The following is a 56,660-nucleotide window of genomic DNA, read 5'->3' as shown; positions in this document are numbered from 1 at the left end:
AGCAGCGTCGCGCGCTGCTCGGCCTGCGCCCGGGCGGCCTGGTGCAGCAGCTCGCGTGCCGCCGCGGGCACGTCGCCGCCGAAGAAGTCGTCGGAGGCCTCTCCGGTGAGGATGTTCATGGGGTCGTCTCCGGGTGGGGAGCGCCCGCTCATGCATGCGCGATGCCAGGCCCTGGCGCGTCGGATTGACGACAAAGCCGACATGCCCCGGCAGCTTCGCGACAGCGCCCGCCCGCCGTGCGGCGGAATCACGCAAGTGCTTGATGCGTCGGGAGTTTTTGCGCTGGATCAGACAGGTCGCGCGGCCTGGGCCTGCTGGCACGCTCCATGCACCGCAGAGCCTGTCAACCGAGAAACCCCGCATCTTCCGGAGCCCCGACGATGGACGCCAGCCTGAGCAAGCCGATCTACCTCGACTACGCCGCGACCACGCCGGTCGATCCCCGGGTCGTGCAGGCGATGGTGCCCTACCTGTACGAGCAGTTCGGCAACCCGGCCTCGCGCAGCCACGCCTTCGGCTGGGCGGCGGAAGAGGCGGTCGAGATCGCCCGCGAGCGGGTGGCCGCGCTGATCGGCGCCGACCCGCGCGAGATCGTCTGGACCTCGGGCGCGACCGAGTCGAACAACCTCGCGATCAAGGGCGCGGCGCAGTTCTACCAGGGCCGCGGCAAGCACCTGATCACCGTGAAGACCGAGCACAAGGCGGTGCTCGACACGATGCGCGAGCTCGAGCGCCACGGCTTCGAGGTGACCTACATGGACGTGCGCGACGACGGCCTGGTCGACGTGGAGGCCTTCCGCGCCGCGATCCGGCCCGACACCATCCTGGCGTCGGTGATGTTCGTCAACAACGAGATCGGCGTCGTCCAGGACGTGGCGACGCTGGGGCGCATCTGCCGCGAGAAGGGCGTGATCTTCCATGTCGACGCGGCGCAGGCCACCGGCAAGGTCGCCATCGACCTGGCCGAGCTGCCGATCGACCTGATGAGCCTGTCGGCGCACAAGACCTACGGCCCGAAGGGCATCGGCGCGCTCTACGTGCGCCGCAAGCCGCGCATCCGCATCGAGGCGCAGATGCACGGCGGCGGCCACGAGCGCGGCATGCGCTCGGGCACGCTGGCCACGCACCAGATCGTCGGCATGGGCGAGGCCTACCGGCTCGCCGCCGAGCACATGGGCCGCGAGAACGAGCGCATCCGCGCGCTGCGCGACCGGCTGCTCGCCGGCCTGGGCGCGATTCCCGAGATCCGCGTCAACGGCAGTCTCGAGCAGCGCGTGCCGCACAACCTCAACATCAGCTTCACCTTCGTCGAGGGCGAGTCGCTGCTGATGGGCATGAGCGGCATCGCGGTGTCCTCCGGCTCGGCCTGCACCTCGGCCAGCCTGGAGCCGAGCTACGTGCTGCGCGCGCTGGGCCTGCCCGACGAGGTGGCGCACAGCTCGATCCGCTTCTCGGTCGGGCGCTTCACCACCGAGGCCGAGATCGACGCCGCCATCGCCAAGACCCGCCACACCGTCGAGCGGCTGCGTGCGCTGAGCCCGCTGTGGGACATGCACGTCGCCGGCGTCGACCTCTCCACGGTGCAGTGGGCCGAGCACTGAGCCGCCCGCGCGCCGCGCACAGACCACGCAAACACAGGGCCACGGAGCCACAGGAGTTCGTCATGGCATACAGCGACAAGGTCATCGACCACTACGAGAACCCGCGCAACGTCGGCGGCTTCGAGGCGGCGGACGGCGACGTCGGCACCGGCATGGTCGGCGCGCCGGCCTGCGGCGACGTGATGAAGCTGCAGATCAAGGTCAACCCGGCCACCGGCGTCATCGAGGACGCGCGCTTCAAGACCTACGGCTGCGGCTCGGCGATCGCCTCGAGCTCGCTGGTCACCGAATGGGTCAAGGGCAAGACGCTCGACCAGGCGCTGGCGATCAAGAACACCCAGATCGCCGAGGAGCTGGCGCTGCCGCCGGTCAAGATCCACTGCTCGATCCTCGCCGAGGACGCGATCAAGGCGGCGGTCAGCGACTACCGCCAGCGCGCCACGCCCATGCCCGAGGGCGCCGCCTGCGCGCCGGTCGTGCCGGCCGCGCACTGAGCGGCGCCGCCGCCGTCCTCGTCGTCCCTTTCCCGACTTCACCCCTCTTTCCCCCAAGGAGCGAACCATGTCCGCATGCCAGTCCCAGGGCTCGTCCTGCAGCACCCCGTCGATGAGCGCCCCGCCGGTCATGCCGGTGCTGCCCGAAGGCGCCGATCCGATCGTCGTCAGCGAGGCGGTCGTCAGCAAGGTCGCCGAGATGCTGGCCGAGGAGGGCGATCCCTCGCTGCAGCTGCGCATCTTCGTCACCGGCGGCGGCTGCTCGGGCTTCCAGTACGGCTTCGCCTTCGACGACGAGAAGAAGGCCGACGACGTGCGCGTCGAGAAGGGCCCGGTCACCGTGGTGGTCGACGCGATGAGCCTGCAGTACCTGATGGGCGCCGAGATCGACTTCGAGGACAAGCTCGACGGCGCACGCTTCGTGATCCGCAACCCCAACGCCGCGAGCACCTGCGGCTGCGGCAGCAGCTTCTCGGTCTGACAGGAGAGGGCGCATGACGATCACCGTGACCCCGAAGGCCGCCGGCAAGATCCGCCAGGCGCTGGACAAGCGCGGCGGCGGCGTCGGCCTGCGCGTGGCGGTGCGCACCAGCGGCTGCTCGGGCTATGCCTACGCGCTGGAGTTCGCCGACGCCGCGCTTCCCGAGGACCTGAGCTTCGCCTGCGAGGGCGGCGTGACGCTGCTGGTGGACGCGCAGAGCCTGCCGATGCTCGACGGCACCGAGCTCGACTGGGTCCGCGAGGGCCTGAACGAGGGCTTCAAGTTCCACAACCCGAACGCGACGGCGACCTGCGGCTGCGGCGAGTCCTTCGCCGTCTGAGTCCCGAACTCCCGAACCCCCCGAGTCACCGAGGAGCCCCGACATGGCCCTGCTGCAGATCGCCGAACCCGGCCTGACCGCCGCCCCGCACCAGCACCGCCTCGCGGTGGGCATCGATCTCGGCACGACGAACTCGCTGGTCGCGACGATGCGCAGCGGCGTGCCGGTGGTGCTCGGCGACGAGGACGGGCGGCTGCTGCTGCCCTCGGTCGTGCATTTCGCCGAGGACGGCGGCCGGCGGGTCGGCGACGCGGCGCGCGCGATGGCGCTGAAGGATCCCGCCAACACGATCGCCTCGGCCAAGCGCCTGATCGGGCGCTCGCCGGCCGACATCGCGCCGGGCACGGTGCCGTATGCGGTCGAGGCGCTGGGTGACAGCGCGGTGGGCGTGCGCACCCGCGCCGGCCTGGTGAGCCCGGTGGAGATCGGCGCCGAGGTGCTGCGCAGCCTGCGCGGCCGCGCCGAGGCGAGCCTGGGCGGCGAGCTGGTCGGCGCGGTCATCACCGTGCCGGCCTACTTCGACGACGCGCAGCGCCAGGCCACCAAGGACGCCGCGCAGGCCGCCGGCCTGAACGTGCTGCGCCTGCTCAACGAGCCGACCGCCGCGGCGGTGGCCTACGGGCTGGAGTCGGCCAGCGAGGGCTGCTATGTCGTCTACGACCTGGGCGGGGGCACCTTCGACGTCAGCATCCTGCGCCTGGCGCGCGGCGTGTTCGAGGTGATCGCCACCGCGGGCGACCCGATCCTGGGCGGCGACGACTTCGACCATGTGCTGGCGAACTGGTTCGCGCACGAGACCGGCGGCTGGGCGCCGGCCGAGCAGACCGCGCTGCTGGCGGCGGCGCGCCGCGCCAAGGAGGCGCTGACCGACGCCGAGGCGACGGCGATGCACTGCACCCGCGCCGACGGCTCGCACGAGATGCTGCGCGTGACCCGCGAGCTGTTCGACGGGCTGACGCGCACGCTGGTCGAGCGCACGATGATGCCGGTGCGCCGCGCGCTGCGCGACGCGCGGCTCAAGCCCGACGATGTCGACGGCATCGTGCTGGTGGGCGGCGCCACGCGCATGCCCTCGGTGCGTGCGGCGGTGGCCGCGCATTTCGGCCGCGCGCCCTTCACCGGCATCGACCCGGACCAGGCGGTGGCGCTGGGCGCGGCGATCCAGGCCGACCAGCTCGCCGGCAACCGCGGCGCCGACGGCCTGCTGCTGCTCGACGTCAATCCGCTGTCGCTGGGGCTGGAGACGATGGGCGGGCTGGTCGAGAAGATCATCCCGCGCAACTCCACCGTGCCGACGGCGCGCGCGCAGGAGTTCACCACCTTCAAGGACGGCCAGACCGCGATGAGCCTGCACATCGTGCAGGGCGAGCGCGAGCTGGTCGACGAGTGCCGCTCGCTGGCGCGCTTCACGCTGCGCGGCATTCCGCCGATGGTGGCCGGCGCGGCGCGCATCCGCGTGACCTTCCAGATCGACGCCGACGGGCTGCTGAGCGTCAGCGCGGTCGAGCAGACCTCGGGCGTGCGCGCGCACATCGAGGTCAAGCCGAGCCACGGCCTGGGCACCGAGCAGGTGGCCGGCATGCTGAAGTCGGCGCTGGGCAATGTCGAGGCCGACGCCGCGGCGCGGATGCTGCGCGAGGCCGAGATCGACGCGCGCCGGCTGCTCGACGCCACCGAGGTGGCGCTGCGCGAGGACGGCGACACGCTGCTGCTGCCCAAGGAGCAGTTCCTGATCCTGCGCGCGATGCAGGACGTGGCCGACGCGCTGGAGCAGTGCGCCGAGAGCGAGGGCACGACGCTGGCCGAGCAGAAGGCGCTGCGCGAGCTGCTGCGCGACGCCACCGAGGCGCTCAACCAGGTCACCACCCCCTTCGCCGGCCGCCGCATGGACGCCCGCGTCCGCGAAGTCCTCTCCGGCCGCACCGTCGAGCAGATGGCCGCCTGACCCCGGGCCGCCGCTCTGCCATGCCCGCGCAGACGGGCCCCCGGCCCGCGCCGTCTCCCCACCCCCTGTGCGTCATGCCCGCGCAGGCGGGCCCCCACTGCTCTGCCAGATCGGGCACGTCATGCCCGCGCAGGCGGGCACCCACGCACGCCCCATCTCCCCCTCGTGGCTCCTCGCCTTCGCGAGGATGACGCGCTTCTTTCCTCCGGAGCCCCCCATGTCCACCCAGCCCAAGCCCCCGACCCGCATCACCGTGCTGCCGCACCCCGACCTGTGCCCGGACGGCCTGACCTTCGACGCCCCGCCCGGACGCAAGCTCGTCGACGTGATGCTCGAGCACGGCATCGCCATCGAGCACGCCTGCGAGAAGGTCTGCGCCTGCGCGACCTGCCACGTCCACCTGCGCACCGGCGCCGAATTCATCGCCCCGCCGGACGACGAGGAAGAAGACCAGCTCGACGACGCCTGGGGCCTGGACGCCCAGTCGCGCCTGTCCTGCTGCGTCAAGGTCAAGGGCCCGGCGCTGACGGTGGAGTTACCACGGTATACGAAGAATCATGCGAGGGAGAGGTAGTATTTATTTTATTTTTCTTCGTTGTTTGTATGGATTTTGGTATTGTTGTGTACACCGATTTTATCTATGATTGCCATTAATATTTTTTGTGTATCTATTGGATAGGATTCAAATTTTTGTATATCATTGTTGTTTATTGCAAAAATTCTGTCTGCCATCTCGGATTTTATTTTATTTTGTTCTTCATTGGGTAGTGATGCCAAATATGGCGTTATTGACTTTAAGTCAAGCGACATACGAAGGTATTCGTGTTGTTTTGACCGGTGTTTTGTCGATTCCCTTGCTAGATATGTTGCCGGAATTGATATTGTTAATGATAATATAACCCTGGTCAAACTAACTTTCCAGTCGAATTCGGGTGATCTTGTTTCTAGTATTGAATATCCAATGATAACAACTATTATCAGCATCAAAATAACTGATATTCTTCTGGTGATTTCGGCTAGATCTTTTTCTTCGGCGGCGCTTTTTTCATAAGAGCCTGCTATTGCTGTTCCAGATATTACTCCCACGAGTTCATTTATTTCTTTTTGTTTTTCATGTAGATTTTTTATTATTTCTTCTGTGCGATTATTGGCTTCTCTTTTAATGTTATCTATTTCGGAGGATAATTCTTTTGATTGGGAGTTTGCTGCCTCCGCATTTTCTCTTGCATTTTTGCATAGCAAATCAAGTTCAACTTGCCTTTTTACTACATGGTCTATGTGTTTCCCTAAAGATTGGATTTTATCGTGATAATTTATTCTATTTTGATCTGTTTCCGATAAATTATTTTTTCTCGGATTATTAATTTTTTCAGTTAAATTATTCATCTCAGTAATTTTTAGGTTAATTTTTTTTATAATTGAGTTTTCGATTGGAAAATGTTCGGCATTAAATTGATTTGTCAGAAAATCAAACACTTTTGATAATGAATTATTTTCATTTGCTACGCCAATGAAATCATTTTCCATTGATAATATGCACATGGCTTTTGCATGATGTTGCGCTTTTTCTAGTGGTATTCTCATTTCGTTGCTAATATTTTTATTTTTGTAAATTTCTGATATCAAGTTTTTTATTGCGATTGATTTTGTGTGTATATAATTATCTTGCATAATTTTATCCTTAATAATTTAAGTGTGTGTTGTGAATTATTTTTAATTATTATCTGAAAATAATTTTTTTGGTTGGCAGAAAGTCGCATTTTTTTGAATTAAAAAGTATATTTTGTTGCAAATATTTTTCAATTCCTTGCTGCGCTCGACACCCCTCCGCTGTCATCAACCCGACAAAAGGAACATCGCCGCGTCTGTCTCGTGCTGATCGAAAAAGTCTTTGTGAATCAATGACTTGAGGATCAGCGAGGGGTTGGCACAGGGCTTGCGCTGGATGGGTTGAACCGTCCGCCCAACCCCGATGCCAACCCGCTGACGAGATCCGCCGATGAACACCGTCCTGTCGAAGTCCTGCGTCGTCATCAACGACACCACGCTGCGCGATGGCGAGCAGACCGCGGGCGTGGCCTTCTCGGACGACGAGAAGCTGGCGATCGCCGCGGCGCTGGATGCGGCGGGCGTGCCGGAGATGGAGATCGGCATTCCGGCGATGGGCGAGCACGAGGTCGAGCTGATCGGCGAGATCGCCCGCCGCGTGCGCCGCGCCCGCACCATGGTCTGGGGCCGCATGGCCGACCGCGACATCGGCGCGTCGCTGCGCTGCGGCGCCGACATCGTCCACCTGTCGGTGCCGGTGTCGGACCTGCAGATCGAGCGCAAGCTCGGCCGCGACCGCGCCTGGGTGCTGGCGGCGATCCGGCGCTGCGCCGCGCAGGTGCTCGAGGCCGGCGCGGTGCCCAGCATCGGCTTCGAGGACGCCTCGCGCGCCGACGACCGCTTCCTGCTGCACGCCGCCGTCGCGGCGCAGCAGGCCGGCGCGGTGCGGGTGCGCTACGCCGACACGCTCGGCCTGCTCGATCCCTTCGAGACCCACCGCCGCATCGCCGCGCTGCGCCGCGAGATCGACCTCGACATCGAGATCCATCCGCACAACGACCTCGGCCTGGCCACCGCCAACACGCTGGCCGCGATCCGCGCCGGCGCCACGCACGCCTCCACCACCGTCAACGGCCTGGGCGAGCGCGCCGGCAACGCGGCGATGGAAGAGGTGGTCATGGCGCTGCGCCACCTGCACGGCCTGGAATGCGGCATCGACACCGCCATGCTGCCGGCCATCAGCGCGCTGGTGGCGCGGGCGTCCGGCCGGCCGGTCGCGCCGGGCAAGAGCATCGTCGGCGAGGCGGTGTTCAGCCACGAGAGCGGCATCCACGTCGACGGCCTGCTCAAGGACCGCCGCAACTACGAGACCTTCGCGCCGGAGGAGCTCGGGCGCCAGCATCGGCTGGTGCTGGGCAAGCACTCCGGCTCGGCGGGGCTGATCAGCGCCTGCGGCGCGCTCGGGCTGCGCGTGGACGCGCAGCAGGTCGCGCCGCTGCTCGATCGCATCCGCAGCCATGTCACCGAGACGAAGCGCGAGCCCTCCGACCAGGAGCTGCGCCAGTTCCACCACGAAACCCGCCTGCACCCGGTCCGGGCCTGCGCCTGAGACCTCCCCCGATGACCGCCGTCGACCCTCCCGGAGAGACATCCATGGACAGCCTGATCCAACGCCTGAAGGCCCTGTCGAGTGCCGAGGACTTCCTGAAGTTCTTCGGCCTGAGCTACGACGAGCGCGTCGTGCACGTCAACCGGCTGCACATCCTCAAGCGCTTCTACCAGTACCTGCACACCACCGAGGGCCTGTCCGGCCTCGACGAGGTGGAGATGTTCCGGCGCTACCGCGAGCTGCTGGCGCGCGCCTACCAGGACTTCGTCGAGTCCAGCGCCGCGCAGGAGAAGGTCTTCAAGGTCTTCCAGGACGTCGGCGGCCGCCAGAGCGTGCCGGTGACCTCGCTGCGCGACAGCCTGCGCTCGCGCCGCGCCGCGGCCTGAAGACCGCCCGCCGTCCCCGTTTGTCCGTCCGTCCGACCGTCCGACCGCCCCAGGAGAGCCGTCCCATGCACATCGTCGTCTGCATCAAGCAGGTGCCCGACTCGGCGCAGATCCGCGTCCACCCGGTCACCAACACCATCATGCGCCAGGGCGTCCCGGCGATCGTCAACCCCTACGACCTGTTCGCGCTCGAAGAGGCGCTGCGGCTGAAGGACAAGTTCGGCGGCCGCGTCACGATGCTGTGCATGGGTCCGCCGCAGGCGGAGGACGCGCTGCGCAAGTGCATCAGCTTCGGCGCCACCGACGCCATCCTGGTCACCGACCGCGCGTTCGCCGGCGCCGACACGCTGGCCACCAGCTTCGCGCTGGCCGCGGCGATCCGCAAGATCGGCGAGGAGCAGGCGGTCGACCTCGTCTTCACCGGCAAGCAGACCATCGACGGCGACACCGCGCAGGTCGGCCCCGGCGTGGCCAAGCGCCTCGGCCTGAACCTGCTGACCTACGTCAGCAAGATCAACGAGGTCGACCTGGACGCGCGCACGCTCACCGTCGAGCGCCGCGCCGAGGGCGGCGTGCAGCGCCTGAAGACCACGCTGCCGAGCCTGATCACCATGCTCGAGGGCACCAACGAGATGCGCTTCGCGACCATGGAGGACATGCTGCGCGCCGCGCGCGTGCCGGTGCGCAAGTGGAACAAGGACCAGGCCGGCATCGAGGACGTCAGCAAGATCGGCCTGAAGGGCAGCCCGACCATCGTCAGCAAGGTCTTCGCGCCCAAGGCGCGCAAGGAGCGCGCCGAGATGCAGGAGGTCGGCGACGGCATGGGCCTCAACGACGTCTGCCTGAACCTGCTGCAGAAGATCTTCACCACCCACCCGACGCTCGAGCAGGAGACCGTCGATCGCCTGAGCGCCTGAGCCGGCGCCGATGTCCCCGACAGGAGAAGTCCATGGCTGAGAACGACAAGCCTTCCATGTCCGCCGCGGCCGCCGCGGGCGCCGCCAAGACCGCCGGCCGCTCGGGCCGCAGCACCGAGCTGCCCGAGCACCTGAAGGCCTACAAGGGCGTCTGGGTGTTCATCGAGCACGACCGCGGCCAGGTCCACAGCGTCAGCTGGGAGCTGATGGGCCAGGCGCGCATCCTCGCCGACAAGCTCGGCGTGCAGGTCAGCGGCGTGCTGATGGGCGGCCCGGCCGACGACATGGAGGCCTTCGCGAAGGAGGCCTACATCTACGGCGCCGACCACTGCTACATCATGCGCGACCCGGTGCTGCAGGGCTACCGCAACGAGCCCTACACCAAGGGCCTGACCGATCTGGTCAACACCCACCAGCCCGAGATCCTGCTGCTGGGCGCCACCACGATGGGCCGCGACCTGGCCGGCTCGGTGGCGACGACGCTGGGCACCGGCCTGACGGCCGACTGCACCGAGCTCAACATCGACGGCCGCGCGCTGGCCGCCACGCGGCCGACCTTCGGCGGCTCGCTGCTGTGCACGATCATGACGCTGGCCTACCGGCCGCAGATGGCGACGATGCGCCCGCGCACCGCGCCGATGCCGCGCCGCGACGAGAGCCGCACCGGCACGATCTCGACGATGGCGCTGGGCATGATCGAGACCGACATCGTCACCAAGCTGCTCGAGTTCATCCCGGACGCGAACCGCAACACGGTGAACCTGTCGTACGCCGACATCATCGTGACCGCCGGCAAGGGCCTGAAGAACGCCGACAACATGAAGCTGGTGTGGGACCTGGCGCGGGTGCTCGGCGCCGAGGTCGGCGCCACCCGCGCGGTCACGCAGGCCGGCTGGCTCGAGGCCGAGCGCCAGGTCGGCCAGACCGGCAAGACGGTGCGCCCGAAGCTCTACATCGCCGCGGGCGTCTCCGGCGCCATCCAGCACCGCGTCGGCATGGAGGGCAGCGACATCATCGTCGCGATCAACACCGACCCGAACGCCCCGATCTTCGACTTCGCCCACCACGGCATCGTCGGCAACGCGATGCAGGTGCTGCCGGCGCTGACGGCCACGTTCCGCAGCTATCTCGACCGCCGCGTCCGCAAGGTCGCCTGACCCCCCGAAGGAGCAGTCATGCCAGAAAAGTTTGACGCCATCGTCGTCGGCGCCGGCCCCTCGGGCAACGCCGCGACCTACACGCTGGCCAAGGCCGGCCTGAAGGTGCTGCAGATCGAGCGGGGCGAATACCCCGGCTCGAAGAACGTGCAGGGCGCGATCCTCTACAGCGACGCGCTGGAGAAGATCATTCCGGACTTCCGCGACGACGCGCCGCTGGAGCGCCACATCATCGAGCAGCGCATGTGGCTGCTCGACGACAAGAGCTTCGTCGGCACGCACTTCCGCAGCGAGGACTACAACAAGCCGCCGTACAACCGCTACACCATCATCCGCGCGCAGTTCGACAAGTGGTTCTCGTCGAAGGTGCGCGAGGCCGGCGCGCTGCTGATCTGCGAGACCACCGTCGAGCAGCTGCTGATGGACGGCGACCGCGTCGTCGGCGTGCGCTGCGACCGCATCGGCGGCGACGTCTTCGCCGACGTGGTGATCCTGGCCGACGGCGTCAACTCGACGCTGGCGCGCAAGGCCGGCTTCCACCCCGAGATCCAGGCCAAGAACGTGGCGCTGGCGGTCAAGGAGATCCTCTTCATGCCCGAGGAGGTCATCCAGGCGCGCTTCAACATCGGCGAGGAGGAGGGCGTCGTCATCGAGATGATGGGCTCGGTCACCGAGGGCATGGTCGGCACCGGCTTCCTCTACACCAACAAGGATTCGCTGACGATCGGCGTGGGCTGCATGCTCAGCGACTTCAAGACCAATCCGAACCGCACGACGCCCTACGCGCTGCTGGAGAAGCTGAAGAAGCACCCGAGCATCGCGCCACTGATCGAGGGCGGCGAGATGAAGGAGTACTGCGCGCACCTGATCCCCGAGGGCGGCTTCCACGCGGTGCCGAAGATCTTCGGCCACGGCTGGATGATCGTCGGCGACTCGGGCGGCTTCGTGAACGCCGCGCACCGCGAGGGCTCGAACCTGGCGATGACCACCGGCCGTCTGGCCGCCGAGACGGTGATCCATGCCAAGGCCGCCGGCAAGGACATGGACGCGAAGACCCTGTCGGCCTACAAGGCCGCGCTGGACGACAGCTTCGTGATGAAGGACCTGAAGAAGTACCGCGACCTGCCGGAGGTGCTGCACAACAGCCCGCACTTCTTCAGCACCTATCCCGGTCTGGTCAACCGGGCGGCGCAGACGATGTTCACCGTCGATGGCGTCGACAAGAAGACCAAGGAGCGGGAAGTGCTGGGCAGCTTCAAGGCCGCCCGCAAGCTGACCGGTCTGGTGGGTGATGCCGTCAAGCTCTGGAGGGCCGTGCGATGAGCGCTGCAGCCAACAACATCGTGGTCAACGTGGAAGAGAAGCTCTTCCAGAACCGCTACAAGGTCGACCACGGTCGGCCGCACATCCGCATCAAGGCGCCGGAGGTCTGCGCCAACGACTGCAAGGACCAGTCGTGCACCTTCGTCTGCCCGGCCTCCTGCTACAAGGCCGAGGGCAACCGCTCGGTGACGCTGATCACCGACGGCTGCCTGGAGTGCGGCAGCTGCCGGGTGATCTGCACCGAGCATGCCAACGTCGCGTGGGAATACCCGCGCGGCGGCCACGGCATCCTGTTCAAGTTCGGCTGAAGGGTCGGTCCGCGATGAACGATGTCGAACGCTTCCTCGCCCACGCGATCGCGCTCGAGCGCGAGGCCGCGCGGCGCTACGAGGAACTGGCCGCGGCGATGCAGACCGACGGTCGCGCCGAGCTCAAGGCCTTCTTCGCCCGCATGGCGCACTTCTCGCGCCTGCACCTGGCCGAGGCGCAGGCCCGCGGCCAGTGGCGCGATCTGCCGGTGCTGGCCGAGCACGAGTACGACTGGCCCGACGGCATCGCGCCCGAGACCGCCGACTGGGCCGGTGTCGACGCGCAGATGACGGTGCGCTCGGCGCTGGAGCTGGCGCTGGAGAGCGAGCGCCGCGGCCACGCCTACTACGCCGCGGTCGCCGCGCTGGCGCAGGACCCGGACGTGCGCCACCTCGCGGCCGAGTTCGCCGCCGAGGAGGCCGAGCACCTGGCCGAGCTCGAGCGCCGGCTGCACGCCTGCGCGGCCTGACCCGATTCCTTCCCCGCAAGATCCAGGATCCAGGAGCCTTCCGATGAGCCGACCCGTCCGCCATGTCTTCGTCTGCAGCCAGCAGCGCCCGCCCGGCCACCCGCGCGGCTCCTGCGCGGCCAACGGCGCCGCGCCGCTGCTGCAGGCCTTCTGGGGCGAGCTGCAGCGCCGCCAGGCCTACGAGCAGGTCGCGGTGACCTACTCGGGCTGCCTGGGCCCGTGCGACGGCGGCCCCAACGTGCTGGTCTATCCCGAGGGCGTGCTCTACCAGGGCGTCAAGGTCGAGGACGTCGGCGAGCTCTTCGATCGACACCTGCTCGGCGGCGAAGTGGTCGATCGGCTGGTCGCCCCCCCCGCAGTCTGGTGATCCGGCGCGGCATGGCGAGATCGCTTGACCTGCGTCAAGGCGCCCCCCGTCCGGTCGGCAATTGCGTTGATCTGGCACGCATTCGGCGCAGTTATTGCAGCACCTCGCGCAGCATGCCGCGCCTCGCCTCCTTCCTGCCCCGCGCTGGCGCGACGCATGCACCTCGCCGCGGCACCGGTCGGTTCGCGGTCGTGACCGGACCCCAAGGAGGTGCGTGATGGTGGACCGAACCGCGGTGAACGAGCGCTCGCATGTCGAGCTGATCACCATCCACGAGATCTGCCGCATTCTCGGCGGCTCGCTCGACATCTCGCGGACCTTCCGCGAGGCGCTCAACGTGCTGGTGGCCCACATCGGGCTGAGCCGCGCGATGGTGGTGCTGCCCGGCGGCGAGGAGGGGCAGGGCCCGCTGAGCGTGCACAGCGCCGTCGGCCTGGAGCGGGCGCAGGCCGAGCGCGGCCACTGGCGCGTCGGCGAGGGCGTGATCGGCCGGGTCTACGCCTCGGGCATTCCGGTGGTGATGCCCGACATCTCGCAGGCGACCGAGTTCATCGACCGCACCGGCGCCTTCGGCGCGCACGACGAGCGGATGATGGCCTTCCTGGTGGTGCCGCTGAAGACCGACCACGACGTGGTCGGCGTGCTGGCGGCGCAGCGCGAGGTCATGGGCAGCGCGCGGCTGTCGGACGACCAGCGCCTGCTGACGATGGTGGCGACGCTGCTGGCGCAGTCCTTCGCGCTGCACCGCGCCGTCGCCGACGAGCACCACCGGCTGCGCCAGGAGACCTCGCGGCTGCAGAAGGCGCTGGCGCGCGAGCCGCGCGGGCGCTACGCGATCGACAACGTCATCGGCGACTCCCAGCCGATGCAGCAGGTCTTCCGCGAGGTGCACCAGGCCGGGCCGTCGCGCGCCACCGTGCTGCTGCGCGGCGAGTCCGGCACCGGCAAGGAGGCGATCGCGCGCGCGATCCACTTCCTCAGCCCGCGCAAGGACGCGCCCTTCATCAAGGTCAACTGCGCGGCGCTGACCGAGTCGCTGCTCGAATCGGAGCTGTTCGGCCACGAGCGCGGCGCCTTCACCGGCGCGGTCGGCGACCGCAAGGGCCGCTTCGAGCTGGCGCACGGCGGCACGCTCTTCCTCGACGAGGTCGGCGACGTCTCGCCGGCCTTCCAGGCCAAGCTGCTGCGGGTGCTGCAGGAGCGCGAGTTCGAGCGCGTCGGCGGCACCAAGGCGGTCAAGGTCGACGTGCGACTGATCTGCGCGACCAACCGCGACCTCGAGCGCATGGTGCAGCGCGGCGAGTACCGCGCCGACCTGTACTACCGCATCAACGTCGTCTCGATCTTCCTGCCGCCGCTGCGCGAGCGCCGCTCCGACATCCCGCAGCTGGTGTCGCACTTCATCGACCGCTTCAACAAGGAGAACCGGCGCAGCCTGAAGGTCACGCCGGAGGCGATGAAGGTGCTGACCAGCTGCTACTGGCCCGGCAACGTGCGCGAGCTGGAGAACTGCGTCGAGCGCACCGCGACGATGGTCTCGGGCGAGTACATCCGCGACCTGGCCTTCCCGTGCCGGCAGAACCGCTGCCTGACGCAGACGCTGCACTTTCTCGACAAGGCCGATGCGGTGGCGGCGGCCGCCGCCGTCCCGCAGCGTGCCCCGGCCGCCGCCCCGGCGCCGGTCCCGCCCGCACCGGCCCCGGCGCCCGCGCCTGCGCGCTCCTCGGGCTTCGTCGACCTCGACCACGACCCTGACGACGATCTGGCCGAGGACGACAGCAGCTTCGCCGGTCTGCCCGATCTCGACGAGGAGGGCGTCACGCTGATCGGCCCGACCGCGCAGCTCCCGCCCTCGGTGCGCCGCTTCGGCCCCGAGCCGCCCGACAGCGAGCGCGACCGGCTGATCTGGGCGATGGAGCAATGCGGCTGGGTCCAGGCCAAGGCCGCCCGCCTGCTGCGCATCACCCCGCGCCAGCTCGGCTACGCGCTGCACAAGCACCGCATCGAGGTGCGCAAGTTCTGAGCTGAACGCGGGCCGCGGGCGCAGCCGCCCGTGCCGCTGCACGCCTGCGCCGTGCATGTAACCAGATTACATAAAATGCGGAGTAAGGGTTGCGACGGACAGGGTTCGCACCGAGTTCGGGCCGAATCAACGCAAACGAACGCAAACGATGACGCAAAACCGCAATCGGTTGCGCTGAGGCGTGATCGGCCCTGAAATGGGGCATTCGAGGGCCTTTTGATCAGGGTTTTCACCAGTGTGGCGCGCATGTAAGGAAATTACATTGCTGCCGTGGCGTGACACGCCTCGCCTTCACCACCACGCGAATCAGACGGAGACAGCCCATGTCCAATTCCTTCAAGCAGATCGCGGCCGGCATCGCCCTGGCCTTCGGCTCGGTCGCCGGCGCGCACGCCGCGACGATCACCATTTCCTGCGGCTCGGTCGGCCAGGACTTCGAGTTCTGCAAGAAGACCACCGAGGACTGGGCGAAGAAGACCGGCAACACCGTCAAGCTGTTCACCCCGCCGCAGTCGACCACCGACATCCTGGCGCTGTTCCGCCAGATGTTCGCGGCCAAGAGCTCGGACCTGGACGTGATCAACGTCGACGTGGTGTGGCCGGGCATGATCAAGGACCACCTGATCGACCTGAAGCCCTACAGCAAGGGCGCCGAGAAGGAGCACTTCCCGTCGATCGTGGCCAACAACACCGCCGACGGCCGTCTGATCGCGATGCCGTGGTTCACCGACGCCGGCCTGCTGTACTACCGCAAGGACCTGCTCGAGAAGCACGGCGAGAAGGCTCCGACCACCTGGGAAGAGCTGGCCGCCACCGCCAAGAAGATCCAGGACGCCGAGCGCAAGGCCGGCAACGCCGACATGCAGGGCTTCGTCTTCCAGGCCAAGGCCTACGAAGGCCTGACCTGCGACGCGGTGGAATGGCTGTGGAGCTACGGCGGCGGCAACATCGTCGACGACAAGGGACAGATCACCGTCAACAACCCGAAGGCCGCCAAGGCGCTCAGCACCGCCGCGTCGTGGATCGGCACCATCGCGCCGACCGGCGTGCTGAACTACGGCGAGGAAGACGCCCGCGGCGTGTTCCAGAGCGGCAACGCGGTCTTCATGCGCAACTGGCCCTACGCCTGGTCGCTGGGCAACGGCAAGGACAGCAAGATCGCCGGCAAGATCGGCGTCTCCGCGCTGCCCAAGGGCGGCGCCGACGGAAAGAACGCCGCCACGCTGGGCGGCTGGCAGCTGGCGGTCAGCAAGTACTCGAAGAACCCGAAGGAGGCCGCCGACCTGGTCATGTACATGACCAGCAAGGAGATCCAGAAGGAGCGCGCGATCAAGGGTTCCTACAACCCGACCATCCCGTCGCTGTACCAGGACAAGGAAGTGCTGGCCGCCGCGCCCTTCTTCGGCGACCTGTACAACGTCTTCACCAGCGCGGTGCCGCGTCCGGCCACCGCCACCGGCCTGAAGTACAACGAGGTCAGCGCCGCCTTCTGGAACGCCACCCACGACGTGCTCTCCGGCAAGGAGAAGGCCGAGGCCAGCCTGGGCAAGCTCGAGGGCAAGCTCAAGCAGATCAAGCGCCGCGAGTGGTGATCCGCGCCTGATTCCTCTCCCGTCCGTGCATGACCCGAGCCCGCAGGCCTGCGTGCCTGCAGCCGGGTCGGGCCGCGCCTTTGCCTTCTTCTTGCCATTCCGGTCGGATCATGTCCTCCAAGACCCGCACTGCCTGGCTGTTCCTCGCGCCGATGCTGGTGACGCTGCTGATCGTGGCAGCGTGGCCGCTGGGGCGCACCATCTGGTTCAGCTTCACCGACGCCAACCTCAACGACATGGGCGCCGCGCGCTTCGTCGGGCTGGAGAACTACTTCGGCGAATACGGCCTGTTCGCCAATCCGAACCACACCGAGGGCTTCTGGCTCAGCGACTGGGGCACCTCGATCCGCAACACGCTGCAGTTCTCGCTGGTGTCGGTGCTGCTGGAGACGGCCTTCGGCCTGGGCGTCGCGCTGCTGCTCAACCAGGAGTTCAAGGGGCGCGCGCTGGTGCGTGCCGCGGTGCTGGTGCCCTGGGCGATCCCGACCATCGTGTCGGCCAAGATGTGGGGCTGGATGCTGCATGACCAGTTCGGCGTCATCAACGCGATCCTGCAGGGCTGGGGCCTGATCGACGCGAAGGTGGCCTGGACGGCCGATCCGCAGTATGCGCTGTGGACGGTGGTGCTGGTCGACGTCTGGAAGACCACGCCCTTCATGGCGCTCTTGATCCTGGCGGCGCTGCAGACGCTGCCCCGCGACTGCTACGAGGCCGCGCATGTCGACGGCGTGCATCCGCTGCGGGTGTTCTGGTCGGTGACGCTGCCGCTGATCCGTCCGGCGCTGATGGTGGCGGTGATCTTCCGCTTGCTCGACGCGCTGCGGGTGTTCGACCTGATCTACGTGCTGACCTCGAACAACAACAGCACCATGAGCATGTCCGGCTTCGTGCGCCGCGAGATGGTCGACAACGGCTACATGGGCTACGGCTCGGCCGCCTCGACGGCGCTGTTCCTCATCATCGGTCTGGCCACGGTCGTCTACATGCGACTGGGCCGGATGAAGCTCACGGAGGATGCGTGATGCGACGCGCTCCCGCCGCCACCGCGGCCCTCTACACGCTGGCGCTGCTGGTCACGCTGGTCTCGGTCTTCCCCTTCGTCTACGCGATCACCACCTCGCTGAAGACCGGCTCGGAGCTGTTCTCCACCTCGCTGTGGCCGCAGAACGGCAGCCTGGCCAACTACGTCAGCCTGTTCACGGTGGCCGAGCAGCCCTTCGGGCGCCACATCGTCAACTCGGTGGTGGTGTCGACGCTGGTGGTGGTGCTGTCGCTGTTCCTGGGCGTGACGGCGGCCTATGCGCTCGGGCGCATCCAGTTCAAGGGCCGCGGCCTGCTGCTGACCGCCATCCTGGGCGTGTCGATGTTCCCGCAGGTCGCGGTGCTGGCGGGCATGTTCGAGATGATCCGTGCGCTGGGCCTGTACAACCGCTCGCTCGGCCTGGTGCTGCCCTACCTGATCTTCACGCTGCCCTTCACCGTCTGGGTGCTGACCACCTTCATGCGCCAGCTGCCCAAGGAGCTGGAGGAGGCCGCGATCATGGACGGCTGCAGCCCGTGGCGGATCATCAGGGATGTCTTCCTGCCGCTGCTGTGGCCCGCGCTGGTGTCGACCGGGCTGCTGGCCTTCATCGCGGCCTGGAACGAGTTCCTGTTCGCGCTGACCTTCGTCATCGACAACAACGAGCGCACCGTGCCGGTGTCGATCTCGCTGATCTCCGGCGCCAGCAAGTACGAGATCCCGTGGGGAAAGATCATGGCCGCCTCGGTGCTGGTCACGCTGCCCCTGATCGGTCTGGTGCTGGTGTTCCAGAAGAAGATCGTCTCCGGCCTGACGGCGGGTGCGGTCAAGGGTTGAACAAGCACACGAGGTCTTCCGCATGGCTCAGAACAGCAACTGGTGGCGCGGCGGCGTCATCTACCAGATCTACCCGCGCAGCTTCGCCGACAGCAACGGCGACGGCATCGGCGACCTGCCCGGCATCACCGCGCGGCTCGAGCATGTGGCGCGGCTCGGCGCCGACGGCATCTGGCTGTCGCCCTTCTTCAGGAGCCCGATGAAGGACTTCGGCTACGACGTCAGCGACTACTGCGACGTCGAGCCGATGTTCGGCACGCTCGACGACTTCCGCGCGCTGGTGGCGCGGGCCCATGCGCTGGGTCTCAAGGTCATGATCGACCAGGTGCTGTCGCACACCTCGGACCAGCATCCGTGGTTCGTCGAGAGCCGCGCGAGCCGCGACAACCCGAAGGCCGACTGGTATGTGTGGGCCGACGCCCGGGACGACGGCACGCCGCCGAACAACTGGCTCTCCATCTTCGGCGGCAGCGCCTGGCAGTGGGACACGCGCCGCTGCCAGTACTACCTGCACAACTTCCTGACCAGCCAGCCCGACCTGAACTTCCACAACCCGGCGGTGCAGGACGCGATCCTGGCGACCGTCAGGTTCTGGCTGGACCTGGGCGTCGACGGCTACCGGCTCGACACCGCCAACTTCTACTTCCACGACGCCGAGCTGCGCAGCAACCCCGGCCGCGGCGCGCCCGACCCGAACAAGCCCGATCCGGCGGTCAACCCCTTCAATCCCTACGGCTGGCAGCGCCACCTCTACGACAAGAGCCGGCCCGAGAACCTCGTCTTCCTGCAGCGCCTGCGCGCGCTGCTCGACCAGTATCCCGACACCACGATGGTGGGCGAGATCGGCGACGACGACGGCCTGGCGCGGGTGGCCGAGTACACCGCCGGCGGCGACAAGCTGCACATGGCCTACTGCTTCGACCTGCTGGGCGAGCGCCATGACGCGCCCTTCGTGCACGGCGTGCTCGAGCGCTTCGGCCGCATCGTCGGCAGCGGCTGGCCGTGCTGGGCGCTGTCCAACCATGACGTGACCCGCGTGGCCACCCGCTGGGGCGGGCCCGAGCCCGACCCGGCGCTGCTGCGTCTGGCGCTGGCGCTGCAGGCCAGCCTGCGCGGCAGCGTCTGCCTCTACCAGGGCGAGGAGCTCGGCCTGCCCGAGGCCGACGTGCCCTTCGAGGATCTGCAGGACCCCTACGGCATCACGATGTGGCCGCAGTACAAGGGCCGCGACGGCTGCCGCACGCCGATGCCGTGGTCGGCCGAGGCGCCCGACCTGGGCTTCGGCAGCGGCGCGGCGCGGCCGTGGCTGCCGCTGTCCGAGGCGCAGCGCGCGCTGGCCGTCGACCGCCAGGAGGCCGATCCGGGCTCGATGCTGCAGGCCGCGCGCCGGCTGCTGCACTGGCGCCGCACCCAGCCGGCGCTGGTGCACGGCGAGCTCGCGCTGCTGCCGGTGCACGCGCAGGTGCTGGCCTTCGTGCGCGAGCACCAGGGCGAGCGGGTGCTGTGCGCCTTCAACCTGAGCGCGCAGCCCGCCGAGCTGGCGCTGCCGGCCGGGCTGGCGCTGGCGCAGCAGCTCGACAGCGGCATCGGCGGCGCGCGGCCGGCGGGCGCTGCGCTGCAGTTCGCGCCCTGGGGCGTGCTGCACGCCCGGCTGGCCTGAGGCCGGCCCGAGCACCGAGACCTCCCTTCTTTCCCGAGACTTTCCCGAGATCGAGATCGCCATGTCCCGCATCGACTTCCAGCAGATCAACAAGCGCTACGCGCCCAACCTGCCGCTGACCATCCACGACGCCACGCTGACGATCGGGCAGGGCGAGTTCTGCGTCTTCGTCGGCCCCTCGGGCTGCGGCAAGTCGACGCTGCTGCGCATGGTGGCCGGCCTGGAGGACATCAGCTCGGGCGACCTGTCGATCGGCGGCCGGCGCGTCAACGACCTGCCGCCGGCGCAGCGCGGCGTGGCGATGGTGTTCCAGAGCTATGCGCTCTACCCGCACATGACGGTGCGCGAGAACATGGCCTTCGGCCTGAAGGTGTTCGGCGCCGACAAGGCGGCGATCGAGCAGAAGGTGAAGAAGGCGGCCGACATCCTGCAGCTCACGTCGCTGCTCGACCGCCTGCCCAAGGCACTGTCGGGCGGCCAGCGCCAGCGGGTGGCCATCGGCCGCGCGATCGTGAAGGAGCCGGACGTCTTCCTGTTCGACGAGCCGCTCTCGAACCTGGACGCGGCGCTGCGGGTGCAGACCCGGCTGGAGATCGCCAAGCTGCACCATGACATCGGCCGCGCCAGCATGATCTATGTGACGCATGACCAGGTCGAGGCGATGACGCTGGCCGACAAGATCGTGCTGCTGCGCGCCGGCGAGAAGGTGCAGACCGAAGGCAGCGTGGCGCAGTTCGGCACGCCGATGGATCTCTACCACCGCCCGCGCAACCTGTTCGTGGCCGAGTTCATCGGCAGCCCGAAGATGAACATCCTGCCGGGCCGGCTGATCGCCGCCGAGGCCACGCATGCGGTGGTCGACGTGCTGGGCGTGGCGGTCACGGTGGCGGTGGACGCGCGCCGCGCCCGGGCCGGCGAGGCGGTCTCGCTGGGCATCCGGCCCGAGCATCTGCTGCACGGCGAGGCCGAGGGCGCAGGCCTGCCGGTGCGGGTGCGTCACCTCGAGCGCCTGGGCGAATCGTCGATGCTCTACCTGGATCCGCAGGCGGCTGCCGCCTCCAGCGCGGCGGCGGCGCTGCCGCTGATGACGCTGCGCATCGAGGGCCACGCGAGCCAGGGCGCCGGCCAGTCGCTGTGCTTGCGCCTGCGCCCCGAGCAGTGCCATCTGTTCGACGCGGCCGGCCAGGCCTTCGCGCGCACCGTGGAGCTGCCGGCATGAAGACGAGCCGCGCGCCGGTCTGGACCGCCCCCGATCCGCAGGCCGCCCGCCTGGTCGACGCGCTGCGCCGGCGCCATGGTGCACAGGCCGGCTGGCCGGTCTTCGAGGCGCGGCTGCAGCAGCATGTCGCGACGCTGCGCGACGAGCTGCGTCCGCTGCACGGCGAGCGCGCCGACTTCGAGGACGGCGTGCTGCGCCTGCTCGAGACCGCCTGGTCCTCCTGGTGCGAGCGCCCGGCCGACCTGAAGGCGATGGATGCCGAGCGCGAGCGCGATCCGGCCTGGTTCCAGTCGCAGCGCATGCTCGGCGGCGTCGGCTATGTCGACCGCTTCGCCGGCGACTTCCGCGGCGTCGAGGCGCAGATCCCGTATTTCCAGGAGCTCGGCCTGAGCTACCTGCACCTGATGCCGCCCTATCTGTGCCCGCAGCCGCACAACGATGGCGGCTACGCGGTCAGCAGCTACCGCGAGACCCAGCCCGCGCTGGGCACGATGGCCGAGCTGCGCGCGCTGGCGCAGCGCCTGCGCGAGGCCGGCATCTCGCTGGTGCTGGACTTCGTCTTCAACCACACCTCCGACGAGCATGCCTGGGCGCAGGCGGCGCGCGCGGGCGATCCGGTCTTCTCCGAGTACTACTGGATCTTTCCCGACCGCACGCTGCCCGACCAGTACGAGCGCACGGTGCGCGAGATCTTTCCCGACGAGCATCCCGGCGCCTTCAGCCAGCTCGAGGACGGGCGCTGGGTCTGGACCACCTTCCACAGCTACCAGTGGGACCTGAACTACAGCAACCCGGAGGTCTTCCGCGCGATGGCCGGCGAGATGCTGTTCATCGCCAACCTGGGCGTGGAGTTCCTGCGCATGGACGCGGTGGCCTTCGTCTGGAAGCGCCTGGGCACGCCCTGCGAGAGCCTGCCGGAGGCGCATCACCTGCTGCGCGCCTACAACGCGCTGGCGCGCATCGCCGCGCCGGCGCTGCTGTTCAAGTCCGAGGCGATCGTGCATCCGGACGAGGTGGTCTCCTACATCTCGCCGGCCGAGTGCCAGGTCTCGTACAACCCGCTGCAGATGGCGCTGCTGTGGAACACGCTGGCCACCCGCGAGGTCAACCTGCTGCAGCTGGCGCTGGCCGAGCGCCACCACCTGCCCGAGGGCACCGCCTGGGTGAACTACGTGCGCAGCCATGACGACATCGGCTGGACCTTCGCCGACGAGGACGCGGCGCGCTTCGGCATCGACGGCTTCGACCACCGCCAGTTCCTGAACCGCTTCTATGTCGACCGCTTTCCCGGCAGCTTCGCGCGCGGCGTGCCCTTCCAGGACAACCCGGCCACCGGCGACTGCCGCATTTCCGGCACCTGCGCGGCGCTGTGCGGGCTGGAGCAGGGCGACCCGCACGCGGTCGCGCGCATCCTGCTGCTGCACGGGGTGGTGCTGTCGAGCGGCGGCATTCCGCTGATCTATCTCGGCGACGAGATCGGCCAGGGAAACGACGTCGGCTATGCCGACGATCCGGCCCGCGCCGGCGACAGCCGCTGGGTGCATCGGCCGATGCGCGATCCGCGCCGCCATGCCGAGCGGCTCGATCCGAGCACCGCGGCCGGGCGCATCCATGCCGGCCTGCGCCATCTGATCTCGCTGCGCCGCCATCTGCCGGCCTTGGCCGGCGGCCGGCTGCTGCCGTTCTGGAGCCGCCATTCCGCGGTGCTGGGCTACCGGCGCCCGGCGCCGCAGGGCGACGACGCCCGCGGCGGCGTGCTGGTGCTGGCCAACTTCAGCGAGCGCCCGGCCAGCGTGCTGCCCGAGGTGCTCTCTGCCCAGCCTGCGACAATGGTCGACCTGATCGGCCAGACCGCCTTCGATCTGCGCGCCGGCCTGACGCTGGCGCCGTACCAGATGGTCTGGCTGGTCGCGAGCGGCGCCTGAGTTCCTCGGGTCTTCCGGAAGACGGGCCCGTTCCTTGCAAGCCTGTCCGGCATCCGGACGACATGCCTTCCATGACCGACTTCCGCATTCCCTCCTTCGATCCGGCCGATGCCGCCGACCCGGCCGCGCGCGCGCGCCTCGACGAGCTGACCCGCCAGGCGCGCGAGATCATCCTGGCGCGCCAGGATCCCGACACCGGCCTGCTGCCGGCCAGCACCGCGATCACGGTGCATGGCGACTACACCCATGCCTGGGTGCGCGACAACGTCTACAGCATCATGGCGATCTGGGCGCTGGCCCACGCCTGGCGCGCGCGCGACGCGGCGCAGGCGGCCGAGCTCGACGCACGGGTGATCCACCTGATGCGCGGCCTGCTCGCGGCGATGATGCGCCAGTCGGCCAAGGTCGAGCGCTTCAAGCACACCCAGCATCCGCTCGACGCGCTGCATGCCAAGTACTCGACCTGCAGCGGCGAGCCGGTGGTGGGCGACGCCGAATGGGGTCACCTGCAGATCGACGCCACCGCGATCTTCCTGCTGATGCTGGTGCAGATGAGCGCCGGCGGCCTGCAGATCGTGCGCTCGCGCGACGAGCTGATGTTCGTGCAGAACCTGGTCTGGTATCTGGCGCACGCCTGGCGCACGCCCGACTACGGCATCTGGGAGCGCGGCAACAAGCGCAACGACGGCCGCGCTGAGATCAACGCCAGCTCCGTGGGCATGGCCAAGGCGGCGCTCGAGGTCGCCAGCGGCGCGCGGCTGCTGGAAGACGGCCCCGCCATCCATGTGCCGGCCGAGGCGATCGCGCATGCGCACCACACGCTGGAGAACCTGCTGCCGCGCGAGTCCGAGTCCAAGGAGACCGACGCGGCGCTGCTGTCGATCATCGGCTTCCCGGCCTTCGCGGTCGGGGACGCCGCGCTGGTCGAGCGCACCCGCGCGACCATCGTCGGCCGGCTGCAGGGCCGCCACGGCTGCAAGCGCTTCCTGCGCGACGGCCACCAGACCGCGGTCGAGGACCACAGCCGGCTGCACTACGAGCCGGGCGAGCTGCAGCGCTTCGAGCACATCGAGTCGGAGTGGCCGCTGTTCTTCTGCTATCTGCTGCTCGATGCGCAGCTGCGTGGCGACGAGGCCGCCGCGCGCGACTACCGCCTGCGCCTGGAGGCGCTGATGGTCGAGCAGGGCGGCCAGCGCCTGCTGCCCGAGCTCTACATCGTGCCGGCCGAGGCGGTCGAGGCCGAGCGTGCCGTGCCGCAGAGCCAGGCCCGGGTGCCCAACGACAACGTGCCGCTGGTGTGGGCGCAGAGCCTCTATCTGGTCGGCGTGCTGCTGCAGGAGCGGCTGGTGGCGCCGCAGGTGCTGCTGCCGCGCGGCCGCCGCCCCGGCGTGCTGGCCGGGCGGGTGGTGCCGCCGGAGCCGGTGCGCATCCAGGTCGCGCTGCTGGCGGCCGACCGGCTGGTGCAGGCGCGCCTGGCCGCGCACGGCATCCGCAGCCAGACGCCGGCGGAGATCGCGCCGGTGCAGCTGCGCTATGCCGAGGATCTCGAGATCGCGCTGGCCAGCGTCGGCCGGGTCGACGCGCTCGGCCTGAGCGGGCGCCCGCGCGGGCGGCTCGGCAGCCTGTCGACCAGCCAGGTCTTCCGCGCCGGGGACGAGGCCGGTGCGGCCGGCGCGTCGTCATCGGCGGCCTCCGCGCTGATGCTCTTCCTGCCGTCCTTCTACGGCCGCCAGGGCTTCTATCTGACGCTGGACAACCGGCTGCTGGTCGACGAGCTGCGCGCCGAGCTGGCGACGCTGCGCCGCCACTGGCAGGTGCGCGACCAGCAGGGCCAGCCGCTGCTGACGCTGCTGATCGGCGAGCCGATGCTGGAGGCGGACGGCGCGGATGCGCTGATCGGCTTCCTGCAGTCGCTGGGCGTCGGGCTCGATGAGCCGGAGGTGCAGATCGGACCGCTGGCCGAGCTGCTGCCACGGGTGCGCTGCACCCCGCTCGACGGGCTGGAGTCGCTGGCCGCGTCGGCCCGCCCGGTGGCGGGCATCGGCAGCGGTGCCGCGCTCACGGTCGACCTGAACTGGGAGGAAGGCGCGACCCGGCCGCTGACGCCGGCGCGCGCCGCCGCGCTCGAGCACGAGGAGGACGCGCATGCACTGCAGCGCCAGCTCGCGCGCAGCCGCAATCCCTACGAGCAGATCGAGATCCTCGGCCTGCTGGTGCGCCGCGGCGGCGCCCGCTGGGGCACCGAGCGCGGCCTGTCGGTCTGGCAGATGACGCAGGCGCTCTACGAGCGCGCCTGCCGCGAGCGCCACTGGGGGCTGATCCGCCGCGCCGCGGCGGTGCTCGACGTGCACGACACCGCGCTGGAGGAGGCGGTCGCGCAGATCGTCGCGCGCCAGAAGCGCATCGTCGTCGGTCGCAGCTATGGCGACGGCGCGGTCATCGACCGGCCGCTGCCCAGCGCCGAGATCTTCGAGCGCATCCGCCGCTTCGGCGGCGACGATGCGCGCGCACGGGTGCTGCTGCAGGAGGTGGTGCTGCTGCTGGGCACGCTGATCAAGGCCGACGCGCCGCTGCTGCGCGGCACGCTGACCCTGCGCGCCTGGTACCTGATCCTGCTGATCACCGGCTGGCTGGCGCGCGAGCACGGCCTGACCCAGGCCGAGGGCTTCGACTTCCTGCTGTCGCTGAGCCCGCAGGCCATCCTGCGCCGGCTGCGCGAGGTGATCGCGCACGAGCAGGAGATGGGCCGCAACCTGCTGCGGCTGCAGTCGCTGCACGGCCGGGTCAGCCGCGACGGCGGCCCGCTGGCGCGGGTGCGCTTCCCGGCCGCGGCCGATCCGGTGCTGGACGATGCCTCCGGCGGCTGGCTGGCCTGGCGCGAGGTGCGCGGCGTGCTGACCCGCCTGCCCGAGGACTTCCATGCTCGGGTCTGGGAGGTGCTGCGCCATTTCCCCGGCCTGGTCATCGGCGATCAGCTCGACAGCCGCAACCGGCTCGACAGCCACCTGGCCCGGGCCGACATGACCGCCTCCGAGCGCGGCTTCGCGCTGCAGGTCGACGATCTGCTCAACAAGATCCATGCGCCGGAATACCGCCAGCTGACGATCGAGGCGCTGATCGCGGTCTCCGACATCGCGCGCGCCAACCCGGATCTGGCCGCCGACGGGCTGCTGGTGATGGACGTGCTGATCGGCATCGCGGTGCGGCTCGGCTGGGAGCAGTCGCTGCCCGCCCGCCCCGAGGCGGACGGCGAGGGCGACGACACGCCGGCGCCCGACTACAACGAGCACAAGGCCGCCGCCTGGCAGGGCTTCTACGCGCTGCCGCCGCATCGGGTGGCGACGCTGGTGATGGATGCGCTGGTCTTCCTGATGACGCCGGAGACCGCTGAGGCCGAGGCGGACCAGGCGCCGGCCTGATCAGTCGACGCCGAAGCGCAGCGTGCGGCCTTCGGCGGCGCTGCGCATCGCGCAGTCCATCAGCGCCATGACCGCCAGGGCTTCGCGCGGCGGCACCGGGTTGGGCGCCAGGCCGCGCAGCGCGTCGCGGAGGCCGGCGTAGTAGGCGCGGTAGTCGCCGGCCGGGCGCGGGCGTTCGCTCAGGGCGCCGGTGGCGTCGGCCTGCAGCGCGGGGCGCGCATCCTCGCCCCAGCCGGGCGCGCCGGGCTTCATGCCCGCCTTGAGCTGGTCTTCCTGGATGTCCAGACCGCTGCACAGCCAGCTGCCGCGGGTGCCGTGCGCCTCGAAGCGCGGGGCCTGCCAGGCCGCCAGCCGGGTGACGTGCAGCGTCACGCGCCGCTGCGCGCCGTAGCCCAGCACCACCTGCGCCCAGTCGTCCACGCCCTGGCCACCGTCGCGCAGGCCCGCACGCAGCGCGCACACCGTCTCGGGCGGGCCGAAGAGCTGCATCGCCTGGTCGACGACATGCGGCCCCAGGTCATACCAGAGGCCGGCGCCGGGGCCGGGCCGCTCGCGCCAGCGGTCGCGCGGTTCGGGCGAGAAGCGGTCGAAGCGCGAGACCAGCTCGCGCACCTCGCCCAGCGTGCCGCCGTCGATGGCCGCGCGCAGGCCGAGAAAGTCCCCGTCCCAGCGGCGGTTGTGGAAGACGGAGAGCAGCAGCCCGCGCGCCTCGGCCAGCGCGACCAGATCCTGCGCCTCGGCCAGCGTCACGGTGAAGGGCTTGTCGATCACCACCGCCTTGCCCGCCAGCAGCGCCGCGCGCGCCAGCGGATGGTGGCTGTCGTTGGGCGTGGCGATCACCACCAGGTCGACGTCAGGTGCGGTCGCGGCCTTCAGGTAGTCCGGCTCGACCGCCAGATCGGCGCGCCAGTCACGCACCTTCTCCGCATCGGACGAGGCCACGCACACCAGCTCCAGCCCCTCGACCGCCTCGATCAGCGGGGCGTGGAAGGTGCGCCCGACATAGCCGAAGCCGATCAGCGCCACGCGGATCGCGGGCAGGGCGGGGCGGGACGGGAAGCTCATGAAACGCGCGCTCCAATGAAAAAAGGTGAGCCCTCGACGGAGAGCTCACCAAAGAAAGGGTGGCAGCACTCTTTGCCACCCCCTCAGGACCACACAGACCGTGGACCCCGAAAGCAGCCTGCTGGCCGCGGTGCCGGCGCCCCGCGCGGGGGCGCCGCGGCGCCGATCAGAAGGCGTAGTTGACGCGCACGCGGGCGGTGATCTTGGCGTCGCCGTCGGTGCCGGTGCCGGTGGCCTTGCTGTAGGCCAGCGCCGGGGTGATGGTGGCGCCGGTGTTGAACAGCGGCAGGCTGTAGGCGACGTAGACGTTGTTCTCCTTGATGGAGCCGCCGCCGGCGACGTCGTTGCGGTCGTAGATGTAGCCGACGCCCGCGGCGCCGATGACGGCGTTCAGGCCGACGCTCGAGCCCTTCAGGTCAGCGACCTTGCCGGCGTTGTAGCTCAGGTTCAGGGCCGCACCCGCCATCGTGGTGCCGACGGTCACGCCGCCGCCACGGATCTTCTGGCCTTCCGGGGTCTTGCCGCTGTCGATGCCGAACTTCACGGTGAAGCCGTCCATCGAGTACGACACGACCGGGCGGACGGCGGTGTTCTTGTGCGCGGCGATGACGCCCAGCTCGACCGCCAGGCCCGAGCCGGCGTTCAGGGTCAGGGCCGCGTGCGCGGTGCCGTCGCCGTAGGTGGCGTTGTTGCCGTAGCGGCCGCGCAGCATGTTGCGGTAGCCGGCGGCGCCGTCGTCCTCGACCACGGTGTCCTTGCCGACCGGGAAGATGTCGGCGGCTTCGAAGCGGCCCAGCTTCAGGTCACCCGAGGCGTTGCCGAACTGGACCCACATGTCGTCGACGGCGGTGGTGCTGTCCTTCTTGGCCAGGAAGCTGGCGCGACCGGCGACGAAGCCGTCGGTGCCCGCCTTGCCGGCAGCGTTGAACTCGACGCGGCCGCCCTGGGCAGCGCCGCGGCCCAGGTTGCGGTAGTCGGTGTCCAGTTCGACGTTGGCGTCGAAGCTCGCGGCGAAAGCCGGAGCGGCGAGCAGGGCGGCGATGGCCACGGCGATGTGCGACTTGCGGATCATGGTCTTGACTCCTCTTTCGTTGCGGATGCGGTCGTTCGTTGCTTTGTTCGTCCGACCTCGGGGTGATGAACAGTAACGACGTTTAACTTGTGGTTTACCTGCGGTTAACCCTGAATTAACGTCTTTCGTTGTTTTTCAGTGACTGCCGCGGTGAATGGATTCTGGCGACGCCCATGCGGCGAATCGCCTCGCGTTTGCCCGAGGATTCATCGGGTTACGGCACAGGTTCATCGACGGACAGCGACAGGGCAGCATCGATTCTGGTGAAACCCGGATCTTTCGGTTGGAAGCGAAAACGTTTGCGTATTGCTGTCGATCTGATTTAGGCGCAAACCTAGGGAAGATCCTTGTGGTGATTCCACGACGTTACAGCCGTGGCTGTCAGCTGCACAAAGCACGACGCCCGCCCCGGCGCGGGGCCGGACGGCGGGCGTCGACAGGGGCGGGGCGCGGGTCTCAGTACAGGGTCGGGCCGGCCGGCGCGCGCAGCCCGGGGCTGCCGCCGCCACGCGGATCGAGGCTGAAGCGCAGGTACACCGAGCCGACGCCCTGGGTGTACTGCGGCGCGCGCTCGAAGCCGATGCGCGTGCCGATGTCGAGCTGGCGGGTGATCTGGTATTCCAGCGCGCCGCCGAGGTTCAGCGTCAGGCCGCTGTCGCTGCGTGCGGCATAGCGTGCGGTCGGCGCCTGTCCTGCGGCGACCAGGCTCTCGAGCGCCGACTGCGCGGCCGCGTCGGTCGGGAAGTAGGGCGCCGCGTCCTCGCGGTAGGTCTGCAGGCCGGCCGAGCCCTGCACGCCCCAGCTCAGGCGGCCGCTGCGGCCGATCCAGTTCAGCGGCACGGTCAGCGCGAGCAGGTGCTGCGGGCTGAAGTAGCCGCCGTGGCCCCAGGTGTAGCCGCCGAGGTTGTGGCGGTGGTGCTGGTAGCCGAGGTTCAGGCCGATCTCCAGCCGGTCGTCCGGCGTGCTGCGCGGGCGCCAGTAGCCGCCGCCGCCGAGCTCGATGCGGCTGTTGGACTCGACCGCGCGGCCGGTCAGCGCATGCGCGCCGCCATAGCCGTACAGGCCGACGTCGTCCTGTTCCCACGACAGCTGCGAGCGCAGGCCGGTGGCGCGCACGCCGCCCCAGGTGCGGCCGGTGCGCGCGTCGGTGGTGCCGGCGAAGGACAGCAGGCTGTCGTTCAGCGCGCGGCGCGAGCCCTCGACCATCAGTCTCAGGCCGCTGCTGCCGATCGCGTCCTCCCAGCGCACGCCGCCGACCGCGCCGGCGACCGCGAAGCCGACCGGCACGGTGCCGATGTCGGCGCTGATCGTGGCGGTCTCGATGCCGACGCCCAGGCCGATGCCGGCGTCGCTCTGGTCGCCCGGCGTGGTGACGCCGGTCGGGTCGAGCGCGAGCGTGCCGTGGCGCCGGCGCGTGCCGGGTTCGGCGCCGACGCTGCCGGCGCTCAGGAAGACCGGGCTGGCACGCACGACGACGTGGCCGACCTCGTCGATCGCGATGCGGCCCTCGACCGGCGCCTGCACCGTGTCGAGCTTGCCGAAGCCGCCTTCGCCGTCGCGCGAGCGCAGCGCGCCGCCGCCCTCGATGCGGCTGCCGGGACCGCGTTCGGCCTGGACCTCGGCGAGCTCGTCGGCAAGGCTGCGGCTGCGGCGCGCGGCGGCGGGCCGCACCGGCGCGGGGCTGGCTGCGGCGAGCCGGCGCGGCGAGGCGGCCAGCGGCGTGGCCACGGGCGCGGGCAGCGGCGGCAGCGCGGCCCCCTGTGCGACCTGCGCGGCCTGCGTCGTCGGTGCTGCGAGTGCGGAGCGTGCGGGCGCCGGCGCGCCGGTGGTGCGCCAGCGCAGCGCGCGCGTGACCGGCGAATCGGCGCTGGCCGGCGAGGGCAGGCCGGCGGCGGTCGGCGGCAGCTGGTCGAGGTCGGCGGGCAGCGTGGCGGCCGGGGCCGCGGCGGGAGCCGCCAGCGCGGCGAAGGCCGGCGCCGGCAGGCCGCCCGCCGGTGCCGGCAGGCCGGTGTCGCCGGGCAGGCGGCGGCTGGCGAAGGGATTGCTCGCCATGCGCGGCTGGCCCCACTGCGCGACCGCGGCCGGCCGCTGCGCGGCCATCGCCAGACGCAGGTACTCGGCAGCCTTCGCGAACTGGCCGCGCGCGCGGTAGTGGCGGGCCTGCTGGGCCAGCACCTCGGGCCGGTCGGGCGCGATGCGGCGCGCCTGCTCCAGCGCCTGCTCGGCGGTGTCGCGGTCCTTGCGCGCGTCGGCGGCGGCGGCCAGGCCCAGCCAGGCGTCGAGCTCGTCCGGGCGCTCGCGCAGCACCGTCTCGTACAGCGCGATGGCGGTGTCGGGCTCGCCGGCGCTCAGGTGCATGCGCGCCAGCGCCATCTGCAGCCGCGGCTCGGCCGGGCGTTCCTGCAGCAGCGGCGCGATCGCCTCCCAGGCCGAGGCCAGGTCGCCGGCCTCGCGCAGCAGGTCGGCCTGGCGCACCGAGTAGCCCAGGCGCAGCTCGTCGAGGTCGCGGCGCTGCGACGGGCCGAGCTGCTGCATCTGCGCCATCGACATCAGCTGGCGCAGCACGCCGGCGAGCTCGACGTCCTGACGGGTCTGCAGCAGCAGCCCGGCGTGGCGCAGCAGCAGCGCCGGGCCGGCCTGCGGCTGCGCAGCCAGCGTCGCGCGGATCAGCTGGCTGGCGCGTGCCTCGTTGCCGAGGTCGAGGTAGGCGCCGGCGACCGCGCCGACCAGCTCCGGATCCTGTCCGGCCGCGGTCTCGGCCTCGGCCAGCAGCGCCGCGGCCGGCGCGACCTGGCCGGCGCGGTACATCGCCACCGCCTCGGCCGCCTGGGCCTGCACCGCGGCGCGGCGCTGCAGCCGGTCCATCGCGATCGAGCGCTCGCGCCGGGGCACCTGCTCGAGCGTCTGCATCACGCCGGCCCAGTCCTTCAGCTCGGCCTGCAGCAGCGCGCGCGCATGCAGCGCGTCGGCGCGCTCGCCGCCCGAGGTCGGCACGACCATCGCGTCGAGCTGCGCACGCGCCTCGGCGCTGCGGTTCTGGCGCACCAGCAGCTGGCCGAGCGCCAGCCGCACCCACGGCGCGGCCGGCGCCAGCGCGGCGGCCTGCTCCAGCAGCGCCTGGGCGCCGGCGACATCGCCGCGCTGCAGCGCCATCTCGGCCTGCAGGCGCTGCTGGTTGGCGCGCAGCGCGCCGGCGCCGCCCAGGCGCGCGAGCTGCTCGGCGTCGAGATCGCGGACCATGGCCTGGGCCTGCTCGACGCGGCCGGAGGCGCCCAGCACGCCGATCAGGCCGGCGGTGGCACGCGCGTGGCGCGCATCGGCCTGCAGCGCGGCGCGGTAGGCCGCCTCGGCCGGTGCGAGCCGGCCCTGGCCGACCAGCAGGTCGCCGAGCAGCACCTGCGCCTCGGGCTCCTTCGGGTCGAGCTCGATGGACGCACGCGCCAGGCGCACCGCGCGGTCGGTGTCGCCGGCCAGGCGTGCGGCATGGGCCTCGTGCAGCTGCTGCCAGTGGCGCGCGCTGCGCTCCATTGGCTTCCAGCGCGCGCCCGAGGGCGTCGCCACCGCCCGGCCGAGCAGCTCGACCGACTCGTCGAAGCGCTCCTGGCGCAGCCGCACCAGCCCCAGGCCGGCGAGCGACTCGGTGTCGAGCGGGCGCTGGCGCAGCAGCGCCTCGAACTGCGTCGCCGCTGCGTCGACGTCGCCGGCGTTCAGCGCGGCATAGGCCTGGCGCTGCGCGGTGCCGCGCGGCGCGTCGGTGCGCTCGCTGACCGGCTCGGGCGCGCGGGCGGGGGCGGTCGAGGCGGTGCGGGCGGCCGGGGGCGCGGCCTCGCGCGGGGCGGCGGCAGTGCGCGCGGCGGCCGAGGTCGCCGCACTCGCCGGCTCGGCGCTCGTGCCGGCGCCGCGTGCCGGCGTGGCCGCGGCGGCGGAGACGGCCGGCGCCGCGGCGGAGCCGCTGCCGCTGCTGCCGCTGCCGCGCGCCTGCATCTGCGCGCTCAGGCGCGGATCCTCGCCGACGGTGGCGACGTACTGGCGCACCAGCGCGGAATCCGCGCCGGCGCCCATCCACAGCAGCGCCTGGCGCCAGGCGGTGCGTGCATCCTGGCGCACCGCGGCCGGCGCGTCGTCACGCACCGCCAGCGTGCTCAGGCGCTGGATCGCCTCGCGGCGGGTCGATTCGCGGTAGCTCAGGTGGCGGGCGTAGGCCAGCTGCACCCCGGACTGGCTCGGCTGGGCCTGCGCGAGCCTCTCGAGGCCGCGGCGCGCCTCGTCCCAGCCCTCGCGGGTGCCGCCGAGCGTCTGGTAGTACTCGAGCGCCAGGTCGTCGCTCGGCGGCTGGCCGCCCAGCGCCTGCCGGTAGGACTTGGCCGCGGCCTCCATCTGGCCGGCCTGGGCCTGCTGGCGGGCGGTGGCCAGCAGCGACTGGCTCGTGGTGCGGGTGCGCACCTGGCGCGACAGGCGATCGAGCGAGGCGTTGCCGGGCTGGACCTGGCGCAGGCGGTCGACATAGCCGCCGGCCTCGTCGAAGCGGCCGGCCTCGATGCTCAGCGTCGCCAGGCCCTGCAGCGCGTCGGGCTGGCGCGGGTCGATCGCCAGCAGCTTGTTCCAGGTCTGCGTCGCCAGGTCGGGGCGCTGGCGCTGCTGCCAGTGGCGGGCCTGGTCGATCAGCGTCTGCACCGCGCCGGCCGGGCCGGCGCTGGCGGCCTGGGTGGCCGAGGGGCCGGGCGCGGGCACCGGCGCCGAGGTGGCCTGGGCCATCGCGCCGGGCGCGGCCAGGCCGTGCAGCAGCGCCGCGCAGGCCAGCGCGATGACGTTCGTGACCGGTGCCGGGAGCGTGCCGGTGCGGCGCTCGTTCAGGCAGGGGTGTTGCGGCATGTCGAGTCCTGAGGGGTGTTCTGATAGCGGGCAGGGGCGCGACGCCGCAGCAGGCCGTCGGTGCCGCAGGACCAGCGCCCCTGCAGCGACCCGACGCCGAACAGCATCAGCACGAGGTCGTAGTAGCGCAGCGGCCGGCCCATCGCGGCGCGCAGCCGCTCGAGCCGGCGGCCCAGCGCGGCGCGGTCGCCGAGCGCCGCCAGATAGGGCAGCACCGCGGCATCGAAGCCGGGCGGGCCGCTTCCACGCGGCGCGGTGCCGCCGCGCGTCGACAGGTATTCCGGCACCGGGCCGTCGCCCTGCAGCAGCGGCTGCAGGCCGCCGAGCGACTTCAGCAGCGGCGCGCGTGCCGGGTCCTGCGCCGGCAGCACGCCGGCCCACAGGTAGCAGCGGATGGCGTCGTAGCTGCCGCTGTCGCCCTTCTCGAGGTCCTGGGCCAGCCACTGCGCCGGCTGCGCGCCGCGGCCGGCCTGCCAGCTGACCCAGTCCGGCGCCAGTCCGTTCGGGCTGACCGCGCGGGTCATCGCCAGTCCCTGCTCGACCAGCGCGGCCCAGGGACCGCCCGGATCGTGGGTGGCGAGCGCGCGCAGCGGATGCACCGCGCTGTAGCTGGGGTTGAAGCGCCAGATCAGCCGGTCGGCCAGCGCGAAGCCCTTCGGTCCGGGCAGCAGCATGCGGCCCAGGCCGGGCACGTCGGCGATCTCGTCGCGGCGGATCAGCTGCACGATCGCGCGGGCGGTCTCGGCGTAGGCGGGCTGGTTCCACAGCCGCGCCGCCTCGAACAGCGCCACCGCCATCCAGAGGTCGGCGTCGCTGGCCGCGTTCGGGTCGAGCACGCCCCACTGGCCGTTGCGCTGGCCCCAGAGCCAGGCCGGCAGCCGCGCGGCGAAGTCGCCGCCGGCGAGGTTGTGGCGCGTCCAGGCCAGCACCCGGTCGAAGCAGGCGCGGTCGTCGGCCACCAGCGCGAGGAACAGCGTGTAGGCCTGGCCCTCCGAGGTGCTGATCTGTTCGGGCGTGTCGTGGTCGACGACGCGGCCGTCGGCCTGCACGCACTGCGCCAGGTAGCGCCGCCAGAGCATGTCGAAGTCCACGCACGACAGCGGCGTCGCGGCGGGCGAGGCCGCGGAGGCCGGGCTGTCCGGCGCGGCCTGCAGCGGCGCGCAGGCCGCCAGCAGCGTGGCCGCGCCGGCGACGCCGAGCAGCTGCCGGCGGGTGGGTTCGGGATCAGGCCGGCGCACCGGCCCGGCGTCGAATCGCATGGCGTTGCAGGAGCACGTAGTTGATGAGCGACAGCAGCAGCACCGAGCCGAGCAGCACCAGCCACAGCAGCACCGGCCGGTCCGAGAGCTGCCAGCGCAGCCAGGTGATCCACGGCAGCTCGCCGCTGCCATAGGTCGGATCGGCCTCGCGGTAGCTCGGGTGGCCCTGGGCGTCGAAGGCGACGATCTGGCCGTGGATCTGCGCCACCCGCTGCGCGTCGTCCAGCGCGGAGCTGCCCAGCGCCAGGTCGGCCGGCGTCTCGCCGATCAGCGCCACGACGCTGCGGCCGCCGCGCAGCGGCGACTCGAAGCCGAGCAGCACCGCCCGGGCGTCGAGATGGCGGAAGGTCAGCGAGTGCAGCGGCGGATGGCGCTCCTTGCGCCAGAGCTGCTTGAGCCAGCCCAGCCAGGGCCAGCGCACCGTCAGCGGCTGCAGCCGGCGCGCGCCGGCATCGCCCAGCGCCGCCACCGGCAGGTCGAGGAAGGGCATCGCGCCGGCCCATTCGGTGAACAGCGGCTGGCTGCCGGCGCTGCCGATGACCACCAGCTCGCGGCTGGCGACCTGGTCGACCTCGCGTGCGCGCACCACCTCGACCGCCCGGCCGGCCAGGCCGGTGGAGCGGCCGATGAAGCTGGCCACCGCCAGCATCGCGTCGACCTCCTCGCGCACCGGCACGTCCGGCAGCACGATCGCGCTCTCGGAGAGGTCGGCCATGCGCGAGAACGGATAGCCCGCGTTCGCGAACGCGGCCAGGTTGGGCATCGGCAGGTAGTGCGGCGCGTCGGAGAAGTCGACCGTCGAGCTGCCGTCGATGATGGTCGAGGGCAGGCTCCAGCGTGGATCGGCGGTGCCGCCGTTGCTGTTCTCCGCGCGGGCCTCGCGCAGGCATTCGGCTATCTCGTCCTCCGGCCCGTGATCGGCGCGCAGGTCCAGCCGCGCGTGCGACTGCGTGCCCAGCTGGGCCGCGGCCAGCCGCAGCGACGGGTCGTACTGGCGCACGACCAGATCGTCGCCGCTGAATCGCCGCTTCAGGTCCTCGAACCAGCGCCGCGGCGTCGAGGCGCTCATGTCGATCAGGTAGAGGAACTCGTGGTTTACCCGCACGTCGAGCTCGCTGTGCTCCGGGCGTTCCTCGCCGGGGTCGGGCACCTGCGGCGAATGGCGCACATGCATCTCGATGGGGATGTGCCGGTTGCGCCACGGGAAGATGTCCGGCGGCAGCCGCATCGGCAGCGTCAGCGCCAGCGACTCGCGCTTGGTGCCGGAGAAGCCCAGCCGTTCCGGCGCCACCAGCTCGTCGAAGCGCACCGGCCGGTGCGTCGGCGTCCAGCGGGGCGCGTCGTAGGGCTGGCGTGGCGCGATCTCGGGGGGCGTGCCGCTGAGCACCACCGAGCTGCCGTGGCCGGGCAGCTGGCCCTGCACCAGCGCGTCGACGGCGCGGCGCAGCTCGGCGCCGTCGCGCCCGAGCAGGTAGAGCACCTTCGAGCCCGGGTGCCGCGGATGCGAGCCCATCAGCACGGTCGGGCCGGTGATCGGCGGCAGCTCGACGTCCGCGGGACGGTCGGCCGGCGTGGCCAGCACGATCGCGTGGCCGCTGCCCGGCAGGTCGCCGCGCGAGCCGACCGTCGCGCCGCGGTAGTCGGCCAGCGCGCCGAACCAGGACGCCAGGTGGGCGGCCGACTGCAGCGTCGTGCGCTCCGGCCGCTCCGAGGTCACCAGCGTGACCGCGGTCGGCCGGGTGTCGTGCCGGTCGAAGAAGGGCGCCGGCAGCACCGCCAGGTCGTTGGCCAGCGGCAGCGGCTGCAGCAGCAGCGTCAGCATCGAGCTGCCGTCGAGCGAGATGCGCGGGAAGGTCTGCTTCGGATCGCAGTCGGGCGGCGCGGCGAACTGCACCGTCAGCTCGTTGCGGTCGGTCAGGATGCGCGGGTCGATCTCGAGCGTGCGCTCGATCTGCGGCGGCAGCGGCGCCGCCGGCATGTCGATGCGCGCCACCGTCTCGCTGTTGAGCTTGACGACCAGCAGGTCGCTGCGGCCGGCCATGTCCGGCGACGGCGTGAAGCGCAGCTGCAGCACGGCGCGCGTGGCCAGCTCGTCGGTGCGCAGCTCGAAGTACAGGCGCTGGCGGAAATGGCCGCGGCGCAGCACCTGCGGCAGGAACACCTGGCCGATCCTGTCGAAGCTCAGGTCCAGGCGGCGTCCGCCGCGCGGAATGTCCAGGTTCGGTGCGATGGTCGGTGCCGACGCGGAAGGCGCGGCGGGTGCGACGGAGGCCGGGCGGGCGGCAGGCTGGGCGGGTGCCCGGCTGCTGCCGGCCCGCAGCGGCGCGGCAGGCAGCATGAGCGCGCCTGCCAGCGCAAGCAGGGTCAGGAACGGGCGCATGGTCATGCGGAGGCGGAAGGGGCGGGCGTGTCGGCCGGGCCGCCGCGCTGCAGGCCGATCATGCGTGCGAACACCCGGGTGCAGCCGCGGATGCCCAGGCGGCAGACCTCCGCCAGCGCATAGGCCGGGCGGTCCGGATGGTGGCGCGCCTGCACGCCCAGCCAGGTGTCGGCGCGCGCGAAGGTGCACTGCACCAGGTCCATCTGCTGCTCGAGCGTCATCTCCTCGAAGCGCAGGCCGTGCGAGCGGCCGTTGCTGAAGGCGACCCGCGCGTTGAACTCGGTGATGATCTGGTCGCCGCGCTCGAGCTGCAGCGTGAGCTGCGTGTCGCGACCGAAGCTCATGCCGTCGGGCATGCGCACCTTCAGGCCGCCTTCGGAGAAATCCTCCGTCTCGGCGTGGAAGGGGCGCCCGTCCGGACCCTGCAGCCGCACCGGCAGGCCGAACTGCACCCGGTGCGACTGGCGCACCTGGCGCGTCTCGGAGGCCGCCGCCGCGGCCGCGCCCAGGATCATCAGGTTGTAGACCGTCCACAGCATGTTCAGCGCGACCGTCTCGGTCTGGTCGTTCGGGTCGAGCAGCAGGTGGCCGAGAATGTCGACGCTCCAGCCGAAATGGATGCCCGCCATGCGCAGCAGCCCGGCGAGCATGCCGAGCATGTTCATGCTCAGCAGCACCACATAGGGCCGCGCGATGCCCCAGTCGAAGTAGTCGCGCTCGATGTAGCCGCCCTTGGCGGTGACGTTGAACTTGCCCGCCTTCGGGTTGATCACCGCGTACAGCGTCGGGCGGAAGATGTACCAGGCCAGCACCGCCTCGTAGACCTCGGCCCAGAAGGAGTGGCGGAAGGCCCCCTGCACCCGCGAGTTCACCTGGTTGGCATGCGAGAGGTGGGGCAGCGCCATCGCCGCGATCGTCAGCGCGGTGGCCTGGATGACGTGCGCGCCGAAGAACAGGTAGGCCAGCGGCGCGGTCAGGAAGATCAGCCGCGGGATGCCGTAGAAGAAGTGCAGCATCGCGTTCGAGTAGCAGATCCGCTGCGCCAGCGTCAGTCCCGGGCCCAGCAGCGGGCAGTCGGTGCGGAAGATCTGCGCCATGCCGCGCGCCCAGCGGATGCGCTGGCCCACATGCGCCGACAGGCTCTCGGTGGCCAGGCCGGCGGCCTGCGGGATCGCGATGTAGGCGGTGGTGTAGCCCTTGCGGTGCATCTTCAGCGCGGTGTGCGCGTCCTCGGTGACGGTCTCGACCGCCACGCCGCCCACTTCCAGCAGCGGACCGCGCCGCAGCACCGCGCAGGAGCCGCAGAAGAAGGTCGCGTTCCAGAAGTCGTTGCCGTCCTGCACCAGGCCGTAGAACAGCTCGCCCTCGTTGGGGATGCGGCCGAAGGTGCCCAGGTTGCGCTCGAAGGGGTCGGGCGAGAAGAAGTGGTGCGGCGTCTGCAGCATCGCCAGCTTCGGATCGCGGTAGAACCAGCCGATCGTCATCTGCAGGAAGGAGCGCGTCGGGATGTGGTCGCAGTCGAAGATGGCGATGAACTCGCCGTGCGTGTTCTTCAGCGCCTCGTTGATGTTGCCGGCCTTGGCGTGGCGGTTGTGGTTGCGGATGACCCAGTTGACGCCGACCTCCTCGGCGAACTGCTTGAACTCCTCGCGCCGGCCGTCGTCGAGGATGTGGATGTGCAGCTTGTCGATCGGCCAGTCGATGGCCATCGCCGCCAGCACCGTCGGCTTGACCACCTTCAGCGGCTCGTTGTAGGAGGGGATGAAGATGTCGACGTGCGGCCACTCCTCGATCGGCAGGTTCAGGCCGACCGGTCGGCGCTGCAGCGGCCAGATCGTCTGGATGAAGCCCAGCACCAGCACCAGCCAGGCGTAGATCTCCGCGACGATCAGGCCGGTGGCGAAGAAGATGTCGACGACCTTGTCCATGTGCATCGTCTCGGTCAGCCGCCAGTACAGGTAGCGGGTCGAGACGGTCAGCGACACGAAGGTCATCACCAGCGTGATCATCCGCCCGGGAAAGCGGTTGAGCATCCAGGTGCAGGCGAAGCACAGCACGCCGAAGATGGTCTGCTCGCGCAGGTCCAGCGGCACCGACATCACCGTGACCATCAGGAAGATGCCGCACAGCATCAGCCCGGCCTGCAGCGCGCGGTGTTCCCACAGCCGCCAGCCGGTGACCGGCCACAGCGACGACAGCAGCGTGCGCGCGTGCATCGGCTGCAGGTGGTGGCGGTTCGAGCGGATCAGCCGCAATCGGGGCGACAGGGATCGGAAGCGCGGCTTGTCGGCCATGAGGTCACTGCGTCAACGGAAGTCGGTTTGCGGCACCGCCGTGTCACCGTTTCATCGGGACAGCGACGAGGAGAGCCGGTCGAACAGGCGGTCAAGCCTCTGCGACTGGCCGGCCACGCCGCGCTGGGGCTGCGTCGCCGGGGCGTCGTCGCCCAGCACCGACAGGTCCAGGTCGTCGGTGCGGCGCGTCTCGCCGCTGAGCCGACGGGCCAGGCTGGCCAGCGACATCGGCGTCGGCGGCACGGTCGGCGTCGCCGGGGCGAGTGTCGCTGCATCCTGGGCCGGGGTGGCAAGGGATTGCAACGAAAGTGAAACGGATGTGGGTGACGCGGGCATGACCGGGTCGAGCGCCAGCGCCGAGGCGTCGAAGGTCGACAGCGGCGCGAAGCGGGCGTCGTCGAGCTCGGGCTCCGGCGTGGTGTCCGGGGCCTCTGAGGCCTCGAGAGCGGCGGGCTCGGGTGCCGCCACGGCCGGCAGCGCCGCCTCCGGCTCGACGACGGGTGCCGCGGCCTCGGCCGTTTCCTCCCCGGAGGGCTCCGGCACGTTCGGGGCTGCCGGCGGCTCCGCCGCGAGCTCGCCCGTCGGCGTCGGAGCGGGCGCGGGCGCCGCTGCGGGCTCGCCCAGCGGACTCAGGTCGCCGGGCAGCGTCGCCGGCACGGTGCGGCCGAACAGCCCCCGGCGGGGCCCGCGTGCCGCGTTGTACTGCGACAGATCCTGATAGATGCCGGTCGCCTCGTGGCCGATCTGGCGCAGGAGGTTGCTGATGTCGTCACCGAGATTCATCGGGCAGTCTTCCTGTAGGGGGCGTGTGGGGCCGACGCGACGTGCTCCGCGTCAGGGGGTCAGCACGAAGACCAGGGTCCGGTCGGGCTGGGGCAGCCCCGGCTGGACCTGGCGCACCTTGAGCCGGTGGCCGGCGCCGGCGGCGCGCAGCCATTGCTCGTAGGCGCCTTCGAGCACCGCGCCCGACCAGGTGCGCGCGGCCAGGCCGAACGCCGCCTCGAGCGGGGCGCAGTGGTGGACGATGCGCAGCGAGTCGCCGGCATCGTGCAGTTCGACCCATCCCCAGTCCATTTCCGACCAGACCGCGTTCATCGCGGCTTCCAGGTCCGGAAGCAGTTCGAGTGCCGGCAGCGGGCGCGATCGCGACATCGTGCTGCCCAGGCGTCGCATCAGCGCACGAGCCCCCTCGACGTCGAGCCGCTCGCCCAGCTCCTGCCCGAGAGCCAGCAGGAAAGGGCGCCACTGACGCGAACACTGCTGCTGCTGGTGATAGTCATGGTCCGAGGCCGGGCGTGTCATTGCGCAGGAAAAATGTGGAAACTCGATTAAATTTCGCGAAATGGCGTCTATTACCACTTAATTTGGGGATGGTAACACGTCAATTCTTAATGTATTGCAAGTTTTTTCTCTTCGTTGCGGGTTGTCTGCGGCTTGTTACCTGAGCAGCGCTTTACTCGTTGGAAAAGTCATGGCATGAGCCTGCCTTTTCCTCCTTGTGGGGGATGCCGGATGTGCGAAAGGATGTGGCCCCGGCGCTACCATGTCCCGGCGATCTGCCCGGGCATCCGGCCCCGGGCGACGCGATGCCGCCGTACCGCCTGATGCCTCCCCGACGATGAAAGTCCTGCTGATCGATGACCACCCGCTGATCCTGTCGGCGATGCAGAGCGTGATCCTCGGCCTCGACCGGGAGGTCGAGGTCTGCGGGGTCGAGTCGGCCGCCGAGTGCCGCCGCGTGCTCGGCCAGCGGCACGACTTCGACCTGGTGCTGCTCGACCTGCACCTGGGCGACGCCAGCGGCTTCGACCTGCTGGCCGAGCTGCGCCGCGACCATCCGGCGCTGCCGGTCGTGGTGGTGTCGGCCTCCGACCAGGCCGGTGACGTGATCCGGGCGATCGATGCCGGCGCGATGGGCTTCGTGCCCAAGCGCGCGAGCAACGAGCTGCTGTTCGAGGCCCTGCATCTGGTGATGTCGGGCGGCATCTACGTGCCGCCGATGGATCAGGCGCTCGGCGGCGATCCGGCCGTGCCGGTCGAGTCCGCCCGGTCGGCGGGCGGGGCGGCGGCGGTCGGCCCGCTGATGCCGATGTCGCGCTCGGCGGTGGTGGCCGGCGGGCCGGTGTCGTCCGGCGAGGGGCTGCCGGCCGGGCTGCGCCGTCCCGGCGGCCTGCCGGCCTCGCTGGCCGACCTGGGCCTGACGCCGCGCCAGCGCCAGGTGATGCAGCTGCTGCTGCACGGCAAGTCGAACAAGATGATCGCGCGCGACCTGGACATTTCCGTCGAGACGGTCAAGGACCATGTCGCCGCGGTGCTGCGCAGCCTCGGGGTGAAGTCGCGCACCCAGGCGGTGCTGGCCGTCGGCCTGCTCGGCGAGGTGTCGCCGGGTTCGCCCCGGTGAATCGCGCGATCGCGGAGCCGGCGGCCGGCCGCTCCGACCTGCTGTTCGAGCAGCTGCCGCTGGCGCTGGCCGGGCAGGCCGCGGCCCTGGCGGCGCTGATGCTGCTGCTGCCGGAGCTGGCCGGGCAGCCGCTGCGGCTGCTGGCGCCGGGGCTGCTGGGCCTCGTGCGGCTGCTGGCGGCGCGGCGGGCCGCGCGCAGCGCCGGGCTGCAGGCCGAGCACGAGCGCATGCGGCTGTGGGCGCTGCCGGCGCTGGCTGGCGCGGCGGTGTGGGGCGCGCTGCTGGCGCTGTCGATGCCCGAGGTCGACGAGGTCCGCCGCATGGCGCTGGTGATGCTGGCGGCGGCGCTGGCGCTGGGCTCGCCGGCGGCACCCTCGGGCGTGGCCTGGCTGCAGGCGGCGCTGACCGGCCTGCCGGTGGCGGCCATGGCGCTGAAGCTCGCGTCCGACCGGCCGCTGCAGGCGCTGCCGATGCTGGCGCTGCTGCTGGCGGGGGTGCTGGTGGGTCAGCATCACCGGCATTCCTTCTCGCGCCTGATGCGGCTGCGCCGGCATGCCGCGCTGCTGACGGCGCAGATCGCCGCCGAGAAGGACGCCGCCGATGCCGCGCGGGCCGCTGCCGAGGCCGCGACGCAGGCGCGCACGCGCTTCTTCGCCGGCGCCAGCCATGACCTGCGCCAGCCGCTGCATGCGCTGGTGCTGTTCACCGAGTCGCTGCGCCAGCGCAACCGCGATCCGGCGCTGGACGACTCCATCGACAGCATCGCCGGCGCGGTCGACGCGCTCGAGCACCTGTTCGACCGGCTGCTCGACCTCAGCAGCCTGGAGGCCGGCGCGGTGCGCGTCGACGAGCGGCCCTTCCACCTGCGCGAGCTCTATGCGCGGCTGAAGCTGCACTTCGAGCCGCAGGCCTTCGACAAGGGCCTGTCTCTGACCTTCCGCGGCGGCCGTCATGCCGCGCGGGCCGATCCGGTGCTGGTCGAGCGCATCCTGCGCAATCTGGTGTCGAACGCGATCCGCTGCACCGAGGACGGCGGCGTGCTGGTGAGCTGCCGTCGGCGCGGCGATCGACTGCTGCTGCAGGTCTGGGATTCGGGCTGCGGCATCGAGGCCGCGGTGCTGCCGCGCATCTTCGACGAGTTCTACCAGGGGCGTCCGGCCGGCGAGTGCGAGGGTGCGCCGGCGCGCCGGGGCCGCGGCCTGGGGCTGGCGATCGCGCGCCGGCTCGCCGGGCTGATGGGGCTGGCGCTGGCGGTGCGCTCGCGTCCCGGGCATGGCACGGTGTTCGCGCTGGAACTGGCGCCGGCCAGCGACGCCGAGGTCGAGGCGGCGCGGCGCATTCCGTCGCCGTCCTGGAGCAGCCCGACCCTGCAGGGGCGCCATGTCGTGCGCATCACCGGCACCGCCGATCCGGCCGCCGACGAGGCCGCGGCGCTGCTGCGCGCCTGGGGTGCGCAGGTGAGTGCCTTCTCCGGCACCGACGGCCTGGCGGAGTGGGCGGCGGTGCAGCCGCAGGTGCCGGCGCTGCTGATCGTCGACCGGCGCCTGCCCGGCGCGGCCGCGACGCCCGGCGCCGGGCAGGACGGGCTCGAGCCGGTGCGCATGCTGCGGCAGGTCTTCGGCCGCCCGGTGCCGGCGGTGCTGCTGGCCGGAGAGGGCGAGCCGGCCGGAGAGCCGGCCGAGCCCGACGTGCATCTGCTGTCGCGGCCGGTGGCGCCGAACCGGCTGCGCGCGATGGTCGGCTCCAAGCTCGGGCCCCGGGCGCCGGCCGCATTCCCGGCGGCCACCGTACAATCCCGGACCCCGACCTGAAGCTGAAGCGACCGAGAAGGCAAGAGAACCATGTCGATGCACGACCGAGACGGAAAGATCTGGATGGATGGTCAGATGGTGGACTGGCGCGACGCCAAGATCCACGTGCTGACCCACACGCTGCACTACGGCTGCGGCGCCTTCGAGGGCGTGCGCGCCTATGAGACCGTGGGCGGCACGGCGATCTTCCGCCTGCGCGAGCACACCGAGCGCCTGTTCAACTCGGCCAAGATCCTGCGCATGAAGATCCCCTTCACGATCGAGCAGGTCGAGGAGGCGCAGAAGGCGGTCGTGCGCGACAACAACCTGGCCAGCGGCTACCTGCGCCCGCTCACCTGGGTCGGCTCCGAGAAGCTGGGCGTCAGCGCCAAGAACAACACCATTCACCTGATGGTCGCGGCCTGGCCCTGGGGCGCCTACCTGGGCGAGGAAGGCCTCAAGCGCGGCATCCGCGTCAAGACCTCCAGCTACACCCGCCACCACGTCAACATCACGATGACGCAGGCCAAGGCGGTCAGCAACTACACCAACTCGATCCTGGCCAACGCCGAGGCCACCGACGACGGCTACGACGAGGCGCTGCTGCTCGACGCCAGCGGCTTCGTGTCCGAGGGCGCCGGCGAGAACATCTTCATCGTGAAGAACGGCGTGATCTACACGCCCGACCTGTCGGCCGGCGCGCTGAACGGCATCACCCGCAACACGATCTTCCACATCGCCAAGGACCTGGGTCTGGAGATCGTGCAGAAGCGCATCACCCGCGACGAGGTCTACATCGCCGACGAGGCCTTCTTCACCGGCACCGCCGCCGAAGTCACGCCGATCCGCGAGCTCGACCGCATCGAGATCGGCATCGGCTCGCGCGGCCCGATCACCGAGAAGATCCAGTCGGCCTTCTTCGACATCGTCGGCGGCCGCAATCCGAAGTACGCGCACTGGCTGACGCCGGTGAACGGCTGATTTCCTGATCCACTGATCCATCAAGGCATCGAAGGAGCGATCGAGATGAGCGACAAGAAGGACGTCGTCGAGGTGCTGGCCTCGGACCTGCAGGGCCCGGGCGTGGTCTTCTGCCCGAACCCGAAGATGACGCTGTGGAACCAGCATCCCAAGGTCTACATCGACCTGTCGCACGGCGGCGAAGGCAAGTGCCCGTACTGCGGCACCGTCTATCGCCTGAAGGCTGGCGAGAAGATGCCGTCCCACCACTGAGCCGGCTGCTGCCTTGACGACGCGTTCGCTGGTCGTCGCGCCGCAGTGGATCGGCGACGCGGTGATGAGCCAGCCGCTGCTGGCGGCGCTGGCCGCACGCGGCGAGACGCTCGCGGTGGCGGCGCTGCCCTGGGTCGCGCCGGTCTACCGCGCGATGCCGGAGGTCGCCGAGGTGGTCGACCTGCCGTTCGCGCATGGTCGGCTCGACCTGAAGGCGCGCTGGCGGCTCGGCCGCGGCTGGGCGGGGCGCTTCGAGCGCGCCTATGTGCTGCCGAACTCGATCAAGGCGGCGCTGCTGCCGTGGTTCGCCGGCATCCCTGAGCGCATCGGCTACCAGGGCGAGGGCCGGCCGCTGCTGCTGAACCGGCGCCGGCCGAATCCGGCCGAGGCCCGCCCGCCGATGGTCGCGTTCTACGCCGCGCTGGCCGAGGCGCCGGACGCGCCGGCTCCGGCACGCGACGCGGTGGCGGACCCGGTGCTGCACCTGCCGCCCGAGCGGCTGCGCAAGGTGCTGACCGGCCTGGGCCTGTCGCGCCGCGGCTACTGGGCGATGGCGCCGGGCGCCGAATACGGCCCGGCCAAGTGCTGGCCGGCCTCGCACTACGCCGCGCTGGCGCGCACGCTGCACCAGCAGTCCGGCCAGCCGGTGGTGCTGCTGGGCTCCGGCAAGGAGGCGGCGATGGCGCAGGGCATCGCCGACGAGGCCGGCTCCGGCGTGCAGGTGCTGGCCGGGCGCACCACGCTCGACGAGGCGATGGCGCTGGTGGCCGGCGCGCGCGGCCTGGTCAGCAACGACTCCGGTCTGATGCATGTCGGCGCTGCCTTCGGCCTGCCGCAGGTGGCCGTCTTCGGCTCGACCAGCCCGGAGCACACGCCGCCGCTGAACGCGCGCGCCGAGGTGATCTGGCTGCGCGACGAGCTGGGCCTGGACTGCGCGCCGTGCTTCCAGCGCGTCTGCCCGCTCGGCCACACCCGCTGCCTGGCCGAGGTCGCGCCGCCGCGGGTCGAGACCGCGCTGCTGCAGCGCGTCGCGGCGGCCGAGCGCGAGCTCGACCATCCGGTCGCCGGACTGCGGGTGGTGCGCTGAAGCGGCACCGCAGCATTGCTGCGTAGAATCCCGGGCCATCATGCCGATGACCCGCGAATTCGTTCTCACCCTCTCGTGTCCCGATGCCAAGGGCATCGTGCACGCCGTCTCCGGCCTGCTGTTCCAGGCAGGCTGCAACATCATCGACTCGCAGCAGTTCGGCGACGTCCTCGGCGAGGATGCGACCGGGCTGTTCTTCATGCGCGTCCATTTCGAGGCGCCGGACCACCTGGCCGATGCCGGCACGCTGGACCGCCTGTTCGGCCATGTGCGCCAGCAGTACGCGATGAACGCGCAGGTGCGCAGCCTGGCGCGCCGTCCGCGCCTGATGCTGCTGGTGAGCAAGCACGGCCACTGCCTCAACGACCTGCTGTTCCGCTGGAAGAGCGGCCAGCTGCCGGTCGACATCCCGGCCATCGTCTCCAACCATCCCGACTTCGCCGAGCTGGCCGCCAGCTATGGCATTCCCTTCCACCACCTGCCGCTGCCCACCGGCAGCAGCGCCGCGGTCAAGCGCGAGCAGGAGCAGCGCATCGAGGCGCTGTTCACCGAGCTCGACATCGACCTCGTCGTGCTGGCGCGCTACATGCAGATCCTCAGCACCGAGCTGTGCCAGTTCCTGCAGGGCCGCGCGATCAACATCCACCACAGCTTCCTGCCGAGCTTCAAGGGCGCCAAGCCCTACTACCAGGCGCATGACCGTGGCGTGAAGCTGATCGGCGCGACCGCGCACTACGTGACCGCCGACCTCGACGAGGGCCCGATCATCGAGCAGGACGTCGAGCGGGTCGACCACACGCTGAGCCCCGAGGACTTCACCGCGGTCGGCCGCGACGTGGAGTGCGTGGTGCTGGCACGCGCGGTGCGCTGGCATGTCGAGCACCGCGTGCTGCTCAACGGTCGCAAGACCGTGGTCTTCCGCTGACGCCGACACGAGGAGCCCCCGATGCCCGCCAGGCCGCCCAAGGTCGCGCTGATGACCACGCCCGACGAGACCGAAGCCCAGTTCTACGAGGCGCTGCAGCTCGGCGATCTCGACCGGGTGATGGCGGTCTGGGCCGATGACGACGACATCGCCTGCATCCACCCGTCGGGCCCGCGCCTGCTCGGGCTGCATGCGATCCGCGCCGGCTACGAGTCGCTGCTCGAGGGCGGCGGGCTGAACCTGCGCATCGCGCAGGTGCGCCGGCTGGTGGTCGGCAACAGCGCCGTCCATCATGTTCTGGAGGAGCTGCGCGTCGAGACGCCCGAGGGCAGGCAGAGCGCCTGGGTGCTGGCCACGCATGTGTTCGTCAAGACGCCGCAGGGCTGGCGCCTGCTGGTGCACCACGCCAGCCCGGGCAGCGAAGGCGCGGTGCAGGAAGTCGGCGACGAGCCCTCGATGCTGCATTGAGCGCGGCCACCGCTTCCCCCGCTTCTCCGGGGCCGCTGCCGCCGGCGCCGGCCTGGCTGCCCGGCGGGCAGCTGCAGACGATCTGGCCGGCGCTGTTCTCGCGCCGTCATGCGCCGGGCCGCCCGCCCGTCTGGGCGCGCGAGCGCTGGACCACGCCGGACGGCGACTTCGTCGACGTCGACCGGCTGCAGCCGCGCCAGAGCCCGGCTCCGGGCCCGCAGGCGCCGCTGCTGGTGATCTTCCACGGACTGGAGGGCTCCTCGTCCAGCCACTACGCGCAGGCCTTCGCCGAGCGCGCCGAGCAGCTGGGCTGGGCCTGCGCGCTGCCGCATTTCCGCGGCTGCTCCGGCGAGCTCAACCTGGCGCCGCGCGCCTACCACTCCGGCGACTTCGAGGAGATCGGCTGGATGCTGGCGCGGCTGGTGCAGGGGCGCCAGGGGCCGGTGCATGCGGTCGGCGTCTCGCTGGGCGGCAATGCGCTGCTGCGCTGGGCGCAGGAAAGCGGCGAGCAGGCGGCGCGCCAGCTGCGCTCGATCGCCGCGATCTGTGCGCCGCTGGACCTCGCGGCCGCCGGCGACGCGATCGGCCGGGGCCTGAACCGGCGCATCTACACGCCGATGTTCCTGCGCACCATGAAGCCCAAGGCGCTGGCCAAGCTGGCCCAGCATCCGGGCCTGTTCGATGCGGCGCGGCTGCGCGCGGCGCGCGACCTGCGCGAGTTCGACGATGTCTTCACCGGCCCGCTGCACGGCTTTGCCGGCGTCGACGACTACTGGCGGCGCGCCTCGAGCCGCCACCGGCTGGCCGAGATCCGCGTGCCGGCGCTGGTGATCAATCCGCTCAACGACCCGTTCGTGCCGGCCGGGAGCCTGCCGGCGCCGCACGAGGCCGGCCGCGCGGTCGAGCTGTGGCAGCCGGCGCACGGCGGCCATGTCGGCTTCGCCAGCGGCGCCTGGCCGGGCGAGGTGCGCACGCTGCCGCAGCGGGTCTGCGACTGGCTGCAGGGGCGGGCCGTGGGCCTGCGCGCGGATCTGAGGCAAGATCCGCGGCATGGATGAGATCGTCAAGGCGGCCCTGCGCAAGTGGCCGAACGTTCCTGCCTGCCGGGGCTGGCTGGCGCTCGATGCGCGCGGCGACTGGTACATGCGCGACGACCGCACGCAGGCGGCCGGGCCCTTTCCGCAGTCCAGGGGCAGCCGGGTGGTGCACGACAAGCTGCGCGAGTTCATCGGCCGCAACTACGAGGCCGATGCATCCGGGTGCTGGTATTTCCAGAACGGTCCGCAGCAGGTCTTCGTCGAGCTGGAGGTCGCGCCCTGGGTGCTGCGGCTGCGGCGCGATGCGGCCGGGGCGCTGCATGTCGAGACCCACACCGGCCGGCCGCTCGAGGCCGACGCCGTGCGCGCGGCACTGGTCGACGAGCAGGGGCGGCTTTTCCTCGACACCGCGATCGGCCTGGGCCTGGTCGCCTCCGCCGACATGGACCTGGCGGCCGACGAGGTGCTGGCCGGGCGCTGGCAGCCCGAGGAGGTGGACTCCGCCACGCTGCCGGCGCGCTGCGGCCATGTGCTGAGTCCGGCGCGGGCATGAAAAAAGCCGGCGTCGGCCGGCTTTCTCGAGGGGGTCGGGGCGATCAGTTCGCGGCCGAGGCGGCGGCTGCCGGAGCCTTGGGCTCCTCGAACTTCGCACCACCGGCGTTGGCCATGTAGACGACCGCACGGGCGACCTCGTAGTCGCTGTTGTCGCCGCCGCCCTGCGGGCTCATGTTGCCCTTGCCCTTCAGTGCCGAGTGCAGCAGCGCCTCGAAGCCCTGGCCCAGACGCGGGCCCCAGGCCGCGGCGTCACCGAACTTCGGCGCACCCATCATGCCGGCGGCGTGGCAGGCCGAGCAGGTGTTCTTGAAGACCTGTTCGCCGGTCTTGGCCGGGCCGCCCTCGAGCTTGATCTGCACCTGGCCGATCGGATGGATGCGCTCGGCCACCGCCTGCTCGCTCATCGCGTCGGCGCCGGCACCGTCGCGCGGGTTCGTGCCGACGTTGCGCACCAGCAGCGCGATCGCGAAGATCGGCACCAGGAAGGCGAAGATCACCGCCAGGATCAGCTGCTTCGGCGTCTTGATCGGGCTATGGTGCTCGTCGTGGTGTTGGCTCATGGGTTCCTCGGGCTACACGGGAATGTTGGGAAGCGGTGCGGGCGCAGCGCCTGCGGCAGCGGTCGCCGGGTGCGCAAAACCGTGGAATTATAAGCTTCGGCCTTGCAGGGACTTGTTGCGCGCGCGCCGCGTTGCAAACAATGCTAGAATCGCAATCTCCGCGCCCGTAGCTCAGTGGATAGAGTATTGGCCTCCGAAGCCAAGGGTCGCTGGTTCGATCCCAGCCGGGCGCGCCACCGAACATGTTCGACAGCAACGCCAGCCGCCCCAAAGCGGCTGGCGTTGTCGTTTGGAGTCTCCGCGATGAGCGATGCCAGCGTGTCGTGCCGGGTTCTCGGCGTCAATGTCTCTGCGGTGCGGCCGCTGCGCGTGGCGGGTGGCCGCACGGTGATGTCGGGCATCGGCAAGCAGGCGGTGGCCGGCGCCTGCCGTGTCGCGCCGCTCGGCCTCGACGGCGACGATCAGGCCGATCCGACGGTGCACGGCGGCCTGGCCAAGGCGGTCTACGCCTATCCGTCCGAACACGCCGCGATGTGGCGCCAGGCCCGCCGCGAGGCCGGCATCGCCACGCTGTGGGACCAGGACGGTGCTGACGACACGGTGTCGGCCAGCCTGGTCGGCGAGAACCTGACGCTGGTCGGCCTGCTCGAGAGCCAGGTCTGGATCGGCGACCGGCTGGTGCTGCCCGACTGCGAGCTGGTGGTGACCGAGCCGCGCTTTCCCTGCTTCAAGTTCAATGCCGCGATGGGCTGGAGCGGTGCGGCCCGGCAGATGGCGCGCACCGGCGCCTGCGGCTGGTACCTGTCGGTGGCACGTCCCGGAACCGTCGCCGCGGGCCAGCACGCCGAACTGCGCCCGGGGCCGCGCCGGATGCGGCTGTCCGAGGTCTTTGCCTCGCAGGTGCGCCGCCGCGTCGAGCCCTGAGCGCCGCGGCGCCCGATCCTGAAGTGCGACTGAACGGATCCCATACCGAGGTCGGGTGCGGGTTTCAGTGAACTCCTTCACGATTGCAATGTCACCGGTCGCCGACTAACCTGTCTGGGCGTCCCCCCAGCCCGGACAGGTCCGAGGCCGGTGACGCTTCCATCTGAAGGAAAAGAGACCATGGGACTGATGAGTTTCATCAAGGAAGCCGGCGAGAAGCTGTTCGGCAAGGACGATCCCGAGAAGGCCGCCGCCGAGGTCGCCACCGCTCCGGATCCGGCCGCCGCGCAGGCCCGCCTGGCCGCCGCGAACGAGAACGCCGCCAACGCGATCGAGAAGTACGTCGACGCCCAGGGCCTGAAGTTCGACGGCCTGCAGGTCACCTTCGACGGCAGCACCTGCCAGGCCACCGTCAGCGGCTGCGCGCCCGACCAGGCCACCCGCGAGAAGGTGCTGCTGTGCTGCGGCAACGTCGCGGGCGTGACCGGCGTCAACGACCTGATGACCGTGGCCGCGCCGGCCGACGAGTCGCGCTGGCACACCGTCGTGCGCGGCGACACGCTGTCGGGCATCGCCAAGGCGATGTACGGCAATGCCAACGCCTACATGAAGATCTTCGAGGCCAACAAGCCGATGCTGGGCCATCCGGACAAGATCTATCCGGGCCAGGTGCTGCGCATTCCCGCCTGATGCCTGCCTGAGCCGACCCGTCCCGCCCGCAGGGGCGGGCCCCGATGAACGCACCGCGCCGACGTCCCCCCGCGTCAGCCGGTGCGTTCGTCCTTGCGGACCCAGCGCCGCCAGATCGGTCCGGTCAGCACCAGCACGATCACGTAGCGCACGACGTGGAAGCCGGTGACCAGCGGCACGCCCAGATCCAGCACCTTTGCGGTGATGCACATCTCGGCGATGCCGCCGGGCGAGTTGCCCAGCAGCACGCTGGCCGGCACCAGTCCGGCCGCCTGCGCGACCAGCCAGGAGTAGCCCGCCGAGGCGGCGATCATCGCCAGCGTGCCCGCGGCCACCGCCAGCAGCCAGCGCGGCGCGGTGTGCAGGAAGGCGGGCGTGAAGCGCGTTCCCAGCGCGATGCCGATCGACAGCTGCGCGGCGGCCGACAGCCAGCCCGGCATCGCGGTCCATTCGATGCCTGACGCGCTCAGCCCCAGCGACACCAGAAGCGAGCCCAGCACCCACGGGTTGGGCTGGCGCAGCGCGTGCATCGCCAGTGCGCCGGCGGCGGTGGCCGCCAGCAGCAGCGCCAGGCCTGCCGGCTGCACGCCGACGGCGCTCGCCGGCGCCGGGTCGTGGCCGTGCAGCCCCAGGCCCTGGTAGCCGAAGGGAATGACGAGCACCACCAGCATCACCCGCAGCGAGTGCGCCGCCGCCACCAGATCGACCCGCGCGCCGACCCGCTCGGCGAAGGCGGCCATCTCCGACGCGCCGCCGATCACCGACGCGAAGTAGGCGGTGGTGGCATCCACCGTGCCGGCGGGCTGCGACCACAGCAGCCAGCGCCCGAACAGATGTCCCATCAGCAGCGCCCAGGCCGCGCCCAGCAGCATCCAGGGCGCCAGCTCCAGCACCCGCAGCGCCACCGCCGGCGTGAAGTACAGCCCCAGCACCGTGCCGACGATCCACTGCCCGCCGTTGCGCAGCCGCCGCGACGAGCGCAGCGGCACGCCGGCCATCGTCAGCGCGGCAGTGGCCAGCAGCGGGCCGATCATCCACGGCAGCGGCGTCTTCAGCCGCACGCACAGCAGGGCCGCCAGCCAGGCGACCGCGAAGGTGGCGATCAGGCGCAGGCCGGCGTTCAGGGGCAGGTTCTTGAATGTCACGGGGCGTGACTCTAGCTCTGGCGGGTGTCGTGTCGCGGTAGATTCGGCGCCATGTCCGATGCAGCCACCCCCTTCCATTCCTCCGACGCCGCCCGTTCGCGCAGCCCGCTGGCCGGGCTGAAGGTGCTCGAGCTCGGCCAGCTCATCGCCGGCCCCTTCGCCGGCAAGACGCTGGGCGACTTCGGCGCCGAGGTCATCAAGATCGAGCCGCCCGGCACGGGCGATCCGCTGCGCCAGTGGCGCCTGCTGCACGACGGCACCAGCGTCTGGTGGCAGGTGCAGAGCCGCAACAAGAAGAGCGTCGCGCTCGACCTGCGCACGGAAGCGGGCCGCGCCGACGTGCGCCGCCTGGCCGCCGAGTGCGACGTGCTGATCGAGAACTTCAAGCCCGGCACGATGGAGAAGTGGGGCCTGGGCTTCGACGACCTGGCGCGCGACAACCCCGGCCTGATCATGCTGCGCATCAGCGGCTACGGGCAGACCGGCCCCTACCGCGACCTGCCGGGCTTCGCGGTCGTGGCCGAGGCGATGGGCGGCATGCGCCACCTGATGGGCGAGCCGGGCCGTGCGCCGGTGCGCGCCGGCGTCAGCCTGGGCGACACGCTGGCGGCGCTGCACGGCGTCATCGGCGTGCTGCTGGCGCTGCAGGCGCGAGCGCGCACCGGGCGCGGCCAGGTGGTCGACGTGGCGCTGTTCGAGGCGGTCTTCAACTGCATGGAAAGCCTGCTGCCCGAGTACAGCGCCTTCGGCGCGGTGCGCGAGCCGGCCGGCTCGGCCCTGCCCGGCATCGCGCCGAGCAATGCCTACCGCTGCGCCGACGGCCAGGTGGTCATCGGCGGCAACGGCGACTCGATCTACCGCCGGCTGATGAGCGCCATTGGCCGCGCCGATCTGGCCGAGGCGCCGGATCTGGCCAGCAACGCCGGCCGCGTCGCCCGGGTCGACGAGATCGACGCGGCGATCACGCAGTGGACGGTGCAGCGTCCGGTCGACGCGGTGGTGGCCGCGCTGCAGGCGGTGCAGGTGCCGGTCGGGCGCATCTACACGGTGCGCGACATCGCCGCCGATCCGCACTACCGCGCGCGGCAGATGATCGAGCGCATCGTCACCGCCGACGGGCTGGCGCTGGAGGTGCCCGGCGTGGTGCCCAAGCTCGGCGACACGCCCGGCGGCCTGTTCCGGCCGGCGCCCCGGCTGGGCGAACACGATGGCGAAGGATGGACGCAATGAACGACGCTGCTGATCTTTTCCCCGTCGATCCGGCCCGCCGGCGCGGCCTGGGCGCGGCCGCGGCCTGGATGATGCTGGCCGGCCTGGGCGCCGGGCGGGCGCAGGCCGGCGGCGCGGGCACGACCGGCCCGGCGCCGGCGCTCGCCTTCGCGTCGGTGCAGATGACGGTGGAGGCGCCGCTGGCGGTGCCGCCGGGCTACACCGCGCGGGTGCTCTACGCCTGGGGCGACGCGACCGGGCAGGCGGCGGTCGCGCCCTGGGGCAGCGAGGTGCTGGCCTCGCCGGCCGAGCAGCGGCTGCAGGCCGGCATGCATCACGACGGCATGGCCTTCTTCCCGCTGGACGGCCGCCAGGAGCGCCACACCCGCCACGGCCTGCTGGCGCTGAACCACGAATACACCGACGAGCGGCTGCTGCACGTCGACGTCGCCTCGCTGGCGGGCGGTGCGCGCACGGCCGAGCAGGTCGCGCGCTCGCAGGCGGCGCACGGCGTGTCGGTGATCGAGGTGCAGCGCGAGGGCACGGGCACGGCCGCGCCGTGGTCGGTGGTGCGCCCCTCGCGCCGGGCGCGGCGCCTCACCGCGAACACGCCGATGGCGGTGGCCGGCCCGGCCGCGGGCCACGCGCTGCTGCGCACCGCCGCCGACCCCGAGGGCCGGCGCATCCTGGGCACCTTCGCCAACTGCGCCGCCAACGCCACGCCCTGGGGCACCTACCTCACCTGCGAGGAGAACATCCAGGGCTACTTCGAGCCGCCGGCCGAGCCGGACGCCTCGCAGCGGCGCTGGGGCCTGCAGGCGGGCGGCCGCGGCAACTGGGCGCGCTGGCATCTGCACGACGAGCGCTTCGACCTGCGCCGCCACCCCAACGAGTTCCACCGCTTCGGCTGGGTGGTCGAGATCGATCCCCACGATCCGACGATGACCCCGGTCAAGCGCACCGCGCTGGGCCGCGCGGTGCACGAAGGCGCCGCCACCGGCGTGTCGAAGGACGGCCGCGCGGTGGTCTTCATGGGCGAGGATTCGCGCTTCGAATCCATCTACCGCTTCGTCAGCCGGGACCGCATCCGCCCGGGCGGCTTCGCGGCCAACCGCGACCTGCTCGACCACGGCACGCTCAGCGTCGCGCGCTTCGACGCCCAGGGCCGCGGGCGCTGGCTGCCGCTGACGCACGGGCAGGGCGGTCTGACGCCCGAGAACGGCTTCGCCGACCAGGGCGAGGTGGTGATCCGCACCCGCGAGGCCAGCGACCGCCTGGGCGGCACGAAGATGGACCGGCCCGAGTGGACCGCGATCAGCCCGGTCACCGGCGAGGTCTTCGTCTCGCTGACCAACAACTCGCAGCGCGGCAAGCCCGGCCTGCCGGGGGCGGACGCCGCCAACCCGCGCGCGCCCAACCCGACCGGCCACCTGCTGCGCTGGCGCCACGGCGGCGACCTGGCGGCCGAGACCTTCCAGTGGGACATCGTGGCCCTGGGCGGCGGCGAGACCGCGGGCGACGCCTTCAGCGGCCCCGACGGCCTGACGGTCGACCCCTTCGGCCGGCTCTGGGTGGCCACCGACGGCGAGCCGATGACGGCGGCCGCGCCCGGCGAGCGGCTCTGGCTGCCGCGCAACCAGCTGCTGGCCTGCGATCCTCAGGCGCCGGGGGGCGTGACGATGCGCCGCTTCCTGGTCGCGCCGCCGGGCTGCGAGGTCACCGGCCCGGTGATCACGCCCGACGGCCGCACGCTCTTCCTCAACATCCAGCACCCCGACCCCGGCTGGCCCGCGCCCGGCGGCCGCCCGCGCTCGGCGACGGTGGTGGTGACCAAGGACGACGGCGGGGTGATCGGGGGCTGAGCGGCGCCACCGCCTTCCCACCCCCCCGTCATTCCCGCGAAGGCGGGAACCTACGAGTCGCCGCCACCGTGCCCTGCGTGGGCCCCCGCCTGCGCGGGGGTGACGGCAGGTGGCAGTGGCGGGAGAAGCGCCCCCCGTCATTCCCGCGAAGGCGGGAACCTACGAGTCGCCGCCGTCGTGCCCTGCGTGGGCCCCCGCCTGCGTGGGGGTGACGGCCTGTGGAGGTGACGTGATGACCGGGGTGTCACTCCGGCCGCTCGACGGCCGCGCTCAGCTGATGTGCACCGCGTTGCCGCTGCCGTTGACCTGCGCCAGCTTGTTGTTGGCGCCGCTGACGTTCATCACCTGCGAGACCCCCGGCACTTCGGCGCCAGCCTCCTTCAGCCACGCCTGCAGCTCGGCGACCAGTTCGGGCTGATCCTTCAGCGCCTTGGTGATTTGTCCCTTGACCAGATCCTGGTTGGTCGGATCCTGCGGCTCCTTGGCCAGATCATCCAGCGCCTCTTGCGCCGAGGCCTTGGTGAGGCGGTTCTTCAGCTTCTCGAACAAGGTGCCAGCGGTGGATTCGCCGAGCTTCTCGAAGCCCTTGGCGGCAGCTTTTTCCAGCAACGGCACCAGCGCAGCCACCGCCGAGGCGGCCAGTGCGGACAGGGTGGCGGGATCGAGGGTCATGTGGGTTCTCCGTGGTGTTCAGGGGAGGGGTGCAGGCGTTGCATGACTTCCAGAATCGGGTTCAGCAGCGCCATGTCGGGCTCGATGCTGGCGGCTTGTGCCTTTGCCTCATAGTCCCGGAGCAGAGCGGTCATCAGCGACATCAATCCGGCCGGATAGCGCAGGAACGCAGGCGTCAAGGTGACAATGGCTTCGGTAAAGTAGGCGACGCACTCCACCATCGCTGCCCCGGACTCCTCCAGTCGCAACCCCATGACAGCCAAGGAAGTCGCCAGATCAGGACAGAAGGCGTCCGGGCGTTGCCGGGCCAGTTCTCTTCGTATCTCCACCGCCTCGCGCGCAGCCGCCAGCGCCTCTTCTCTCTGGCCCAGGGCGCTCAAGAAATTGGCCACGTTGTTCAGCGCAACCGCCAAATTCGGGCGAAAGGCGTCCGGGCGTTGCCGGGCCAGTTCTCGGTAGATCTCCACCGCCTCGCGCGCCGCCGCCAGCGCCTCTTCTCTCTGGCCCAGGGCGCTCAA

49 protein-coding genes and 1 tRNA gene (1 of these 50 cut by a window edge) are annotated in these 56,660 nt (G+C 70.7%); 36 read left to right on the top strand and 14 right to left on the bottom strand.

Annotation, left to right across the window (positions count from 1 at the left end; genetic code table 11):
* Positions 1–119: the beginning of a hypothetical protein gene (locus HNQ01_RS05520; protein ID WP_173804360.1), read on the bottom strand. Its footprint begins 409 nt before the window's first position; only the first 119 of its 528 coding nucleotides appear in the window; the start codon lies at positions 117–119; its stop codon lies off the left edge, out of view.
* A 261-nt stretch (positions 120–380) separates the two neighbouring features.
* Between HNQ01_RS05520 and HNQ01_RS05515 the strand changes: the two genes are divergently transcribed.
* The 6 genes from HNQ01_RS05515 to fdx all read left to right on the top strand — a co-directional run bounded on the left by HNQ01_RS05515 (position 381) and on the right by fdx (position 5,435).
* Entirely contained in the window at positions 381–1,601 is a 1,221-nt protein-coding gene (locus tag HNQ01_RS05515) for an IscS subfamily cysteine desulfurase (protein WP_173804359.1), read from the top strand.
* 62 nt (positions 1,602–1,663) lie between these two features.
* Positions 1,664–2,095: a Fe-S cluster assembly scaffold IscU gene (gene iscU / locus HNQ01_RS05510; protein WP_173804358.1), complete on the top strand. Its 432-nt coding sequence runs from the start codon at positions 1,664–1,666 to the stop codon at positions 2,093–2,095.
* A gap of 130 nt (positions 2,096–2,225) precedes the next feature.
* Complete coding sequence (gene erpA / locus HNQ01_RS05505) at positions 2,226–2,576, top strand: iron-sulfur cluster insertion protein ErpA (RefSeq protein WP_286180499.1); 351 nt, start codon at positions 2,226–2,228, stop codon at positions 2,574–2,576.
* 13 nt (positions 2,577–2,589) lie between these two features.
* Positions 2,590–2,916: a HesB/IscA family protein gene (locus HNQ01_RS05500; RefSeq protein WP_173804356.1), complete on the top strand. Its 327-nt coding sequence runs from the start codon at positions 2,590–2,592 to the stop codon at positions 2,914–2,916.
* A 43-nt stretch (positions 2,917–2,959) separates the two neighbouring features.
* Positions 2,960–4,861, top strand: a complete 1,902-nt coding sequence (gene hscA, locus HNQ01_RS05495; protein WP_173804355.1) for a Fe-S protein assembly chaperone HscA — start codon at positions 2,960–2,962, stop codon at positions 4,859–4,861.
* A gap of 217 nt (positions 4,862–5,078) precedes the next feature.
* The gene (fdx, locus tag HNQ01_RS05490) at positions 5,079–5,435 is read left to right on the top strand and encodes an ISC system 2Fe-2S type ferredoxin (RefSeq protein WP_173804354.1); all 357 of its coding nucleotides are present in this window, start codon (positions 5,079–5,081) and stop codon (positions 5,433–5,435) included.
* Positions 5,436–5,443: 8 nt separating this feature from the next.
* On the opposite strand, the gene HNQ01_RS05485 is transcribed toward fdx, so the two are convergent.
* Complete coding sequence (locus tag HNQ01_RS05485; protein ID WP_173804353.1) at positions 5,444–6,532, bottom strand: hypothetical protein; 1,089 nt, start codon at positions 6,530–6,532, stop codon at positions 5,444–5,446.
* 328 nt (positions 6,533–6,860) lie between these two features.
* On the opposite strand from HNQ01_RS05485, the gene nifV reads away from it, so the two are divergent.
* From nifV to HNQ01_RS05405, 16 genes are all read left to right on the top strand, one after another.
* Positions 6,861–8,018: a homocitrate synthase gene (nifV, locus tag HNQ01_RS05480; protein ID WP_173804352.1), complete on the top strand. Its 1,158-nt coding sequence runs from the start codon at positions 6,861–6,863 to the stop codon at positions 8,016–8,018.
* Between the two features lie 44 nt (positions 8,019–8,062).
* Positions 8,063–8,404: a nitrogenase stabilizing/protective protein NifW gene (nifW, locus tag HNQ01_RS05475; protein WP_173804351.1), complete on the top strand. Its 342-nt coding sequence runs from the start codon at positions 8,063–8,065 to the stop codon at positions 8,402–8,404.
* 65 nt (positions 8,405–8,469) lie between these two features.
* A complete protein-coding gene (locus HNQ01_RS05470; protein WP_173804350.1) occupies positions 8,470–9,321 on the top strand; it encodes an electron transfer flavoprotein subunit beta/FixA family protein in 852 nt (283 codons plus the stop codon).
* Between the two features lie 56 nt (positions 9,322–9,377).
* Positions 9,378–10,478, top strand: a complete 1,101-nt coding sequence (locus HNQ01_RS05465; RefSeq protein ID WP_173804385.1) for an electron transfer flavoprotein subunit alpha/FixB family protein — start codon at positions 9,378–9,380, stop codon at positions 10,476–10,478.
* A gap of 18 nt (positions 10,479–10,496) precedes the next feature.
* Complete coding sequence (locus HNQ01_RS05460) at positions 10,497–11,801, top strand: FAD-dependent monooxygenase (RefSeq protein WP_173804349.1); 1,305 nt, start codon at positions 10,497–10,499, stop codon at positions 11,799–11,801.
* A complete protein-coding gene (locus HNQ01_RS05455; RefSeq protein WP_173804348.1) occupies positions 11,798–12,109 on the top strand; it encodes a ferredoxin family protein in 312 nt (103 codons plus the stop codon). The genes HNQ01_RS05460 and HNQ01_RS05455 overlap by 4 nt, the downstream gene beginning before the upstream one ends.
* 14 nt (positions 12,110–12,123) lie before the next feature.
* Positions 12,124–12,579 (top strand): ferritin family protein, encoded by a 456-nt coding sequence (locus HNQ01_RS05450; RefSeq protein ID WP_173804347.1) that lies wholly within the window; start codon positions 12,124–12,126, stop codon positions 12,577–12,579.
* Positions 12,580–12,622: 43 nt separating this feature from the next.
* On the top strand, positions 12,623–12,946 hold the full coding sequence (locus HNQ01_RS05445) for a (2Fe-2S) ferredoxin domain-containing protein (protein ID WP_173804346.1): 324 nt from the start codon (positions 12,623–12,625) through the stop codon (positions 12,944–12,946).
* A 217-nt stretch (positions 12,947–13,163) separates the two neighbouring features.
* Positions 13,164–14,969, top strand: a complete 1,806-nt coding sequence (gene nifA, locus HNQ01_RS05440; protein WP_173804345.1) for a nif-specific transcriptional activator NifA — start codon at positions 13,164–13,166, stop codon at positions 14,967–14,969.
* Positions 14,970–15,292: 323 nt separating this feature from the next.
* Positions 15,293–16,561 carry an ABC transporter substrate-binding protein gene (locus HNQ01_RS05435; RefSeq protein WP_173804344.1) on the top strand — a complete coding sequence of 423 codons (1,269 nt, stop codon included), beginning with the start codon at positions 15,293–15,295 and terminating at the stop codon, positions 16,559–16,561.
* 110 nt (positions 16,562–16,671) lie between these two features.
* Positions 16,672–17,583 carry a carbohydrate ABC transporter permease gene (locus tag HNQ01_RS05430; protein ID WP_173804343.1) on the top strand — a complete coding sequence of 304 codons (912 nt, stop codon included), beginning with the start codon at positions 16,672–16,674 and terminating at the stop codon, positions 17,581–17,583.
* Positions 17,583–18,419, top strand: a complete 837-nt coding sequence (locus HNQ01_RS05425) for a carbohydrate ABC transporter permease (protein WP_173804342.1) — start codon at positions 17,583–17,585, stop codon at positions 18,417–18,419. The genes HNQ01_RS05430 and HNQ01_RS05425 overlap by 1 nt, the downstream gene beginning before the upstream one ends.
* 22 nt (positions 18,420–18,441) lie before the next feature.
* Positions 18,442–20,079 (top strand): alpha-glucosidase family protein, encoded by a 1,638-nt coding sequence (locus HNQ01_RS05420; protein ID WP_173804341.1) that lies wholly within the window; start codon positions 18,442–18,444, stop codon positions 20,077–20,079.
* A gap of 61 nt (positions 20,080–20,140) precedes the next feature.
* Positions 20,141–21,298: an ABC transporter ATP-binding protein gene (locus HNQ01_RS05415; RefSeq protein ID WP_173804340.1), complete on the top strand. Its 1,158-nt coding sequence runs from the start codon at positions 20,141–20,143 to the stop codon at positions 21,296–21,298.
* A complete protein-coding gene (locus HNQ01_RS05410) occupies positions 21,295–23,223 on the top strand; it encodes an amylosucrase (protein ID WP_173804339.1) in 1,929 nt (642 codons plus the stop codon). Before HNQ01_RS05415 ends, HNQ01_RS05410 begins: the two co-directional genes overlap by 4 nt.
* A gap of 62 nt (positions 23,224–23,285) precedes the next feature.
* The gene (locus HNQ01_RS05405) at positions 23,286–26,642 is read left to right on the top strand and encodes a glycoside hydrolase family 15 protein (protein ID WP_217427410.1); all 3,357 of its coding nucleotides are present in this window, start codon (positions 23,286–23,288) and stop codon (positions 26,640–26,642) included.
* On the opposite strand, the gene HNQ01_RS05400 is transcribed toward HNQ01_RS05405, so the two are convergent.
* The 8 genes from HNQ01_RS05400 to bcsD all read right to left on the bottom strand — a co-directional run bounded on the left by HNQ01_RS05400 (position 26,643) and on the right by bcsD (position 40,886).
* A complete protein-coding gene (locus tag HNQ01_RS05400; RefSeq protein ID WP_173804338.1) occupies positions 26,643–27,707 on the bottom strand; it encodes an oxidoreductase in 1,065 nt (354 codons plus the stop codon). It abuts the gene before it with no gap.
* A 166-nt stretch (positions 27,708–27,873) separates the two neighbouring features.
* Positions 27,874–28,779 (bottom strand): carbohydrate porin, encoded by a 906-nt coding sequence (locus HNQ01_RS05395; RefSeq protein WP_173804337.1) that lies wholly within the window; start codon positions 28,777–28,779, stop codon positions 27,874–27,876.
* A gap of 456 nt (positions 28,780–29,235) precedes the next feature.
* A complete protein-coding gene (locus HNQ01_RS05390; RefSeq protein ID WP_173804336.1) occupies positions 29,236–33,651 on the bottom strand; it encodes a cellulose biosynthesis protein BcsC in 4,416 nt (1,471 codons plus the stop codon).
* A complete protein-coding gene (bcsZ, locus tag HNQ01_RS05385; protein WP_173804335.1) occupies positions 33,630–34,910 on the bottom strand; it encodes a cellulose synthase complex periplasmic endoglucanase BcsZ in 1,281 nt (426 codons plus the stop codon). The genes HNQ01_RS05390 and bcsZ overlap by 22 nt, the downstream gene beginning before the upstream one ends.
* Complete coding sequence (locus tag HNQ01_RS05380; protein WP_173804334.1) at positions 34,876–37,296, bottom strand: cellulose biosynthesis cyclic di-GMP-binding regulatory protein BcsB; 2,421 nt, start codon at positions 37,294–37,296, stop codon at positions 34,876–34,878. Before HNQ01_RS05380 ends, bcsZ begins: the two co-directional genes overlap by 35 nt.
* Positions 37,293–39,506 carry a UDP-forming cellulose synthase catalytic subunit gene (bcsA, locus tag HNQ01_RS05375; RefSeq protein WP_173804383.1) on the bottom strand — a complete coding sequence of 738 codons (2,214 nt, stop codon included), beginning with the start codon at positions 39,504–39,506 and terminating at the stop codon, positions 37,293–37,295. Before bcsA ends, HNQ01_RS05380 begins: the two co-directional genes overlap by 4 nt.
* 129 nt (positions 39,507–39,635) lie before the next feature.
* The gene (locus HNQ01_RS05370) at positions 39,636–40,367 is read right to left on the bottom strand and encodes a hypothetical protein (RefSeq protein ID WP_173804333.1); all 732 of its coding nucleotides are present in this window, start codon (positions 40,365–40,367) and stop codon (positions 39,636–39,638) included.
* A 51-nt stretch (positions 40,368–40,418) separates the two neighbouring features.
* On the bottom strand, positions 40,419–40,886 hold the full coding sequence (bcsD, locus tag HNQ01_RS05365; protein ID WP_173804332.1) for a cellulose biosynthesis protein BcsD: 468 nt from the start codon (positions 40,884–40,886) through the stop codon (positions 40,419–40,421).
* Positions 40,887–41,202: 316 nt separating this feature from the next.
* Here bcsD and HNQ01_RS05360 point away from each other — a divergent pair, with 316 nt between their 5' ends.
* The 9 genes from HNQ01_RS05360 to HNQ01_RS05320 all read left to right on the top strand — a co-directional run bounded on the left by HNQ01_RS05360 (position 41,203) and on the right by HNQ01_RS05320 (position 49,078).
* Positions 41,203–41,985 (top strand): response regulator, encoded by a 783-nt coding sequence (locus tag HNQ01_RS05360; RefSeq protein ID WP_173804331.1) that lies wholly within the window; start codon positions 41,203–41,205, stop codon positions 41,983–41,985.
* A complete protein-coding gene (locus HNQ01_RS05355) occupies positions 41,982–43,796 on the top strand; it encodes an ATP-binding response regulator (RefSeq protein ID WP_353621636.1) in 1,815 nt (604 codons plus the stop codon). Before HNQ01_RS05360 ends, HNQ01_RS05355 begins: the two co-directional genes overlap by 4 nt.
* A gap of 36 nt (positions 43,797–43,832) precedes the next feature.
* On the top strand, positions 43,833–44,756 hold the full coding sequence (locus HNQ01_RS05350) for a branched-chain amino acid transaminase (protein ID WP_173804381.1): 924 nt from the start codon (positions 43,833–43,835) through the stop codon (positions 44,754–44,756).
* Between the two features lie 45 nt (positions 44,757–44,801).
* Positions 44,802–45,008, top strand: coding sequence for a zinc-finger domain-containing protein (locus tag HNQ01_RS05345; RefSeq protein WP_037486115.1), 207 nt, complete (start codon positions 44,802–44,804; stop codon positions 45,006–45,008).
* Positions 45,009–45,072: 64 nt separating this feature from the next.
* Complete coding sequence (waaF, locus tag HNQ01_RS05340; protein WP_434801485.1) at positions 45,073–46,095, top strand: lipopolysaccharide heptosyltransferase II; 1,023 nt, start codon at positions 45,073–45,075, stop codon at positions 46,093–46,095.
* A gap of 40 nt (positions 46,096–46,135) precedes the next feature.
* Complete coding sequence (gene purU, locus HNQ01_RS05335; RefSeq protein WP_173804329.1) at positions 46,136–47,020, top strand: formyltetrahydrofolate deformylase; 885 nt, start codon at positions 46,136–46,138, stop codon at positions 47,018–47,020.
* 21 nt (positions 47,021–47,041) lie between these two features.
* Positions 47,042–47,488, top strand: coding sequence for a YybH family protein (locus HNQ01_RS05330; RefSeq protein ID WP_173804328.1), 447 nt, complete (start codon positions 47,042–47,044; stop codon positions 47,486–47,488).
* Complete coding sequence (locus tag HNQ01_RS05325) at positions 47,485–48,546, top strand: YheT family hydrolase (RefSeq protein WP_286180474.1); 1,062 nt, start codon at positions 47,485–47,487, stop codon at positions 48,544–48,546. Before HNQ01_RS05330 ends, HNQ01_RS05325 begins: the two co-directional genes overlap by 4 nt.
* The gene (locus tag HNQ01_RS05320) at positions 48,539–49,078 is read left to right on the top strand and encodes a DUF2946 family protein (RefSeq protein WP_173804327.1); all 540 of its coding nucleotides are present in this window, start codon (positions 48,539–48,541) and stop codon (positions 49,076–49,078) included. The genes HNQ01_RS05325 and HNQ01_RS05320 overlap by 8 nt, the downstream gene beginning before the upstream one ends.
* Before the next feature lie 43 nt (positions 49,079–49,121).
* On the opposite strand, the gene HNQ01_RS05315 is transcribed toward HNQ01_RS05320, so the two are convergent.
* Positions 49,122–49,640, bottom strand: a complete 519-nt coding sequence (locus HNQ01_RS05315; RefSeq protein WP_173804326.1) for a c-type cytochrome — start codon at positions 49,638–49,640, stop codon at positions 49,122–49,124.
* A gap of 160 nt (positions 49,641–49,800) precedes the next feature.
* On the opposite strand from HNQ01_RS05315, the gene HNQ01_RS05310 reads away from it, so the two are divergent.
* From HNQ01_RS05310 to lysM, 3 genes are all read left to right on the top strand, one after another.
* A tRNA-Arg gene (locus HNQ01_RS05310) sits at positions 49,801–49,876 on the top strand.
* A gap of 67 nt (positions 49,877–49,943) precedes the next feature.
* Entirely contained in the window at positions 49,944–50,564 is a 621-nt protein-coding gene (locus HNQ01_RS05305; RefSeq protein ID WP_173804325.1) for an MOSC domain-containing protein, read from the top strand.
* Positions 50,565–50,744: 180 nt separating this feature from the next.
* Positions 50,745–51,254: a peptidoglycan-binding protein LysM gene (lysM, locus tag HNQ01_RS05300; protein WP_173804324.1), complete on the top strand. Its 510-nt coding sequence runs from the start codon at positions 50,745–50,747 to the stop codon at positions 51,252–51,254.
* Positions 51,255–51,328: 74 nt separating this feature from the next.
* Here lysM and HNQ01_RS05295 read toward each other — a convergent pair whose 3' ends face one another.
* Positions 51,329–52,399, bottom strand: coding sequence for an AbrB family transcriptional regulator (locus HNQ01_RS05295; RefSeq protein ID WP_353621635.1), 1,071 nt, complete (start codon positions 52,397–52,399; stop codon positions 51,329–51,331).
* Between the two features lie 51 nt (positions 52,400–52,450).
* On the opposite strand from HNQ01_RS05295, the gene HNQ01_RS05290 reads away from it, so the two are divergent.
* Positions 52,451–53,629, top strand: a complete 1,179-nt coding sequence (locus HNQ01_RS05290) for a CaiB/BaiF CoA transferase family protein (protein WP_173804322.1) — start codon at positions 52,451–52,453, stop codon at positions 53,627–53,629.
* The gene (locus HNQ01_RS05285) at positions 53,626–55,470 is read left to right on the top strand and encodes a PhoX family protein (RefSeq protein ID WP_286180473.1); all 1,845 of its coding nucleotides are present in this window, start codon (positions 53,626–53,628) and stop codon (positions 55,468–55,470) included. The genes HNQ01_RS05290 and HNQ01_RS05285 overlap by 4 nt, the downstream gene beginning before the upstream one ends.
* Before the next feature lie 270 nt (positions 55,471–55,740).
* On the opposite strand, the gene HNQ01_RS05280 is transcribed toward HNQ01_RS05285, so the two are convergent.
* Together HNQ01_RS05280 and HNQ01_RS22155 are read right to left on the bottom strand one after the other, a co-directional pair.
* A complete protein-coding gene (locus HNQ01_RS05280; protein ID WP_173804320.1) occupies positions 55,741–56,142 on the bottom strand; it encodes a hypothetical protein in 402 nt (133 codons plus the stop codon).
* On the bottom strand, positions 56,139–56,660 hold a 522-nt coding region (locus HNQ01_RS22155), incomplete at its 5' end, for a tetratricopeptide repeat protein (protein WP_217427409.1). The genes HNQ01_RS05280 and HNQ01_RS22155, both read right to left, overlap by 4 nt.

This window comes from Sphaerotilus uruguayifluvii (genome assembly GCF_013294065.1).
GTDB lineage: Bacteria > Pseudomonadota > Gammaproteobacteria > Burkholderiales > Burkholderiaceae_C > Sphaerotilus > Sphaerotilus uruguayifluvii.
Note: the sequence above shows the minus strand (reverse complement) of the source record. Positions and strands in the feature narration are given on the sequence as shown.

Coding starts and splice junctions, on each gene's coding strand:
- HNQ01_RS05455 (WP_173804348.1), top strand. CDS start 11,798: ATGAGCGCTGCAGCCAACAACATCGTGGTCAACGTGGAAGAGAAGCTC.
- HNQ01_RS05390 (WP_173804336.1), bottom strand. CDS start 33,651: ATGCCGCAACACCCCTGCCTGAACGAGCGCCGCACCGGCACGCTCCCG.
- HNQ01_RS05500 (WP_173804356.1), top strand. CDS start 2,590: ATGACGATCACCGTGACCCCGAAGGCCGCCGGCAAGATCCGCCAGGCG.
- HNQ01_RS05485 (WP_173804353.1), bottom strand. CDS start 6,532: ATGCAAGATAATTATATACACACAAAATCAATCGCAATAAAAAACTTG.
- nifV (WP_173804352.1), top strand. CDS start 6,861: ATGAACACCGTCCTGTCGAAGTCCTGCGTCGTCATCAACGACACCACG.
- HNQ01_RS05415 (WP_173804340.1), top strand. CDS start 20,141: ATGTCCCGCATCGACTTCCAGCAGATCAACAAGCGCTACGCGCCCAAC.
- HNQ01_RS05400 (WP_173804338.1), bottom strand. CDS start 27,707: ATGAGCTTCCCGTCCCGCCCCGCCCTGCCCGCGATCCGCGTGGCGCTG.
- erpA (WP_286180499.1), top strand. CDS start 2,226: ATGCCGGTGCTGCCCGAAGGCGCCGATCCGATCGTCGTCAGCGAGGCG.
- bcsA (WP_173804383.1), bottom strand. CDS start 39,506: ATGCACGCGCGCACGCTGCTGTCGTCGCTGTGGCCGGTCACCGGCTGG.
- HNQ01_RS05425 (WP_173804342.1), top strand. CDS start 17,583: ATGCGACGCGCTCCCGCCGCCACCGCGGCCCTCTACACGCTGGCGCTG.
- HNQ01_RS05280 (WP_173804320.1), bottom strand. CDS start 56,142: ATGACCCTCGATCCCGCCACCCTGTCCGCACTGGCCGCCTCGGCGGTG.
- HNQ01_RS05445 (WP_173804346.1), top strand. CDS start 12,623: ATGAGCCGACCCGTCCGCCATGTCTTCGTCTGCAGCCAGCAGCGCCCG.
- HNQ01_RS05345 (WP_037486115.1), top strand. CDS start 44,802: ATGAGCGACAAGAAGGACGTCGTCGAGGTGCTGGCCTCGGACCTGCAG.
- HNQ01_RS05420 (WP_173804341.1), top strand. CDS start 18,442: ATGGCTCAGAACAGCAACTGGTGGCGCGGCGGCGTCATCTACCAGATC.
- HNQ01_RS05395 (WP_173804337.1), bottom strand. CDS start 28,779: ATGATCCGCAAGTCGCACATCGCCGTGGCCATCGCCGCCCTGCTCGCC.
- HNQ01_RS05435 (WP_173804344.1), top strand. CDS start 15,293: ATGTCCAATTCCTTCAAGCAGATCGCGGCCGGCATCGCCCTGGCCTTC.
- HNQ01_RS05450 (WP_173804347.1), top strand. CDS start 12,124: ATGAACGATGTCGAACGCTTCCTCGCCCACGCGATCGCGCTCGAGCGC.
- HNQ01_RS05285 (WP_286180473.1), top strand. CDS start 53,626: ATGAACGACGCTGCTGATCTTTTCCCCGTCGATCCGGCCCGCCGGCGC.
- lysM (WP_173804324.1), top strand. CDS start 50,745: ATGGGACTGATGAGTTTCATCAAGGAAGCCGGCGAGAAGCTGTTCGGC.
- HNQ01_RS05350 (WP_173804381.1), top strand. CDS start 43,833: ATGCACGACCGAGACGGAAAGATCTGGATGGATGGTCAGATGGTGGAC.
- HNQ01_RS05320 (WP_173804327.1), top strand. CDS start 48,539: ATGGATGAGATCGTCAAGGCGGCCCTGCGCAAGTGGCCGAACGTTCCT.
- purU (WP_173804329.1), top strand. CDS start 46,136: ATGCCGATGACCCGCGAATTCGTTCTCACCCTCTCGTGTCCCGATGCC.
- HNQ01_RS05515 (WP_173804359.1), top strand. CDS start 381: ATGGACGCCAGCCTGAGCAAGCCGATCTACCTCGACTACGCCGCGACC.
- HNQ01_RS05290 (WP_173804322.1), top strand. CDS start 52,451: ATGTCCGATGCAGCCACCCCCTTCCATTCCTCCGACGCCGCCCGTTCG.
- HNQ01_RS05315 (WP_173804326.1), bottom strand. CDS start 49,640: ATGAGCCAACACCACGACGAGCACCATAGCCCGATCAAGACGCCGAAG.
- HNQ01_RS05465 (WP_173804385.1), top strand. CDS start 9,378: ATGTCCGCCGCGGCCGCCGCGGGCGCCGCCAAGACCGCCGGCCGCTCG.
- nifA (WP_173804345.1), top strand. CDS start 13,164: ATGGTGGACCGAACCGCGGTGAACGAGCGCTCGCATGTCGAGCTGATC.
- iscU (WP_173804358.1), top strand. CDS start 1,664: ATGGCATACAGCGACAAGGTCATCGACCACTACGAGAACCCGCGCAAC.
- waaF (WP_434801485.1), top strand. CDS start 45,073: ATGAGCCAGCCGCTGCTGGCGGCGCTGGCCGCACGCGGCGAGACGCTC.
- HNQ01_RS05460 (WP_173804349.1), top strand. CDS start 10,497: ATGCCAGAAAAGTTTGACGCCATCGTCGTCGGCGCCGGCCCCTCGGGC.
- nifW (WP_173804351.1), top strand. CDS start 8,063: ATGGACAGCCTGATCCAACGCCTGAAGGCCCTGTCGAGTGCCGAGGAC.
- HNQ01_RS05405 (WP_217427410.1), top strand. CDS start 23,286: ATGCCTTCCATGACCGACTTCCGCATTCCCTCCTTCGATCCGGCCGAT.
- HNQ01_RS05305 (WP_173804325.1), top strand. CDS start 49,944: ATGAGCGATGCCAGCGTGTCGTGCCGGGTTCTCGGCGTCAATGTCTCT.
- HNQ01_RS05330 (WP_173804328.1), top strand. CDS start 47,042: ATGCCCGCCAGGCCGCCCAAGGTCGCGCTGATGACCACGCCCGACGAG.
- HNQ01_RS05410 (WP_173804339.1), top strand. CDS start 21,295: ATGAAGACGAGCCGCGCGCCGGTCTGGACCGCCCCCGATCCGCAGGCC.
- HNQ01_RS05430 (WP_173804343.1), top strand. CDS start 16,672: ATGTCCTCCAAGACCCGCACTGCCTGGCTGTTCCTCGCGCCGATGCTG.
- fdx (WP_173804354.1), top strand. CDS start 5,079: ATGTCCACCCAGCCCAAGCCCCCGACCCGCATCACCGTGCTGCCGCAC.
- bcsZ (WP_173804335.1), bottom strand. CDS start 34,910: ATGCGATTCGACGCCGGGCCGGTGCGCCGGCCTGATCCCGAACCCACC.
- hscA (WP_173804355.1), top strand. CDS start 2,960: ATGGCCCTGCTGCAGATCGCCGAACCCGGCCTGACCGCCGCCCCGCAC.
- HNQ01_RS05370 (WP_173804333.1), bottom strand. CDS start 40,367: ATGAATCTCGGTGACGACATCAGCAACCTCCTGCGCCAGATCGGCCAC.
- HNQ01_RS05380 (WP_173804334.1), bottom strand. CDS start 37,296: ATGACCATGCGCCCGTTCCTGACCCTGCTTGCGCTGGCAGGCGCGCTC.
- HNQ01_RS05360 (WP_173804331.1), top strand. CDS start 41,203: ATGAAAGTCCTGCTGATCGATGACCACCCGCTGATCCTGTCGGCGATG.
- HNQ01_RS05470 (WP_173804350.1), top strand. CDS start 8,470: ATGCACATCGTCGTCTGCATCAAGCAGGTGCCCGACTCGGCGCAGATC.
- bcsD (WP_173804332.1), bottom strand. CDS start 40,886: ATGACACGCCCGGCCTCGGACCATGACTATCACCAGCAGCAGCAGTGT.